Origin of the sequence: Rhodopseudomonas pentothenatexigens (assembly GCF_900218015.1) — a bacterium.
Taxonomy (GTDB): domain Bacteria; phylum Pseudomonadota; class Alphaproteobacteria; order Rhizobiales; family Xanthobacteraceae; genus Rhodopseudomonas; species Rhodopseudomonas pentothenatexigens.
In genome coordinates this window covers 1-50,834 of record NZ_UFQQ01000031.1, presented here as the reverse complement: position 1 = coordinate 50,834, position 50,834 = coordinate 1, and the positions used below count along the sequence as shown (strand labels likewise).

At 59.1% G+C, this 50,834-nt stretch carries 31 protein-coding genes and 1 pseudogene; 15 read left to right on the top strand and 17 right to left on the bottom strand.

The features are described from left to right. Positions 1–104 precede the first annotated feature (104 nt). On the top strand, positions 105–524 hold the full coding sequence (locus DWA33_RS21645) for a type IV secretory system conjugative DNA transfer family protein (protein WP_114360574.1): 420 nt from the start codon (positions 105–107) through the stop codon (positions 522–524). A gap of 892 nt (positions 525–1,416) precedes the next feature. On the opposite strand, the gene DWA33_RS21640 is transcribed toward DWA33_RS21645, so the two are convergent. Continuing rightward, entirely contained in the window at positions 1,417–1,758 is a 342-nt protein-coding gene (locus tag DWA33_RS21640; protein ID WP_114360573.1) for a DUF736 domain-containing protein, read from the bottom strand. Positions 1,759–2,530: 772 nt separating this feature from the next. Here DWA33_RS21640 and DWA33_RS21635 point away from each other — a divergent pair. The 4 genes from DWA33_RS21635 to DWA33_RS21620 all read left to right on the top strand — a co-directional run bounded on the left by DWA33_RS21635 (position 2,531) and on the right by DWA33_RS21620 (position 4,568). Next, positions 2,531–3,055, top strand: a complete 525-nt coding sequence (locus tag DWA33_RS21635; protein ID WP_147270293.1) for a hypothetical protein — start codon at positions 2,531–2,533, stop codon at positions 3,053–3,055. Between the two features lie 59 nt (positions 3,056–3,114). Then, positions 3,115–3,750, top strand: a complete 636-nt coding sequence (locus DWA33_RS21630; RefSeq protein ID WP_147270292.1) for a hypothetical protein — start codon at positions 3,115–3,117, stop codon at positions 3,748–3,750. Positions 3,751–3,915: 165 nt separating this feature from the next. After that, complete coding sequence (locus DWA33_RS21625; protein ID WP_114360570.1) at positions 3,916–4,170, top strand: type II toxin-antitoxin system VapB family antitoxin; 255 nt, start codon at positions 3,916–3,918, stop codon at positions 4,168–4,170. After that, positions 4,167–4,568 (top strand): type II toxin-antitoxin system VapC family toxin, encoded by a 402-nt coding sequence (locus DWA33_RS21620; protein ID WP_114360569.1) that lies wholly within the window; start codon positions 4,167–4,169, stop codon positions 4,566–4,568. The genes DWA33_RS21625 and DWA33_RS21620 overlap by 4 nt, the downstream gene beginning before the upstream one ends. A gap of 61 nt (positions 4,569–4,629) precedes the next feature. Here DWA33_RS21620 and DWA33_RS21615 read toward each other — a convergent pair whose 3' ends face one another. From DWA33_RS21615 to DWA33_RS21605, 3 genes are read right to left on the bottom strand one after another with little or no spacing between them, the layout of a single operon-like run. Then, on the bottom strand, positions 4,630–5,241 hold the full coding sequence (locus DWA33_RS21615) for a hypothetical protein (protein ID WP_114360568.1): 612 nt from the start codon (positions 5,239–5,241) through the stop codon (positions 4,630–4,632). After that, positions 5,238–6,137: an ArdC family protein gene (locus DWA33_RS21610; RefSeq protein ID WP_114360567.1), complete on the bottom strand. Its 900-nt coding sequence runs from the start codon at positions 6,135–6,137 to the stop codon at positions 5,238–5,240. The genes DWA33_RS21615 and DWA33_RS21610 overlap by 4 nt, the downstream gene beginning before the upstream one ends. A 12-nt stretch (positions 6,138–6,149) precedes the next feature. Continuing rightward, complete coding sequence (locus DWA33_RS21605; RefSeq protein ID WP_114360566.1) at positions 6,150–6,500, bottom strand: DUF2958 domain-containing protein; 351 nt, start codon at positions 6,498–6,500, stop codon at positions 6,150–6,152. A gap of 420 nt (positions 6,501–6,920) precedes the next feature. On the opposite strand from DWA33_RS21605, the gene DWA33_RS21600 reads away from it, so the two are divergent. After that, positions 6,921–7,193 carry a DNA -binding domain-containing protein gene (locus DWA33_RS21600; RefSeq protein ID WP_114360565.1) on the top strand — a complete coding sequence of 91 codons (273 nt, stop codon included), beginning with the start codon at positions 6,921–6,923 and terminating at the stop codon, positions 7,191–7,193. Positions 7,194–7,214: 21 nt separating this feature from the next. Here DWA33_RS21600 and DWA33_RS25020 read toward each other — a convergent pair whose 3' ends face one another. Beyond that, a complete protein-coding gene (locus DWA33_RS25020; RefSeq protein ID WP_147270291.1) occupies positions 7,215–7,460 on the bottom strand; it encodes a hypothetical protein in 246 nt (81 codons plus the stop codon). A 325-nt stretch (positions 7,461–7,785) separates the two neighbouring features. Next, a complete protein-coding gene (locus DWA33_RS25015; RefSeq protein WP_147270290.1) occupies positions 7,786–9,420 on the bottom strand; it encodes a hypothetical protein in 1,635 nt (544 codons plus the stop codon). Positions 9,421–9,491: 71 nt separating this feature from the next. On the opposite strand from DWA33_RS25015, the gene DWA33_RS25305 reads away from it, so the two are divergent. From DWA33_RS25305 to DWA33_RS21570, 6 genes are all read left to right on the top strand, one after another. Further along, positions 9,492–9,662 carry a hypothetical protein gene (locus DWA33_RS25305; RefSeq protein WP_167443257.1) on the top strand — a complete coding sequence of 57 codons (171 nt, stop codon included), beginning with the start codon at positions 9,492–9,494 and terminating at the stop codon, positions 9,660–9,662. Positions 9,663–9,981: 319 nt separating this feature from the next. Then, positions 9,982–10,401, top strand: coding sequence for a hypothetical protein (locus DWA33_RS21585; RefSeq protein WP_147270289.1), 420 nt, complete (start codon positions 9,982–9,984; stop codon positions 10,399–10,401). Between the two features lie 185 nt (positions 10,402–10,586). After that, the gene (locus DWA33_RS25010; protein WP_147270288.1) at positions 10,587–11,105 is read left to right on the top strand and encodes a hypothetical protein; all 519 of its coding nucleotides are present in this window, start codon (positions 10,587–10,589) and stop codon (positions 11,103–11,105) included. Between the two features lie 253 nt (positions 11,106–11,358). Further along, positions 11,359–11,811 (top strand): hypothetical protein, encoded by a 453-nt coding sequence (locus tag DWA33_RS21580; RefSeq protein ID WP_147270286.1) that lies wholly within the window; start codon positions 11,359–11,361, stop codon positions 11,809–11,811. 208 nt (positions 11,812–12,019) lie between these two features. Further along, entirely contained in the window at positions 12,020–14,083 is a 2,064-nt protein-coding gene (locus DWA33_RS21575) for an ATP-dependent nuclease (protein WP_114360560.1), read from the top strand. Further along, entirely contained in the window at positions 14,076–15,809 is a 1,734-nt protein-coding gene (locus DWA33_RS21570; protein ID WP_114360559.1) for a UvrD-helicase domain-containing protein, read from the top strand. The genes DWA33_RS21575 and DWA33_RS21570 overlap by 8 nt, the downstream gene beginning before the upstream one ends. 67 nt (positions 15,810–15,876) lie before the next feature. Here the strand turns inward: DWA33_RS21570 and DWA33_RS21565 are convergent, their stop codons facing one another. The 11 genes from DWA33_RS21565 to DWA33_RS21515 all read right to left on the bottom strand — a co-directional run bounded on the left by DWA33_RS21565 (position 15,877) and on the right by DWA33_RS21515 (position 42,295). Next, positions 15,877–16,305 (bottom strand): DUF6791 domain-containing protein, encoded by a 429-nt coding sequence (locus tag DWA33_RS21565; protein ID WP_347337908.1) that lies wholly within the window; start codon positions 16,303–16,305, stop codon positions 15,877–15,879. After that, positions 16,253–18,544, bottom strand: coding sequence for an nSTAND3 domain-containing NTPase (locus DWA33_RS21560; protein ID WP_114360557.1), 2,292 nt, complete (start codon positions 18,542–18,544; stop codon positions 16,253–16,255). Before DWA33_RS21560 ends, DWA33_RS21565 begins: the two co-directional genes overlap by 53 nt. A gap of 58 nt (positions 18,545–18,602) precedes the next feature. Beyond that, the gene (locus DWA33_RS25005) at positions 18,603–20,105 is read right to left on the bottom strand and encodes an argonaute/piwi family protein (protein ID WP_147270285.1); all 1,503 of its coding nucleotides are present in this window, start codon (positions 20,103–20,105) and stop codon (positions 18,603–18,605) included. After that, positions 20,071–22,629 (bottom strand): SIR2 family protein, encoded by a 2,559-nt coding sequence (locus DWA33_RS21545; RefSeq protein ID WP_147270284.1) that lies wholly within the window; start codon positions 22,627–22,629, stop codon positions 20,071–20,073. Before DWA33_RS21545 ends, DWA33_RS25005 begins: the two co-directional genes overlap by 35 nt. A gap of 289 nt (positions 22,630–22,918) precedes the next feature. Continuing rightward, entirely contained in the window at positions 22,919–23,656 is a 738-nt protein-coding gene (locus tag DWA33_RS25000) for an HNH endonuclease family protein (RefSeq protein WP_147270283.1), read from the bottom strand. A 95-nt stretch (positions 23,657–23,751) separates the two neighbouring features. Continuing rightward, entirely contained in the window at positions 23,752–25,293 is a 1,542-nt protein-coding gene (locus tag DWA33_RS21535) for an AAA family ATPase (protein ID WP_167443255.1), read from the bottom strand. Positions 25,294–26,491: 1,198 nt separating this feature from the next. Next, the gene (locus DWA33_RS21530; protein ID WP_147270282.1) at positions 26,492–27,013 is read right to left on the bottom strand and encodes a hypothetical protein; all 522 of its coding nucleotides are present in this window, start codon (positions 27,011–27,013) and stop codon (positions 26,492–26,494) included. Positions 27,014–27,335: 322 nt separating this feature from the next. Further along, positions 27,336–27,605 carry a hypothetical protein gene (locus tag DWA33_RS21525; RefSeq protein WP_114360550.1) on the bottom strand — a complete coding sequence of 90 codons (270 nt, stop codon included), beginning with the start codon at positions 27,603–27,605 and terminating at the stop codon, positions 27,336–27,338. Between the two features lie 65 nt (positions 27,606–27,670). Then, positions 27,671–28,240, bottom strand: a complete 570-nt coding sequence (locus DWA33_RS25300) for a papain-like cysteine protease family protein (protein ID WP_167443254.1) — start codon at positions 28,238–28,240, stop codon at positions 27,671–27,673. Between the two features lie 40 nt (positions 28,241–28,280). Continuing rightward, entirely contained in the window at positions 28,281–34,103 is a 5,823-nt protein-coding gene (locus DWA33_RS21520; RefSeq protein ID WP_147270280.1) for a hypothetical protein, read from the bottom strand. Further along, positions 34,100–42,295, bottom strand: a complete 8,196-nt coding sequence (locus DWA33_RS21515) for a hypothetical protein (protein ID WP_147270279.1) — start codon at positions 42,293–42,295, stop codon at positions 34,100–34,102. Before DWA33_RS21515 ends, DWA33_RS21520 begins: the two co-directional genes overlap by 4 nt. A 455-nt stretch (positions 42,296–42,750) precedes the next feature. Between DWA33_RS21515 and DWA33_RS21510 the strand changes: the two genes are divergently transcribed. From DWA33_RS21510 to DWA33_RS21500, 3 genes and pseudogenes are all read left to right on the top strand, one after another. Then, complete coding sequence (locus DWA33_RS21510) at positions 42,751–44,580, top strand: hypothetical protein (RefSeq protein ID WP_114360547.1); 1,830 nt, start codon at positions 42,751–42,753, stop codon at positions 44,578–44,580. A gap of 40 nt (positions 44,581–44,620) precedes the next feature. After that, positions 44,621–49,504 (top strand): cytochrome P450, encoded by a 4,884-nt coding sequence (locus DWA33_RS21505; RefSeq protein ID WP_114360546.1) that lies wholly within the window; start codon positions 44,621–44,623, stop codon positions 49,502–49,504. A gap of 325 nt (positions 49,505–49,829) precedes the next feature. Then, positions 49,830–50,743 (top strand): annotated as a pseudogene (locus DWA33_RS21500) (IS3 family transposase); the annotation flags it as partial. Positions 50,744–50,834 lie beyond the last annotated feature (91 nt).

Genomic DNA, 50,834 nt, shown 5'->3' with positions numbered 1-50,834 from the left:
CTCGCGCACCTCGGGGGAAAACTTGTTCGTCGTCTTGCTCGTCATGGCTCCATCCTCTCAGGAGTTGGAGCCTCCGGCAAACCCGGGGCGGTTCACTGCCGCAATTGCAGGGGCTCTATGGCAAGCGCTGGATGAGCATTCTGGCCAATAGCGGCCTCGTCCAATTCTTCACGCCGTCCGACGTCGATACGGCGGACTATCTGCAACGGCGCGGCGGCATGACCACGGGTGAAAGCCGCAGCCGAACCTATGCGGGCTCGGTGATCCGTGCCGAGCAGAGCGATACCCGCTCGGAAAGCCGTGTGCCGCTGCTGCCGTTTGAGAGGATCATGAGTTTGCCGCCCGATGAAGCGATCACGTTCTTTTCGGGGAAGCATGATCCGTTCTTCTCCGGTCGTGTGCCGTATTGGAAGATTCCCCGTCTTGCCGGGCTGTTCGACAAGGACCCGTTCCATTTGGCCGCCTCGGACCGTTCGCGCCGCGAAGCACCGGCCGCTAGCGCGGCCGGTGCCGGTGGGCGCTAGTTACACGACATGATCTGAAGCGATACAGAGACAACCAACGAATCGACCCCTTGATAGTTGGCATCATTCACTGTGCTGATAATACTTACATGCAATGACTATACTAGAGGAGTGCCCTGCATGTGTTCCGATTCACATATTCTAACACAGTCGTCCAACTCGAATGGACAGGACACCACTCGCGTCGACAAGTTCTCTCTCGCACGTGAAGCAAAGATCAAGATTAGACGCACAAAGATTTTCGATTACGATACTTTCAATACGCCAATGACGGCGGTCAATGGCGACGTTTCAGGAGGTGGATCAGAGATGACAGCCTCTGTGACCAGAGGGTTCATTGTACGAATTGAGAATGTGTGCACGGAGCCACGGGAATACTACTACGAAATTGAGCTATTCAAAAATAAGCAGCGCGCTGATTTGCTTAATCGAATTAAGAAGCGGACAATTGTCTTAAGGCCGGGACAAGTTGTTGAGCACACCATTGTGCCACCGAAGAAGCATCTAACTGCGATACTGAGCTGTTTTCAATCTATCGATAAAGACAACAAATGCACTGAAAGCTATGCGCCAAATTGGGATCTAAAGCAAATAGCGGACCCCCGCAGAATAACCCTTTGGTCATTCTTGCGTGATGATCTTCGGCTATTCGCTTTCAGACTGATGCAATTTGTTATGTATGGAGTGATAGTTGCGTTCTTTCTTGGTTTGATCTTGATGTTTTCGAAAGCCAAATTCTAGTCGACTGACATAGCGACACTTGACTAACATTGTATTCGGCACAGGGGCTTACACAATCCAACTGTAGCTATCTATCATTCGCTCCATCTAACCGGGGCTGGCCGTTCGCGCCGCGAAGCACCGGCCGCTGGGGCGACCGGTGCAGGTGGCGCTAGTCGCTGACTGTCTTCTTCTTGTAACGGCTCCAGATCAGGGTGGCCCCTTTGCCGTTTTCGGTGACGAAAAGTGCGGCATTCAGCGGCTCGCCAAGGGCCGGATCGTCGATCTGGACGGACAGGAATGACTTCCCGGCTTCGCTCTTGCGGTCCCAGGCTGCGCCGAACTCGACGGTGCCATTGGGCGTCTGGGTGACGATCCGGTAGTCGGGCTCCTTGGCTGCACCGGTTTTCTCGGCGGGGCGGATTTGCACCTCGCCGCGCTGAAAGGTCAGCGTGGTGATGTCGCCCGCATAGGTGTCTGCCTTCTTGTCGTAGGTGAAATTGCCAATAATCATGGTTCTCTCCTTTTCACTTAAGTGAGCCGCCACAACGGCGATCTCGTTGCACTCGTTTTGCGGTCGACCGCAGACGGCGAACGGCAAGAAAAAAGTTCGGCGAAGTCCGCACTTTTTTCTTGCGTTCCCGGAGGGCGCGCCTTGGCGCGCGACGTCGGTCGACTGCTACGATGGGCAACGATGAAAGATCGCCTTGTGGTGGTCTCACCGAAAAGGAGAGAACCATCGGCAATTTCACCACGCATGAAGGCAGACGCGGGCGATATGACATCACAACGCTGACCTTTGCCGCGAGGATATCCGCTTGCCAAAACCGGTGCAGCAGGCCGCAGTTGATCGTTGGCCGCCCAATGGCATCCGTGTTCGGCGCTGCCTCGGACGTGACGTCAAGCCGGGAAGTCATTCCTGTCCGCCGATCGACCGGCACTTACCACCGCGAGCCTCCGCGCTCTTCGTCAGCGAAAGCGGCAAGGCAGCCTCGGAGCCGATATGGGAAGACAGTCAGCGACTAGGGCCCTCGGTGTGTCGCCGTGGACAGTGCTTCGTCGGTTGCGAACGGTCTTGCCAATCGCCGGACAATATTTTCGACGTTCACGTTTTCGACTCTTTCGCGACGAGTCTTCCGTTGTGTAGGCTACCGGTCATTGATGGCGGCGAACTGGCCGCCCCTTGGCAAGCACAGCGACAATCTGAACGGACGGACGAGTGTCATGCTCGACCTCACACGATGTCACGTGCTTAGGGGGCATTGGCCTTAACCGGAGACCGCGTGATGCTGGAGCAGTCGCGACGCACGGTGTTGAAGCAAATCGGCGCAGGCGTTCTACTGGCAGTCGCCCCTTCCATGTCCAGTGCTTGCATACCCACCTCACTCCGCACGGTCGAGGAATGCTTCGGTCCACGCCGCATGGCGCGTCTTGCCGGGCTTTGCCGGGGCGCTCCCGTGCGCGGGGTGATGGCCGAGATCATCCGCAAGGACAGACGACAAATCGCACCGCTGCAATTGGTGGATGACGACGGGCGGTTGCGGCTGCTGCCGGAATACCGGAAGGCGCTGACCTTGTTGCTGAACGGCTGTGATGCGGTGAGGTTCACGGTTGGCGATGAAAGCTGGGAGATCGAGCAGTCGGGAAAGAGCGTCGATGACGAAATTTACAACGTGGCGCGGTATATGAATCTCCCGTTCTCGAACTATGCCGATCTGGATTATCTCGATGATGATCGCCGCGTGATCACCTATTACCGGAAGCCTGCTGACGAGATGAGAATTTCGAACTCGACCATCTGGATGCTTTGACAATTTGAGGACCTTCGGTCCAGAAGGCTTGCATGATGCCCAGGCTGTCACGGCGAAGGATGGTCAAAGCGCTGGGGGCGTCGGCCTTCGTCCTGTCTTCCCCCACGACCGCACTGCCTGCAATCTGCCAACCGTCACGCTCGCTCGAAGCCATCCTTGGCCCCGCAAGGCTGGAGCGCGCCAAATTCCTCTGGAGCCTTCCACAATGGCCGCACCGTCTCGATGAGGGACTAGTCGACGAGGCGAACCAGTTCAGGCTTGCTCCTGCCTTCAGACACGCGCTGACGGCGATCATCAACGGAAGCACGTCTGCGGTATATGACGTCGACGACGAGAACCCCGACCGGGGGCTGGAACTGCGCCGCGAATACGCTGTTCTCGCCCTCTTCTCGTATTTCGATCTGTTTCCGCGTGATCTGGCGATGGGCGACGACTTTGACGATGCGACCGGTCGCATCAAATCGCGTTGTTTCGTCGTTGGCGACGCATGGCAAGAATTCGGCGATGAAGAACCGTGGAAGTATGTTTCAGACGACTGGCAGCCCGATCCTGTCTGGATGATGACGGGCAAAACCCACCTCGATAGTCCGCTCGTGTTCAAGTCTCTCGCCAACAAGCTTGGTTGGGAGGAAATCGACATGGTCGCAGCTTACGAGCATGCGCTGAAGGACAAGCGTCGCTACCCGGGCGATTGAGACTGCCGTGCCTCAGAGTGTTTGAGGCGGAGAAGGCAGCTCTCTGATCGTCCGCCTCGTTGCTTCTGCCTGCAACCGCTTGCAAAGACAGGAAACAGCATAACTCGTTCATGGAACTTGCAATTTTGCCATCGGGCGATCTATCCTTGGCAAAGGAGAGATACAATGACCGATCTTCCGCTAGAGATCACACGCCTTGCCGAGCGGCTGGCCGCGGCACAGGGCATTTCTGTTGAGGAAGCGATCAAGCGCGCGATTGAGGCGAGCGCGACCGCGGCAGGCCTTGCCGGGGACACGCAACATCCGCGCCGACGGATGACGGTGGATGAGATGCTTGCGGTCGGGGCGGAGATTGCAGCACTGCCGGTGCTTGACCCGCGCCCGGCGACGCAGATCATGGACGACATCAACGCTCCATGATCGCCGTCGATAGTTCAGCCCTCATCGCCATTCTTGAGCGTGAACCTGACGCAAGCCATTTTGCCGACGAAATCCGGAAAGCGAACCGGCTGCTTATTTCAGCCGTGAACGCGCATGAGGCGGCCATTGTGCTCCGCATCCGCCGTGGTGCGAATGCGCTGGCGCGCTTCTGGCGCTTCCTGCAAATCGAGAACGACTTTGAAATTGTCCCGTTTGATGAGGCGCAGGCGCGTGAAGCCGTTGCCGCCTTCGAGCGGTACGGCAAGGGCATCAATTCCGAGACACGGCTGAATCTTGCTGATTGCGCAGCCTACGCGCTGGCCAAGACAATGAACGTGCCCTTGCAGTTCAAGGGCGACGATTTTGTCCGGACGGACCTCCACTTTGTTGGACGCTAGCAGGTAAACATCGCCCGGCGTTGTCCCGCTTCAGCAGGCGCCGGGTTCAGCTACCGGCTCCCTAGCGGCGATACTCCGGCTTGATCGTCAGAAGGCATCCCTTCAGCTCCCGCCTCACATGGGCTTCGACAACCGCCGCTGCAAAGCTGTCCGGCGTGTGACCCGGCTCCAGTGCGCCACTGATCCCGAGAAAAGACCGGTAGCCGGTTTCCGATATGAAGGGCTGATCGAGGTCGACCACGCGCGCATCGAACCCCGGCCACACGAAGTACCCCGAGGCGATACCGAACAATCCGTCGATCCTGATCCGCGCGCGCATGGTGCCGACCGTGATCTCGAAGCTGCCGCTCTGGCCCCAGAGCGGCACCGCGCCATCGGGCGCGCGTGTCTCGCGGTCGAGGACGCACCCCGGCGCGTCCTCGTCCGCGATGATCCCCGGCTCGTAGCCATTCAGTTTCTCGGCGAGCCGGTGCGCCTCGCGGTGGCATTCCAGCACGGCGGCGGCGTCACCCGCCAGCATGGCGGCGTGATGCCGCTCGATCAGAGCCCGGTAGAACGGCAAGGCCTCTTCCATGGCCCCCGGAAGGTGAGCGCTTTCGCGCTCCACCTGCCGGTTGGCGTTGATCTGATCGGCGCTGGAAAGCAGCGCGTCAAAGCCAAGTTGCGCGCTCATGCGGCAACCTCCTCCCGCGCGGGCTGTTGCAGCCCGTGCAGGAAGTCGGCGGCGCGCTGGGCATAAGACGCGGCGGTGAATATCGCCCGCTTGTCGCGCTTCAGCACTTCAAGCCAGCTCGCGATATAGGCGGCGTGGTCGTCGCGAACTTCCGGGGTCAATTCGAGGTCGGCAGAAAGGAAGGCGGAGCCGAGCTCGGCGACAAGTTCCTCCATCGCATAGCCTTCATCGCCCCAGCGCTTGCGCCCGAATTCCCGGTTGAGGCGGTTCTCGTGGCGAGTCCAGTGAATGGTCTCATGGGCGCGGGTGGCGTAGTAGCTTTCGGGATCGCGGAAGGCTTCGAAGGGCGGCAGGTCGATGCGGTCCTGAGAGACGACATAACAGGCGCGGTTGCCGCCGTGATGCACTTCGGCACGTATTGCAGCAAAGAACGCTTCGGCCCGTTCGATCCGTTGCAAGGGCTCCGCGCGGGGTGGCGGTGCCGCATAGAAATGCGCGGGCAGATCGTCGATCTGCTCGACGTTGAACACGGTGTATCCTTTCATGAAGGGGATTTCGGCCTCGGTCTCCTCACCCGTTTCCGCGTTTCTCTCGGTGCGGCGGATGCGGTCGGCATAGACCACGAGGCAGCCCTGCTCGCCCTTGCGGACGTGAGCGCCGAGGTCGATGGCCTGCTTGAAGGTCATCCAGAACGGCGCGGCGTAGCCCTTGGTAACGGCTTCAGTCCAGAGCATCAGGACATTGACGCCCTGATAGGGGATGCCGTTGGCACGCAGCGGGCGCGTGATGCGCCCGGCTGCATGTTCAACACTCCACGGCTTCAGCCATGGGCGAATGCCCTGTTCGAGGTCGGCAACGATCTTGTTGGTGATAGTCTGATAGACGTCGGTGCGCATGATCGCCTCCCCTCAAGCGATGATGCGTTGGGCGGCGCGGGCCTCGTCGGCATAGGCCGAAAGGGTCTTGTCCGCCGAGAAATGCAAATCGCGCTCGATGCGGAGCCCACCGGGGCCGCTAACGCTCTGGACTTCCGAAAGGGAGACAGAGCCGAGTTCGGGGCAGCCAAAGCCGAGATCACAGAGACCAAACGCGATGTCCGGGCATTCGGGATCGAGTTCGGTGAGCAGCCACGTTGCGCCGCCCCAAGGGCAGAACAGTTTGACGACGGGGCGATAGTCGTTCGGACGTTCGGGGTGATCGGCGTTGTACCGGCCATTGGCCAGCATCCGGGCGGCTTGCTGTTCGGTAAGTAATTTCATGTCCCTGTCTCCTTGGGCTTGGGTTGCAGCTGCTGCTGCAACCCTGCCCGTCGGCGAGACCGGGGGTAGCAAGTGCAAGGAGGGTCCGGACGCGGCCCGCCGAGGGTCCGCACGAGGGGCCCCGTCTTCGGGGAGACGTGCGGATGCGGCGGGACGTGTCTGGATGCCTTGCGCGCGCGAGGGGCTGGCCCCTTAGGACTGCTTCACCTGGTCCATTCCTGCATCGCACGGCTCACCATGCGCGAGGGATGGACGCCCAAAGGGCCGGGACGCTTTGCGGCCCGGTTCACGACAGCCCGGTCCGCGTCAGCGGGCGCGCCACTTTCATCCTGATTGCAAAAGACCATTGTTGTGCCTCTGTTTGCCTTCAAGATGCGCCTGTGGCTGTTACGTTGCCTTCCTATTTCTGGAGGATGACCGGTGCCGAAACCTGAATTCGATCCAGCCGTCGATCCGCTGGCACCCTCGGTGCCGCGCCTGACGCCCTATGATGATCTTCACCGCATCACCTATCTGAGGCTGCTCGATGCCGACGCCGAAGGAGCCGACTGGCAGGAGGTCGCGCAAATCGTGCTTCACCTCGATCCGCAATCACAGCCCGATGTCGCGCGGTGTACCTATGACAGCCACCTCACCCGTGCGAAGTGGATGACGGAAGTCGGCTATCGCCACCTGTTGCGTGGAGGCATCTGAACGATGAACCAAAGGCGGAATTCACAACCCGCCGACGTGCTCAGCAAGACCCCACCATTGCTTGTTCGCGTTCGGAATATCGTCGTCCGCGACGGCACGCTGTTCGTGTCTTTCGAGGGGATGAACAGCTGGTACGCTGTCCCACCGCATCTCGAAACCATCATCCGGCAGGCAGCCGCTGACCGGACCGCGCTCGCCATCACGACAACTCCAAACGAGGTCGCGACGGCTGAGCAAACGAGTCAGGAGCATGGCCGATGCTGACACTGCTTCGTCTCCCGAAGACCGCCGAACGGAAGCGCAACTCCAAAACCTACACCGATTGGCGCGGCAGAACGCCTGATCGCATCCCGGGAGGGCTACATCTCATGGCCCGCGTGGTGGGACGGACGCCGCATGACGGTGCTTATCGACGTTCGCAAGTTGACACGGCTGGCCGGGCACCCCCGCCCCATGACGGAACGCCAGATCACGGCAGCACTAAAGATGCATAAAGAGATAATGGAAGAGCGTGTGCCATGGCGATGTAAGGATCAATTGTCTCCCCGACGATGTCCCTGTACTGCCCCATCCTTAAATCGCCCCTAGATCATTAGCTTTTCACGCAGGTGATAAACGGGTGCGAGATATTAGTTCCATTGATAATGACAGCATATGTTACTGTAACTGGCACAAATCCACTTGGACAATTGTTGCCAGATAGCACGTAGCCATCCATGTGACCGTTGTACACGCAGCTTCCCGTAAGCGTCGTTCCGTTGCATGCTACAGACGTTCCGGCATACGTCGCTGTTGTCCCCGAACAGATTCCCGCGCGAATTCCACACCACATGCCAGACTGAAATCCCGAACTCGGCGTCGCCCACGTATTGTCACCCCTCAGATAGGTGGATGAACTTGCCGTGCCGCTGCCGAGGCGCGCCGTGGGCACGGTGCCGCTGGCGATGTTGGTGGCGCTCAGGTTGGTGAGGGCCGATCCGTCGCCCGAATGCGCGCCGCTGAAGGTGGTGGCCGTGGCGGTGCCGATCACCTGCAACGTGGATGAGGGCGAAGCCGTGCCGATGCCGAGCTTCTTGCCGCTGTTGTCCCAATAGAGGGCAGCATCGCTGCTGAGCGTCGTGCCGTTCGAGAACTGCACGTGGCCCGATGATCCGCTGGCACCCGACGTGGCGGTGCCGGGAATCCATTTGCTGGAGGCCGTGTTGTAAACCAGCGCCTGACCGTTGGCGACGCCGCTCACGTTCACATCGGTGAGGCCGCCAAGGGTTGTCGAACCGCCTCCGCCGCCGCTGCCGTCAGTGAGCGAACTGGCCGTGACGTAACCATTTAAGATATTTCCGAAAGAGGTCGTGGCACAAGCATTCCCGTCACGAGCATCCGCGGCAACGGTATATGTTCCCGCGGGCAGGTTCACAAAGTCTGAACCATCGAGAGTTACGTAATTGGCTGAAGACGGGTGAAGACCCGAAGAGGTTGAGAAAACAGTCGTGTTTGACGCGTCCTTCAATGTCAACTGTAACCATGTCGCATTGCCGCTGTATTTATATCCTGACAAATGGCCGCGAACAAAATAGAGGCCGGTCGCGGGAATTGTCAGCGTGGCCGTTCCAGAAAAATTGCAGCCGCCGGACACACTCATGTTAGCAGGCAGATTGGCCGTATAGCTCGTGCCGATTGAAACAGAACCTCCGCTTCCAGTTGAGCCAACGGCAATCCACCCGCCGGAGGCCTTTACGTGAAGCTGGTTCAGATCGGTATCGAACACCATTAAGCCGGTGGCGGGGGAGGTGATGGCCGTCCTCTGCGTCGTCGTCATGCGCGGGGGCAGAAGCCCCTTCGTGGTGGAGGTCACATCAAGCAGCGCCGTGGCGGCGGGTGTTGCCGTGCCGATGCCGACCGAGCCCGTGCTGAAATAGATGTCGCTGCCCGTTATCCCCCACGATCCGCCAGAGGCCGGTGCATCCGCCGTACAGTTGATGATCGTGCCGTCGGTGGAGCACCACTTTCCATTCGTCAGCGTCCCCACATGCGGGTCTACCTCGGTGCCCATGCCAGAAGCCGCCATGCTCACCCAGTTCGTGCCGTTGCAGAACTGCATGACCTTGTGGTCGCCATTGTAAATGGCTTCGCCTTCTGGTCCTGCCGGATTGGTGCAAGCGGCGCTCAGTGGGCCGGTGGTCAGCAACGAAAGGGAAATGCAGGCGAGGAAGGCAAGGCGGCGGATCACGGTTTTCCGGGGGAAAGGGCTGCGGGAAGTCTGGGATACGGCAAGGGCGCAGCGGCACCGGAGACAATGCGATGCTTGCAATGCTTCATGTCGACCGGCTGTTTGCCGATTATTGCGGGGCAATCGCGGACCGAGCGTTCAGCCTGAACGATTCCGAAAGCGGGGGAGTTGCCAGGAAGCAAATGCGAGAGCGCGGCCGCGCAGAGGAGCGCAAGAACGGCAAAGCCTGCTATTACGTTTGATCGACGCACGCGCACATCCGAATCCCTTGGTGGCTGGGAGTTCGAAAATCGCACGAAGACGATTGCAGGGGCCTTTAGCCGTGAGGCTTGGACATACGCCACTGCCTCCCAGCCCTATGGGGTGGAGGCAGCGTTCGTGTCGGCAACGCTAAGTTCCGCTTCGTGAGAGGTTTCGACACCCCAAAAACGGCTGAGGCCGCTTTCATCGCGAGCATGCCGGATTGTTTTCCTATGGTCAACGGCGATTATTCAGCATCGCCTTGAGCCCCGGTTGCGGCTTGCTAAGCTGCTTGTCGATTCCTTTTTGAGAGGCTTCGGCATGGCACGCCCCATCATCCCGGAATTTGAACCAGAAGTCGTTCGCGCGGTGGCAGACAGGCGACATTTCGGCGCCCCCGAAACGGTCGCCACCACCACGATCAAGTCTCTGGAGGTTCATGGTGTCATGCTCAGCAGCCGCTGTGACAAGGCGGACGAATATCGAACGATGTCCCGAATGGTGGAAAGCGTGGACGCCCCGCTGCGCAGGATCATCAGCGACATCTGGTGCGATAGCAAGGCAAATGCCTGCTATTCGGTTACGCTGAACCCCTGCACCGCCAAAGACGCTCGCGTCATTGCCGATCAACTCGACGCCGCATGCATGAAACAGGGCGGCGGACACAACGGGATTAGTATTTCCGGCTCACAGGGCCATATTGAGGTCGATCCCCACTGGGCCGGTGACGAGCTTCTTTAGCCGCCGATGGTGAGATCAGCACTCCCACGAGGCGTCCGCCTCATACAAGCATGTGCTCTCACGACCTCATTCCGCATTCGGATGGTTTGATAACCATCGGAAAGAAGAGGACGTTTTCTAATCGCGGAAGAATTCTTTCTTTTGAAAGTAGTTTCGCTTGCGTGAGAGCCCGCAGATAGGCTGAATTGACCAACGTCAAATCGACTGCGGGCTTCGTTCCGCTTGTCGGCAATCACCCCCCGATCAATCCGCCACCCGGCGAGAAAGGCAGGAAGGTGATGGTCGAAGAAATCACAATATCGGATACCACGAGGCAAGATTGTCCGGTTGAGCAAGCAATCTCTACGCTTGTTCGCCCGCCGCCTTTGGCCGGAGACCTGTCCGGCGCGGATTGCTGTCGCGATGGAACCTGCCTTCAGGGACGCGGAATTCTGGCCTCGGCTAACAGACGGGGCGTAGCAACCTGCACCGTGCTGCCGGTTACGCCGCGCCCGCCCCGCGCCGACAAGCCCGCCACCGCCGACTTCCTTTGCAGACAGGGTGCAATGGCCCTTGCAGTTCGGCTGGAGCGATACTGGCACGAGCGCGGCTATCCGGCAGCCCGCTTCTGGGCCGAACCGATCGAAGAACGCTTCGGGAAGATCGGCACGAGCGAAATCTATCGCATCAAGAGCAATCTGCTGAACGGCCTGCCGCCGCGTTAGCGATGCAATTCCCTAACCTGCGTATTGAATTCATTCTTTACGGTCGGGATTGGCAAGCCGCGGGCTGGCCGCCCCTTGGACGATCGTTACTGGCTGCGGTCACCAACACTCTACACCTGGAAGCAGGCCTTTTGGGTTCAGTACCTGAACGAATGACCATCTCCCGACGCAACGCCTGACGGGCATCGGCTGAATTGTGATTGGCCCCGCATTGCCGATGCCATCCCCCGTCGCGCCAACGCTCGAACAGGTCATGGGTCCGGACCGCATGGTGTGGCTGGAAACCCTGTTCCGCGCCAAATGCCCGCCTCTGCTGGACGACGCTCTGGAGGAGGCGCTGTTTGATAGCCCTGGACGTTTTCGGGCGTCACCTGCCTTCCGGGCGGGCATGGAGAAGTTGCTCAACGACGGTACGCCGTTAGAAATGCTCGTCGATTCCTCTGATACCGGCGTCGTCACATTGCCTGGCGGCCGGCTCGTTGATGAAAATTACCCGGACCGCTCCATCGCGTTCGTGATGCGCAAGGCGGGCGTGCTGCCGCCTTCACTCACCTGCGCGTTTGCCGATACAGCTCCAGCCCCCCAGTCGCCTCTGCTCTGGCGCTGGTGGACCGGCGATGGCTTGTGGATAGCAGGATGGGCCACTCCCTCCCCTCCTCGGCTCCAGCGACGTCCGGAAAGGGAATGGCCTGCGCTGAATATCTAAATCGAGTCGAAGCAACCAGCCAAGTGTGACGGTAAATTGTTGCTTCACTGTACTCGCATGCACAACATTAGCTGCCATTTAATCGACTAATACACAGGGGTGCACGCCGAGACTGGTTGAAACATTTCGCGTTCCGGTTGTACCCTAGCTTCCAGCCAATGGAGCGAGGCAACTCTCTTAAAACTAGCCGCTCCGTTTGGGGGGCAGAGTGTATATCTACCGCGCGACGATAAAGAACTTCCGGCTCTTGGCGGATGTTGAACTAGTTTTCGAAGAGAGAACCACCGTCATCGTAGGACGCAACAACAGTGGTAAAACGTCGCTCTCCGAAGTGATGCGCCGCTTCCTCGACGAAGGCCCTACCACTTTCCAACTCGAAGACTTCTCCAGTTCCTGCTACGATAATTTTTGCGAAGCACGCAATGCCTTCATGGAGGGCAAGGATGAGGCAACCATCAGACCTCTCTTGCCAGCTATAGAACTCAATCTGGTATGTCGATATGATCCGGCCCAGCTAGAACTGGGGCCGCTCGCTCCATTCGTTGTAGATCTTGATCCGACTTGCGCCGATGCAAGCATCTTACTGCGATACGAACTGAAGGACGGTGCCATCAAGACCTTCTTCGATGCACTGGCCAGCGGCGACCTAGATGCCGAAGCACGGCTAACGTTTTTCCGCACGCTTCGCGAGCGCATTCCGAGTTGCTACGCCCTCAAGACTTTAGCGCAAGATCCAAACGATCCCGATAACCAACGTCTTCTTACTGCCGCCGCCCTCCGCAATCTTGTAAAGACTGGTTTCATCAACGCTCAACGCGGCCTCGATGACGTCACGACACGCGAGTCCGACGTGCTGGCGAAAGTACTGGAGGGACTCTTTACAACGGCCGCATCTCCGACCGCCGATACGGCCGATCGCCTGATTGCTGAGGCCCTTACTACGGCTGTCAACGATATCCAGAACCAAATCGACACTAATTTCAGCGATCAGCTAAAGGGTCTCATGCCAACACTGCAAAGCTTCGGATATCCGGGGCTTGGAGGGCAAGAAATCAGAACCGAGACTACGCTCAACATCAAATCGCTTCTGTCGAATTTCACCAAGGTTCGGTACGCGGGATACGGCGGCGTTCCCCTGCCTGAGTCCTACAACGGCCTGGGTGTCCGCAATCTGATTTTTATTCTTCTGCAACTCGTCGGCTTCTACCGAGCATTCCGGGCCGAAACGGTATCGCCGGGGATGCATATGATTTTCATCGAGGAACCCGAGGCACATCTTCACCCTCAAATGCAAGAGGTCTTCATCCGTCAACTTGACAAAATTGCACAGCAATTAGCCCACAGCGCGGATGATGGCGGCGTTTGGCCGGTTCAGTTTGTGGTATCGACCCATTCATCACACATAGCGAATGCATCAGGATTCGAGAGCATTCGCTATTTTCTTGGCACTGATGTCCCAGGTGCGAATTCAGGGATACGTCAGGCACGCATCAAGGATTTACGTCAAGGCCTCACCGGCACTTCCGCATCGGACCGAAAATTTCTTCATCAATATCTTACACTCACTCGATGCGACCTCTTCTTTGCCGATAAGGCCATCCTTGTGGAAGGCCTTAGCGAACGGCTTCTTCTTCCCGTCATGATCGAAAAGCTCGAAGCTGCCGATGCAACATCGCCCAAGCTTTCCACGCAGTACGTTACAGTGCTGGAGGTCGGCGGCGCCTATGCCCACTTATTTCTTCCATTGCTCGATTTTCTCGAACTGCGGTCCCTGATCATCACGGATTTAGACTCGGTTACTGTCGCGGGAGGCACCGCCTGTGCAGTTCACGAAGGCTCGACGACAAGCAACGCCTGCCTTAAAGCTTGGTTTTCAGACGATGCTCCGCTCGCACTGACGGCGCTTTCCGCCAAGCTCGATACAGACAAGGCGAAGGGCCGCCATCGGATCGCCTATCAGTGTCCAGAGGCCGTGAACGGTCCCTGTGGCCGGACCTTTGAAGATGCTTTCATTCTTGCCAACGCAACCCAATTCGGATTGGCAGGACCGACACCGCAAGAACAAGAGCTTTCGGCCCGACAATTGGCAGGTTCGTTCAAAAAGTCCGAATTCGCTCTTAAGTACGCAATAGAAGAGCGAAACTGGAATGCTCCCAAATACATACTCGACGGGGTACGCTGGCTAGCCGGCGGCAACCCGGCCGGACCTGACCCAGCGCTTGCCCTTGCGATTGCAGCCATAGCATCCAGCGACGAGCAGCAAAATGCCTGAAACGGAATCGCCTGCATCGTTTGCAAGCCGACAGGCGCTTGAAAGCATGTATGCATGCCTTGAAGGAGGCCAGAGCTTCCGGCTTGAGGCCGGGGCTGGCGCGGGTAAGACATATTCGCTTGTCAAGGCACTTACCTTTCTGATCGAGAGACACAGGCGGTCACTTCCGCGGCGTAATCAGCAGATCGCGTGCATCACATTTACGAATGTCGCAAAAGACGAGATCGAGTCACGCACTGATCGCAGTCCGATTATCTATTGCGAGACAAACCACGCATTTTGCTGGTCGCTGATTCAAGGCTTTCAAAAGCAACTTAGACTGCTCGTTCAACAAATGCCCGCGTGGCAAGATCGGATTGCGGAGTTTGGCGATCTGGGAGATCGCAGTATCGAGTACAGTTTAGGTCATCGATCCATCAAAGAGAAGCAGGTCTCCCTACATCACGACGATATTCTACCACTCACAATTGAATTGATGGCCAACAGCAAATTCAGGAAGCTAATGGCCGATCGGTTTCCGATCATACTCATCGACGAGTATCAGGACACAGACGCCAACTGGATCGCCGCTATCAAGGAACATTTCCTGGGGAAGGCTGGCGCGCCGCTTTTTGGATTCTTCGGTGATCATTGGCAGAAGATTTATGGGAATGGATGCGGAAGCATCGAGCACCCTGCTGTCAAAGAGATCGGAAAGAAGGCAAACTTTCGATCGGTAAGCACGATCGTCGATTGTCTAAACAGAATTCGCCCTGAGCTGCCGCAGTTCGTGGAAAACCCCGAAGACGTGGGAGACGTCAGGGTCATTCACAGCAATGCATGGAGCGGACCTCGCCAAACGGGCGCGCATTGGGGTGGCGATCTGCCCTCCGAAATCGCTCATAGCTTTCTCGAACGAGCAAAAGGCGCGCTTTCCGAAAGCGGATGGGATTTTTCACCAGAGAAGACGAAAATTCTGATGCTTACGCACCGTTCTCTGGCCACCGAGCAAGGGTATCCAACTCTGCCAAGCACGTTCCGATACAACGAAGCGTTCACGAAGAAGGAGCATCCCCTTGTTGCCTTCCTTGTTGACGTACTTGAGCCTGCGGCAGAAGCGTTCTCGGAGAAGCGGTACGGCGCGATGTTTGCAGCTCTCGGGGGCGCGGTCCCGCTCGTTCGCAAAAGGTCCGACAAGGTCGCGTGGTTTGGCGCAATGAATTCCTTGAACGAGATTCGTCAGCACGGGACCGTTGGACAGGTCGTCGATCATCTGCGAACGACAAGGCATCCAAGGCTGCCGGACGGGATAGTCGAACGGGACGACGAGGCAAAATCATTCGATCCGACGTCGGCTACTGAAGCGGCTCCCGCTTTGATCGAGTGGATGAAGTTTCGTGATGTTCCGTATGTCGAGGTCAAGGCCTTGCGCAAGTATCTCGACGGCCACTCCCCATTTGAGACGAAACACGGTGTAAAGGGAGCCGAATTCGAGAACGTGCTGGTGGTAATTGGTCGGGGATGGAACCAATACAATTTTGGGGAGATGCTGGAGCTAGCCGGGACGGGACAAGTACCAGCGGCGAAAGCGGCAATGTTTGAGCGAAATCGCAATCTATTCTATGTCGCCTGTTCCAGGCCTCGGAGACGCCTAGCGCTTCTTTTTACTCAAAAGCTGTCGGACACCGCCTTGGGTACGTTGGCAAACTGGTTCGGGGCCAATTCACTTCGGGCGGCATCGTTCTAAGAACCCCAACAAGCATGACACTTGCGATGGAAGCGTGCCGCACGGCATACGCCCCAGAGCCCTTTGATCACATCGGCAGTTTCACATCCTGCGGTGTGACGGCATAGTCCACCATTTGCCCGCCCACGATCAGCTTGTTCGAGAACTGGCGCTGAACCACTACGTCTGCGGAAGCCGGGTTAAGTGAAATGACCGCCTCTCCTCCGCCACCGATATTGGTGATCTTGCTTCCATCAATATCGTAGGGGTGCGATCCGGCAAAGTAGACCTGATGATTCTGCTGCTTCACCGTTTCCGGTGTAACGTAAACAAGCGCCGTGACAAACGCACCCCACTGAAGCGCAAGGTTCGAATTTAAATAGGTGATATCGCGGACGATAAGATAGCTAGTGCTATCCACGGCGACCGCGTAGCCGGATCGAATTATTACGAGCCCATTGCGATCAACGGAGGCCGTAAACAAGGGGTGCGAACAGATCTTCAAGAGCCTGATCATCAAACTTGTCACTCTCACGTCGGATGCTTGCAGGAAACGTTGGCGATTCCGCAGCACTTGATACCTCTTCAATCTCGGACTTCTTAAGCTCAATAGTCGCCACAGCACGTACCAACACGTCGTCTTTGACTCCGACGAGCGGTGCGAACCGTCGTATTGCCTTAATGTGGTCGTCTAGCGTGCTTTCGTTATCTACGTCTTCGATTAACGAATCCAAGCGCTCGAACTGCGCGCGCATGGCATCGCTTAAAGCCGTTCTGACTCGATCGCCAAGAACCTGTTCATAACCCTCCATCGAGTCCAGAATGCTATCCAAGTCGTCCGGGACGATGTAGCCGTTTAACATTGTGACAAGCTGATCTTCGATCGCTGTTCGAAGCTTTTCGGCACCCTTCAGAGAGCCATACTCCGCGCCATCCTGAAGGCGAATGATAAGAGAAACGAGCCTCTGCCCATCACGCCACGCATCGAAGCGTCGGGAGGGATTGGCGGCTATTTCAGTTGCAATCTGCACAAACACGGCATTGTCGCTCTCTTTAGACCACTCCAGCAACAATTCGATGCGGCCGCCAAAGCTAAGATCATAGTAGGACCATACCCCTTCACGATCCTCGTTTTTCTTCATCTCAGGCAATATCGTGAAGCGACGAGCGACTGAAATGAACGCCGTATAACCGCGCTTACAGGATGTCTCTCGCCAAAGACGTTTCGCTTTGATGTGGTCTGAAACTCGTTTTGACCAGTCGGCCTTTTGGGCTGCCTCTGCAAGGTCTTCAACAAGCTCGGGACTATCGATGTAATCCGTGAGGAAGTCCCTCAATGAGGGATTTATGAATGTCACGGTCTTGCCATTGATGTTTATGTATCCACCTTCGAGTATTCTGACCGCCTCCTCGAAATCCTTCGGCCCGTGGGGCGTGGAATACTTTGATGCCAGCAGCTGGTGCAGGGCATCGAACGCTACCCGCAGTTCATCGAGCGAGACACCGTAATCTGAACAGAAAAAGAGAGCGTATAGTAGGTGGCGGCACATTTCTGGAATGTGCTTGCGAAATGAGACATCCCAAATGCGGCTAGGATTGTCGAGCGCCTTGAGGAATTCCGCACCGTAACTAGCTGGTGTCACGTCGCGCATTTGAGGCCCGTCAGTCATGGCCTCGATAATGCGAGGATTATAATTCTTGTGGTCTACAATCAGTGGAACTGCATGAGACTGCCACAGCGCAACAATGTGCTCCTGCGAAACGCCTGAGATCGCCAAGTGATTATACAGTATGCGAGCTCTAATCCGTCGCGTGTACACCCCCACATCCAGCACATATTTCGCGATATCTAGCCTTTGGTCTGCGAGGTGTTCTGAAATTCTTCGTGCCTCTTCAAAAATTGGAGCGCGCGTCGTCAACACAAACCTTGCATTGCTTGACGCGCGAACGCGTTTCAAGAAGCGCGTTAAATCGGAATCATTCGAGGCCAACGCTCGCGTATCAAGAGCCGCAGTTCCTAGAAAATCATCAAAAAAGAAAATCTGCTTTGTTCTGTCATCCAGTTTCGCAAATCCGTCGTTCAGACTACGAATTGCGACGTAAGTCCATCCATCGGATATGTATGCGTAAGAAAGCATTTCGGCCAATGTTGTCTTCCCAACGCCTGGTGGCCCTGAAATAATAACTACGTGGCCTTGCTCGAGCTTGTCCCGGGCGGCAGTAAAGCTTGGATTTGGCGCGTAGACCTTGAGTTTCGATTCAATCTCCTCTCTCGTGACCACAGTGAATGCGTGAGCCGCAGCATGAACAATTCGTTCGAGCACAGCGGTGCCAGATAGCCATAGTTTGAGATTCGCCTTTGCGATCTCCGGAAACTTACGAAGGAGATCGTTTATCTCAGTTGGACCGAAAATGTCGGCCTGTGACTGCAACCATGGACCAATCTCCCTTGCGAGCGACGCCTTGTTTGCTGGTGTAAGCGCTCTGCTTGTTGCGAGTAGATAGCGGCTCGGCTTCAACACATCGATACACGGACGGGATTTAGCCATTGCACTCTTCAGCGCAGAAAATGGCGATCCCGCATAATGCTTTGCTTGTAATATAGTCAGCTTGTCTGCGGTTGCATGCCGCCCATCGATGCCCCCATCGGGCCCCGCGCTAAAACCTTCGAATCGGACTCCCGTTTCTTGACCTAGAAGATCCCTCGCCAAGTCTTCAAAATCAGCATGTGACAGATTTTCGAATGAGTAAGCCATTTAGCACCAATCACATCTGCATCCCAGCAGACGACGCGACTCTGCGGTCCAAAATCGTTCATATATAAAATCGATAAGATGGCTTAGGCGTCGCATTGTCCGACAACTCGCACATCAGTTCGCCGACCCGCCGCGCGAACAAGAGGGTAATGGGAAGACGTGCGATGCCGTCGCTCGAATTCCAATTCATCTTGGTCAGGGTGAGGATTTCTTTCGAGCGCTCCTTCATGTTCGTGGGAAGGGCACTTCCGATCTCAACGGGAGCGGGAATATGCATCCCGGGATACTCGTTCCACCACGGCACATAACCGCCCGTGAAAAGATATGATTGATCCATAAGCGTGCAGAGTGTTCCACGCCACGGCTCTTCAAAGCCTTTTCGAACCATTCGGAACGGGGTGGAGCGTATCCACACGTAATCAACCGTCGACACCCGGCTCTTCGCCGCCTTCTTGAACCCGTCGAGCTCTTCTGGCTGGAAACCTGTTGTCTTATGAATTACGACGCGGTCTGGCATGACGCCTGCGCGGTCGTGGTACTGATTTAGGACATCCTCAAGCAAACCCATCGCCTGCCCTTCGTTCAGGTAAGGCTGGCGGTCGCGGCGTTGGTCATGATCGATGTTGGACCCTTTCAAAGCAAAGGGCTGAACATCTGTCGAGTAAGCCTGAGCCACGCTTGCGTAGACTAGATGTCCGCTCCGCTTCTTCATATGGTGGAACGACACTCCAACGAAACAAACGTTTTTTGGAAGGTCGGTCGGTCGCCAAGGAATGCCGCGAGCTTTGTAGTAAAGGCATGTCGCAAAATTCCATGCACGTGTGGCGTGACTCTGTCCCTTGTCGTCGGGGCGATCCAGGGTGTCACGACGGAGAATCTGGATGGGTATGGCTTCATCGTGAACCATGGTCCGCGCTTTGATAGCACGGTAAAATGTACGGAAAAGCAAGTCATCCGCCATCGTATAGAGTGCTTCAGCCGCCTTCAGTTCGTCGGGGGACGGCTGGAACAATGCGAGCTGGTCGCTCTCCTCCTCCGCACGCAACACCTCCAGCGCCTTGCGCTCCTCCGGAGTAAGACCGGGATTCGCCACGCGAAGATCGCCGAGCTCAGGCTTAATACAAACCACGATACAATCAGGCGCATCGTCGCCGAAAAGGCTACTGACCCGACCATCGAAGAGCTCAACAAGTTCATTGAAAGATTTTCCGGTCAAGGCATCCTTGAAAAGCGTGTTGTATATACCTGGTTCGACTGGTCGCTCGAATTGTTGGTCGATAAAAAAATTGCAATTCAGTGCCGCTTCCAGCCCTGGCCAATCCCGGAAGCGGTTGGAATTTCCTTCGAAAGCGGGCAGAAAATGTGTGAGGCGGTTTAGCCAAGCACGCGCGGCCTCGATATCATCGGGCAGACCCACGAGGCCAAGTCGGATCGTTCGCAAACCGCGATTGTCGACGGGGCCATTCGTGCTAAGACCACGACGCGGGTCAACGTCGCGTGTAGCATTGGCAAATTCGAGTTCGGGTTCAGGCAGTACGTCGATCTTGAGTGGCAAAGCCATCGGCCAATCCTCCTTCCTGAACATCGAGGGTAAAAAATCTCCCTTCAATCAGAAGATCGTCGACGAAGCGGTTGCCGATGTTGATGACCTGAGATCCTTGCGAAAGAAAGCGTGCCCAAAACGAGAGATCGCTCTCCACATTGGCATTGCGATCAAACTTAATACGGCGGGTCGCTTTGCTCGTGCGCATATAGCCCGGCAACGGGGTGACGCCGTCGCGCTTTGCAAACATGTAAAATGGCTTGATACGGATTCCCCAGACGTTGGCTTGTCTGACGACTTCGTAGCCAAACCCTTCGCATTCGAACCACGCCCTGTGATCTTCACCGCGGCGCTTCACCACGTCGCGGCGCACCCCCCTCCGATTTGGCGTGTCGTAGATGATCGTGCGGTTACCTCCCTTAAGCGCAGTGAAGTAAGCACGCCTTGCAGGATGGCCGTTCTTGTCTTTCTCTATGATAAGCCCCCGCGCTTCGAACAGTCTGAGGTGATCCTCGAAGTGTCGGCGGGTCAACCACGAAAACTTTGCTTGCAGAACGCGGTCATTTTCGACTTCGCACAACGGGATCTTCCGTGCTGGACCTTTGGCGACCGGAGCGAACAGGGTGTTCACTAATACCTCAGGCATAAAGCTCCAAAGGTCGCCAGTCCGCCACTCAAAAACGAATGTACCGGCCTCGGCAAGCGGCACTTTCTTCTCGAGCTCATCCCAGCGAGTGACATTGAGTACGATATGTGTGATTGCTTGAGGGGTCGCAACAAACGGCAGAAGGTTCAGAACGTAAGTACCGACGGGGCGTGTATCCTTCGCGACCGTCGTAGATCCGGCAGAGGCTTCGATGCGAAACAATTGCGCTACAAAGCTATCTTGTCCCGGCGGATAAGCGAAGGTAGCGGCACCTCCCAATTCGGCAGCCAATTCGCATGTGTCGGTAAGGCCCGTCCCCGCCCGTTCCATGGCGCTGATGCCAAAGAATACGTCGCACAATGCACGGTTGCGCAGGTCACTGAACTGCGGCACCGGCGCGAACACCCCGTCCGGCCCCAGCCTAAGGCGACCTGCCGCCGCAGGAAGAGTAGCGCCCGGGTTTACGAAACGAACCGAGTGGTTAGGAACGACATTAATCTGCGATGGTTTTGCGATTGAATAGTCGCGGTGGACAATCATATTGACAAGGAGCTCAACCAACGAGCGCTCGGAGTAAGCGGTACGGGTCTCGTGCTGACGACGCCCTTTGACCTTGATAGATGGATTGACCTGCTCCTGCTCAAACCATTCCAGCACGGCCTTGTACTGACCGATTAGGTTGCCCGCAAAGATGCGTCGCTTCTTATCGGCGACGGTCGCTGCAATCACGCTATGGGGGAAAAAGCGCCCAGGAGCTCGTCCGAACAATAGCACGCACGCAGCGCTGGGGCTTTCCTGGCCCTTCGCGCCGATCAAAAGGCCCAGCTCGCGCATCAGAGGCTTCAATTGCATTGAATCGATAGCACCACGCTCCAATTTGGCGCAGTATTGCCGCAAAGTCGTTAGGGCAAGATCAGCATCAATATCGGCCCACGTGGCATCGGTAATGGGCTGATCGTCGAACTGCTTGGCTGGCGCATCGGCAGAAGGCAGACTGAAGCGCTGCAAGCCAGCCATTTCGCGGTTCAGGTCACAGAACAACTCATCAAAGCCATCGATCTCTAGGTATTGGAAGTTTTGGCCAAGACGCTGCGCCAAAGCATCAACGTTCGGATGTGCTTTGTCGCCTGCGCGGTGGCACCAAAAGACTCCATGCCGGAATTTGAGTCCGGTGTCTGGCCCGAGCAGCGAACTGGTGATTGATGGTTCGGCTCCCCGATAGCCGACAACCACAAGCGGCGTTGACTCAAGAAGCGGGATGAGTTTCTGAACCAGCGCAGGATCAAGGACCTGCGTTTCGCTGATCAAGTTACGGTCGGTGTATTGCTCGGTCTTGCCGTGGAGCCATACGATCTGCGCCCGAGCAAATGGAGAAAATTCATTGAAGTCACCCGATGCGCGATTGACCTCCGCAACATGCCGGATGTGCGGCTGTTTATCGTTCAAAGCTTTGGGAAGACAAATATCGAAGTTGGTGGTCAAGATGGTGCCAGCAAGGCCACGCAGCACTAGTTCCGCCATCGCCCGATAGCCGGGGCCAAGCTCTTGTTTCAACGAAACAAGGTCCATCAAAGCTGTACGGCGATATGCCTCTGGCCATAGCTCATGTTCGATGACGAGAGGGAAGTTTTCGGCCAGCCGTTCGTCACCGCGAACAAACCATTTCTGCCCTTGCAGCCACGCCGTCCACTCCGACATTTTGATCTGCTCGGGAAGGGTCTTGCCTCCCAAGACGCGGTCTCCGTAAGCCTGCTTTGCAAGTCTCTTTACGCCTTCGGCGGCAAGCGGAATTCCGGATGAAAAGGATGCTCCCGCGCCGAATAGAAAGGTCGGCCGAGCATCATTGTCCGGGTTTAAAAGCGAGCAAAGAAGCGCAACACTGCTGGCATGAGGCATTCTTTAAGGCTGGCCGATTCCACAGAACAGAACAAGTACAAAATTTCTACCGTGGATGGAAATCCACCGGGCTGTGAAAAGCCGCCCAAGAAGCCCTAAGTCATTGTATTCGATGTAATTTCGGCATGGTACAATTTGGGCCTCCGCCCCCGGGGTTATGAGCCTGAAGCGGTTACCGGCTGTTTCACTCCGCGCCAGATCTTTTTTCCGTCAGCCCCCTGCTAGACGGGCGTTCTAGGCACTTGATCAGCGTACTTAGTCAGCCAGAATGATTTGCAACCAAGCTGAGCTAGTTTCGATAATTGCCCGAGCAGTAATCCGCGTTTTCGGCTGCAGCAAAATAGGCGGCAGTCTCTAGTCGGTTTCCATGGAGCCGAAGAGAGCGCAGCCCGAGATCGTTGTAGTGCGCCGCCATTTGTGCTGCGTCGAATTGGCCAAGATGCTCATCGAGGATAGCCTCTAGCTCAACCAAAATAGTCGCGGAGGCCTCCTTGAACCGGCGGCCAAGTTGAAGTTCATAAAAATGATACGAGAGTCTATGGGCAATCGCTCCATGCTGAGACTCATCTAGCTCGACACGATAAGTTAGGACAGGACCGTTACCCAACGACTTCAACTCTGCAAATAGCCAGCGGATATCTTGTGGCAATCGATCAAAATAGGGATGAAGAAAGGTCCGATTTGCTCCATTAGGCTTTCGCTGAAGTTTGATATGATTACAAGGATGGCAAATTGGCACCAAATTGATTGGCAGAACATTCAAGTCAGGAAAGGCTCTTTGTGGGAGAAAATGGTCGAGCTCATAGACCTCACCGTCACCGCAATAAGGGCACCGGGCAATCGACGCTTTGATTTCGTCATACACGGCTCGGCCACTACCTTCCCGAGCGGCCATACGGCGGTCATACACTTTTGACAAACACCTTGCCTCATGAGTGGTGGCTGGCATTTTCTCAACTGTGTGCAATCGACCCGCTCTGGCTGCCGCACGATAGGTTTCACCAGCCGATACCACACGGTCGGTCATGCCCAGTAGCATATCCCGTATGTCCCTATTTCTAGTCTGCCTTACGCAGGCCTCATAGTGGTCGCGATGATCAATAGTGGGAGGAGCGACATATTTCATTCGTCGTCCTCTTTGATAGTAAAGGCTCTCGCAAGTGCACGCCCCTCGGCCCCCACCTGGTCTTTAAACTCTGAAATTACGACCTCAAATTCCCTTCCCTGCGAAGCATCGTTCAGTAGACGATAGAAGCCGCTTTCATGAACCTCCAATCCAAATATCTTCCGAGTCAACACACTAACGTTTTCAGCGAATGTCTCTTGGCTAGGCCTTCGAACGCGAATGCGCGAGCCAGAGCGAGATATAACTGAAACGCAACTCTTTGGTACTTCTTGAAGAACGACAGGCGAATGCGTGGCGACCACAGCGACGGCATTCTGAGATATTAAAAGTTCAGAAATCGCCCGGATGAACGACCCGAGAAGAGGTGGATGCAAATGCGTCTCCGGCTCGTCAATGAGCACGAATGATCTGTCGCTAACGACGTCCACTAGCTTGGCGATTGTAAGAAGAACAATCTTATGGCCGGAACTGAGTGAGGTGAAGTCTTCAAGTTGACCGGCGCCATCAAACGATGCTCCGAAGGCACCTTCGATAAACTCGTTGAGGCCAGGATCGGATTGTAGCACAGACAATGCCCGTCGCCACTGAGCCATTTTCTGTTGGGCACGAGTTGAGCCGCCTCCGGTTATATTTCTAAGGCATGCCCCGAACTCATCATCAAAGTCACTGGCCGTCTTAAGCTCGATCCGATCTTCAGCACTGTCTCCGAGCTCTGGCGTCTCCTTCCGCTTCTTAATGCCAACATAGTAATACGGAATAGACTCTTTCGACTCTCGCTTAGACCTAAACAGCGGATTGAATCGATCGAACGCGCTATATGATACGACCACGAGATTGAGAAATTCGTTCTCCTCGTCGTCTGAATCAAGAAAAGTGAATTCACCGCGCAATCCAATGCTTGCCGCACGATTATTTGAAAGCGCGTCGGCCATGCCAGCAAGTAAGCGAGTCTTCCCAACACCGTTCCGCCCAATAATTACGTGCACATTCGTCGGCGGCTTAGACCCGGGCTCAACGGAAAACCTACACGTCTCTTTTGCATCGTTAGCACCAGCCTCGAATTCGAACTCAAAATTATAGGGAGTTAGGGCCGTGTCGCCGTTCAATATCCGCGGAAAGTTCGTTTCGACGTCTCGTATTGAAACACTTCGAAGCAAAGATGTTTTCATGCCTTCTTCGTCTCGAAATGAGTGCCAGATATCTTTATTGGCAACACAATCACGGATTGCAATTAGGTATTCCGTTCTGAGAGCTTCATCCAGTTTGGATAGTGCTATATAGTACTCGCGACTCGTCCCCAGCGAGCACCAATCGTCGTCGAGTTGAGAAAAGCGATCGTCGAGAGGCACGCGCCCCCCCGTCATGCCGCGTTTCAAAATCTTGACACCTCCAAGATCTCGCCTGTCACCTGCAGCGTCTAAGAGAATTGAATCGAACGACGTTTTGAATGAAAAATCGTCCCAGTTGTCGTTTACGAGGTAGCAAGTCCCTTTGTGCGCACTGGTGCCAGGAAAATTTTCAACTCTTCGAAACCTCATCGTGATGCATTCCCTCAGACAGGTTGTACACCGAGGTTCGTTCATCTCGTGCGATAAATCAACGTCTACCGCTGAAGAGCTTACTGTTCGAAATTCTGATCCGGGTCATGTGAGTACTGGATCGGGTCGGACGTTTGATGTTGCAGAACTCGCGTTCGTCGTCTGGGTGAGCTGTCTGACCTCATCACGTGGCCGTAGCGGTCCATCGTGAGATTATCAGCGGCGGATCGAGGAAATTCTGCACCAGACTGACAGGGGGGCATCAACTTCAAGCGGAGCGCTGAATGAACGATTTGGCACGCGGCTGCTGAGTACTGCGCCGACTAGGTATCGGCGCGGGCAATCATTGAAGACGCCGGATACGAAAAGCTGACAAGTTCTGACTGAACCAATCTACGCCAGAGGCAGAGACTCCAGACCGTCTCGTTCAAACGCCCATCGAATGAGACCGCATGTATCGCTACTGCGGAGAGCGGACAGCCAAGACGATCTCTCGCAAGAAGGAAGGAGCAGCCGTCAGACCGTCCAACATCGCATCCAACAAACGCGCATCTTGCTTCAATGTCCGAGGGGAAGACACCTTCCAATAAGTTGTTGAACTTTCATCCGGAATACCCGATATTACCATTCTATCTTGTAACCTGAGGCTCTTCGGGAGCTACGCTTCGAGCGTGTCGGGTGCGCCACCCTAGGCTCACCCCTTCCGCCATAAACCGTTGATTGTATTTTACAAAATCTGTTTACGAGCGAACGCTCATTCTACAACCATAAAGCAAAAGTGCGTTTCATCCTGCAACAACGCTGCAACAATTTTTCTGTTGCAGGCACCTCTCTCCCCCTCTCCAAACAAGCCCATCGTCGCGCTCCGACAAGGAGGGGTGTCGGCCTTCTAGTCTAGGCAGCGCACTCACGATGACGACGCATCGGGTTTCTTGGCACCAGGGACCTGTCCCTATCCGTCGGCGGCAGTTACGTACACCGCATCACAGTTGAAGGTGGAATGCCCCGTCGGTGCCGCCGACCCGGCGCTCCGGAACAAGTAGCCGGTCCACTCCATTGCGGCGCTGTCCACATCTGGCGCGGTCAGTCCCGGCCCCCCATTGAAGACAGCGGCACCAGGATCTCGCAGCGGACTGCCCCACATTCCGCCCGACAGCGTAGCCCGCACTTAGAGGATATTCAGCCGTTCCGGACCAAATCAACCGTCGGGCAACGATACCGTATTGAGCTTCTGCTTCCAGCGCTGCAGGGGGAAATCCCCATCGCCGATGGCAACTCCGTACGTGCCGATGCACCAGACGGTAAACTGAATATCGCGACGCTTGAAGTTGTACGGCTTATCGTCGACCGCCCACTCCTTGAAGAGTTTGTACTGAGACGCACACACAGCCTTCCCGAACAGATCGGGTTTGAACTGGGGATAATACGACGCGGAATGGTTGCAGTCTGGTCGCCCCTGGCGTCGCTTGTTCTGTTCGATCTCGCGTTTCAAGGACCCGAACAAATACTTGACCACCTTCGGAATGCTGTTGATCCCGCCGATGATGATGTTCTCCAAAGCGATCGGTTCGACCCCCCGCTCCTGACACATGAACGTGTCGCTATTGTAGAGGGGAGCAAAATTCGGGCAACGCACCGCACACGTATCGGTCTGTGCCCACGCCTTGCCAGCGACCAGCATCACCAGCAGCACGACTGAACAGAAGTATTTGCCGCACATCGTCATCTCCTGCCGTGGTTCGACAACATCGATCGATCGGTGTACCGCCGACGGACCATCCTGATATCCAAATCGGATCGGGCGAATTCATTGTGATTTTCGTCGAGCCACCTCAAGACGGCTGCAAATGGGTCGGCCGAGACTCTTCCGTCGACATCAACCAGCCAAATCGTGGCTTGCCGGGCACTCGCCTGCGGCGATGGATTTCGCCGCCAGCAGAATGGTTACTCTCAACCAATAGGATGATCGACGCATAGAACGGTCACCTCTGACACCTCGGACGACCACGTCCCATCGTCGGAATATCGAACACCGAATCGGGCTAGCCGATCGGAAAACACTGTTTCGGAAAGTCGTACGAGAAAGGCGGCTTCTTCACTTCCCCGGCAAAACAGACGTTGTTGGGAGCCTCCAGCGTCAAGACCCCGACCAGCTTGATGCCGCTGCCGAGATCGATCGTCTGCTCGACGTCCTTTTTCGTTCTGAATGGCGTTGACAAGTTTAATCCGATCTCGGTGATTTCCACCGTTACGACGCCGGAGATCCACTCGCCCTCGATTTTGACATTGGTGATCCTGAGATGAACCGACATGACTTCCTCCTCTGATGAACGTGACAGTCGTTGCGACATTGCCGCCCGTGGCGCGCGGTTTCGGTTTAGGGGTTGTGCATGATCTGCAACGGCCAATTGGCCGAGCCTTCGTAAAGCTTGAGAAACTCCCGGAAGACCACGTCGTGCTTTTTGCCGTCCGCCGGGTCGATGTAGTTGACGATCGTCGCGCCGGGCGTGCCGTCGCCGTCCAATCCCGCGACGACGAGGGCGTGTATGAATCCCTGGGAAGGCGTGGCGTCGACCGTGATCGACAGAGGCCCCTTCGTGCGCAACAGCTCGGCCCATTTGGCAATGGTCGGATTGAGTCCGCGAACGACGACGAGGCCGATGGCCCGGTAGAATTCGGCCTCGTCAGCGGGAGGAATTCCAGAGTTTGTCGGCGGAAAACTGCTTCCGTAGATTTGCTCGAATCTCGGCCCGGCCACCTTGACCAGCGCCGCGATCGTCGAAGGCACCGGCGAACGCCAGTTCTTCAACATCGTCGCCGCCGCCGCCCAGCACGACATCGGTGAGGGCTGGGCAATGGGATCGACCTTGTGGAGGATCTTGATCGATTCGGCGCTTGCCACCGATGTCACGAGGCACAGCACCAAAGCGTAGTACGAACAGCGCATTTTCGGACCTCTCCGTTCCCGAAGGCGGACTGATCGGTGTTTACGGCGACGACAGGTTTTCGTATTCGACGCGCGCGAGGAACCTCGGACCACTGCGGACGACGCCGGGCGGAGCCGGCTGGCCGGCGGCCACGATCGGCTCCAGCGCCAGTCTGTTCTGCTGGGCATTCGATGTCGGAGCCCGCCCGCCGTTCGTCACTCCGACCGGAGGCTCGAGCCCTCGCTGGGGCTCCGGCTTCGCCTTTTGCTCAGGCGCGGGCGGCGGCGGGGCGGCATCCTCGTCCTCTGTCGAGGCGTACTCATCGAGTTCTTCGACCACGACCGCGAGCCTGCTGGGGGCTTCGGGGCCGGTGGCGAGGGCGAAGGCGGCGCGCCAAGTGGCATCGCCGACGGCAGCGAAGTATGGCGCCGGCTTGGCGTCGCGCTCCACCAGACGAACCGCCGCCTTTCGGACGTTACCGTCGACCATAGGAGCGACAGTCTCGACAGCGTGCCCCGACGCCGACTTCGACAGTTCCAGCACTGAAATACGCATGAGCCCCTGCGTGCGGTTTCCGCGGAGACTGCCTGATGCCCTTTGCGCGGAATACCCCGAGACCTGCACTTCCAGGTTACGGCCTTCCTTCCACACCTGCAGGTCGCGTCTGGGATAGAGCTGCGCCCAGACTGTGACGGGCGCCGAGACCTGCACGCGAGGGTCGGCATTCGGTTGGAAGCGCACGAGTCCAAAACGCACGAAAGGTTCGACCATCCGATCCGGTTTCAGCTCGACGTCAACGAACCACTTCTCCGTCTCGACGTCGAAGCGCGGCACATAGGTCAGCAGTGCCGCCGTCATGGTTGGTTCGATGGCGGCAGCGTCGGCTCTCTCTCCGGATTTCTGCTCGCGCGGATCCCTCAGTGGGATGGCTACTTTCGGCACATAGACCGGAGAATCGCTGTCAAAATCACTCTCCGGCGTCCCGGATGCGGGGCCGCGACGCGCGGCCCCATCGGTCGCGGCCCCCGTACCCTTTGCGTCGCCGATCAGGCACTGCCATGTCAGGAACGGGCCGATGGGGCCGGCACTCTCCCGGATCGGATCGGCACCCCAGCGGGTCGTGAAGGCGCCGCCGGGCCCCAGATCCTCGTCGACAAAAGTCGCCAAATCCATCGCCGTCGATAGATCGGGTCGATTTTCGTAGAGCACATGCCGAGGGACCCTGCCGGCCTGCAGGTTTTCCGGATCTTGCGACACTTCGAGCAGGTGCGGAGGCCACAGCACCAGCCCGAGCCGCTCGCCCTCGCCGGAGGAGAACCATGGGCGATCCAGGAAAATTCTCACTTGTGATCGGCGCGCGAGACTCGAGATCCGTATCGGCTTCGGCGGTCCGGACTGTCCGATCACGTTCTTGCTGACGTCGGTCTCGCAATCGATCGTGTAGCTCGGCAGTGCCGCGTGCACCTTCGGCCTGGTCGGACGGACAGTTGCCGGAATCCAGATCGTTTGCAGTTGGTCGGAGCCCGGCTTCGGGGCAGTGTCTGCATGATCGCCGGACCGGATTGCGCCGCGAGGATCGATGCTCGTCACCTTGATCTTGTCGACCGCGTACGGGTCGGCCGGAAAGACCGATTCCGGCACCGGCGACTCCTTGGTTGGGACGACCTGCCGGAAGTAGGTGTCGAAACGACTGGCCGCGCGCAAATGCACTTCCATCTTGCGCGCCAACTGGCCAGCGATCGAATCGCCGGCCAGTGTCCGCAGCGCACCTCGCATCTTTTCGCGGTTGTTCGACTCCAGCGAAGCGATCTGCGCTTCGACAAGATCGACGGTTTCGAGGCCCGCCAGATACGACGACTCCTTACCCCGCTGCTGCAAATCCTCGATCTGGAGGATCGGCACGGTCTCTTTCGGCAGCCGAACCCTGCCCGCGCTGTCGACATCGAACCCGAAAAGATAGCGCGCCTTGCGGCTGATGAACTCCTTGGCGGCTCCGTCCTGTCGATGTTCTCCGTCCTTCGATGGTTCGACCGCGACGCGTTCCGGCCACTCGCCGGTCAGGCGTTGCTGGTTGGTCCGGCCGAGACGCGTATCGTCGATCGCCGATCGTTCCATCGAAATGCAGCGCGCGACCAGTTCGAGCTGTCGGCAGCCGTCCCGATCGAAGCGAACCTTGCCGGAGAAGACGATCCCATCGTCCCCTTCCTGCCCATGGGGAGGCGGAAGATTCTTTTCGGACGCGATCTGTTTCAGTTTTTCCAATCGGGCCGGCGTATCCGATTTGCATCGGTAGGCGCGAAGCCGCGAAACGGCGTCGTCGCCAGCGAATTTCGGCGCGCGCTGCGGTCGGTCGACTGCATGCAACAGCGACAACGTGCGAACACACGACAATTCCGGAAGCGGACGTCGCGAAATGAAACGGTACAAAATCTCGGCGGCCGCGGCGACGCCCACCGGATCAACAGTGATTCCAGAGTGGCCGACCCACGCGGCCTGCTGGCGGAGCTTGGCTTTTTCTCCAGCCGAGAAAGCGAATGGCTTTTCCTCCTTGCTCGTCAGATGCCGGTTGAGCGCCGCCAGAATGTCTTGGCCGGGCGCATTGCGGGACGCGGCGGCGATCACTGCAAGGGTCTCCGGCAGGTCGAAATATGCACGCAGCAGCGCCTCGGTCGGAATGTACCAGGCATCGAGTTCGACGGCTTCACCCGGCTTGAGAACGAGCGTCGCGACCCGCACCAAACACTTCGGACCGTCGCCTTTCATCTCGGCCGAGTCGCCGATGAATCTGTCTTCGTCCTTTCCTGCCCAAAAGTCTTCCTGCTTCGGTTCCCCCACGCGGAGGCCGGAGTCGGTGTGCCGCTCGACGACGAGCGCGACCGGTTTGACTTGCTCATACGGACTGCCCGACAGGTCGATGACGCGAGGGGCGCCTTCGAAATAACCGGTGCCGACCGGCTCGCCGGCGCGACGAACCGCCAGGACGAGCTGGCGCGCCATCGGGTCCGGATAAAATTGTTGTCGCTTTCGCTCCGCGACTCCGCTTCGCGCCTTGATGCGGAACACCGGCTCGCCTCCGAAGACGTCCGACGCGTCCGAAGAGTCTCGCCCGGTCCCTTCCGCCGGCGACACGATCGCGAAATGGCTTGGTGTCAACTGCTCCAATGGCTGGTCGCTGGCCGGAAACACCACCTTGCCGTCCTGGCGAACCGGAACACGGCCAAATTGCGGGAAACCAATTCTCGGCGGCTCCTTGCCTTCGGGCGCCCTCAAACCATTCTTCAACAACCGCTGCGTTGGAATCGGCTGGTCATAATCGATGTTCGCGAGCGCGCCGTCGGGATACTCCTTGTTGCGGATATCGTCGAAGACGCCGTGCCGCATCGCTTCGTCGAGCGAGACTTGCGGAGGCAAAAAAACGCGCCAAGTCTGTTCGGTCTTGCGGCGCTGTTCGATCACGCTGGTGCGCAGAATGCACGTGACGGCGGACTGCCGGCACATGAACGTGGTTTCCCCCGCGATCCCTTTGGGCAACAGCGCGATCGGAGGCAGAACGGCTTCCTGCCGGAGGAAGCGCCTCCAGCCGGCCCGCGGGGCACCGTCGCGACCGCTGGTCACCGGCATCGTCACGTCGCCGAGCGGCCCTCGAGCGTCGTAAACGGCAGCCGCCCGTTCCAGCGGCACCGCCACGCCGCCGACCCACACCGGTCTCATGCCGAACCGATACGCCCAGCCGTAGCGAAGCGGCCACGCCTTCCGCGTGGCTTCAGTCGCCGTGCTGGGAAGATCGAACAGCCGAGTGATCGCAATCTCCGTTCCGCGCTTGACCTCGATCTCCTCCCGCTTGCAAGTCAGCGACAGCGGGTCTCCCTCCCAGCCCGCGATACACTCTTCGACATGAACCATCTGCTGGCCTCCGGCCAGCAGTCGGCGGCGCGCGGTCGGCATCATCATCGCGGCGTCCAGATCACGACGCAGGTCGCTGCCGTATTTGAGACCGAGCGCGTCGAAACACTTCCCGAACAGATCCTTTTCGTCACGTTCCGGCCGCGGATCGCGATAATCGATCTCCCGGTCCATCAGGCTCCGCCATCTGTTCGCGCGATCGTCGGCCGAGCGAGCCATCACGTCGAGGCGATAGCCGATGGTGAGGTCGTCCGCATCCAGCAGGCGCAGCGGCGTTTTCACATCCGCGAACAGCCGCGCCGTCGTCATCTCCCCGATCACCGCCGCGCTGCGCCAGCGATCGACCAGGACCATGCCGCGACTGACGATCCCGGTCTCGATCTCGCGAGCAAAAGCTTTCCGCGCGCTCGCAACCTCGGTGGCCGTGCGAGCCGCGTTGTCGGCCACACTCTGCTGCTTTTGTGCCTCGCGCAGACCGGCTTCGGTGGCCAAAACCGGATCGATGTTGATGATCTCGTAGCGCGCGTGGTCGCCGCAAAACGGCCCTGCGGATTTGGTGGTGCGCTGCCCGAGATCCACAACGCCGCCGATCTGCGACACCGAGCCGCTGGCGCGAATTTTCTGGGTCGTGCAGCCTTCCAGCCGCAATTCGACTTCCTCCCGTGTGACCGGGTGAAACGCCAGGAATTGCTGATCGCTCTTGCGTCTGGTGAGTTTGGCGAGCGTGAACACGCACTTTGACACGCACTTTTCGACTCTTTTGGTATCGTCGCCGGCCGGAACCCGCGCTGCCAGCATCAGGAAGGCCGCCTCATTGCCATGGTCGTCGTCCCGCCACGCCTGCGCCAAGGTGGCCGGATCGATGTCGATGTCGACATCCACGCTGAAACGGAACACCCGTGCGAGCGCTGGATAAGACTTCACGAGCGTCATCAACACCCGCGCAAAATGGCCCGGATAGGTCGTCGTATCGATTTGGCAGCGATCTTGCAGCTTCTCGTTGTCCGCCTGCGCCAGCGCGCCGGGGGGGCGGTCCTTCGGAGCAGTCGTGGTATCGTCGGGCAGCATCGCGACCTGATGCAGTGCCCGTGCGCGCGCCAGCAGGCTTTCGTATTTGCCTTCGTCGAACAAATCCTCGCACGACGGTCCGCACGTTCCGACCGACCCGGGCGACAGCAAAGCGGCCGTCGCAGCGCTACGGCCGCTCGTTGTTAGATTTGCCTCTTTGCTGGCGGCGATCGATGCCGCTGCCTTGCGGCAGTCGCCCGCGTACTTTTCGGCGGCCTCCTCCAACCGCTTCCTTTCGTCCGACAGCCGACAGGCACGTTCCTTCTCGGCGGCGTCCTTGCCCGCGGAGCGATAGAATTTGTCCGGCCAAGGTGTCACCTTCGACGTCGACGCCGTATCGATGGTCGTCCGCACGCCGCCCTCAACAACCGTACGCGCCGCTCGGCGCGCGCGCGCCAACACATGAAGAATCGCGCTGTCCGCGCGCCCGGTCGGGAGGACGTTGGGGACCGATTTACCGTCGACCTGTCTGTGATACTTGTCGGCGCCGGCGCTGCTTTCATCGAACAGCTCGCCAAGTTCTTGCCAGAACCGGTCCTTGTCGGTCATGGCGTTCGCCATATGGTCGCAAACCGACCTCCACAGATCATCAATCGTCGCGCCAAGTTCATTGAGCGTTTGCGGCCGCGCCCTCGCCAACGCCACGGGGACGCATCGGCTCGGTGCCGCCGGCCTCCCTGGCAACGTGCGTGGGATCGGCTCCACGAAGTAGTGCAACGCGCTCGATTCGCTCGGGCCGCACAGCAACCCCTCGATGCCGCTCGGCCAGGATTCAAGATTGACGCCCGCTACGCCGTCCTCTCCCTTCGCGCGGGTCGGCATGAACGACACGGTGAGGCGAAGACGCTCGCTGCCTTCGACGAGTCCCGCCGCGACGACGCGCGTCGATGCATTGACCACTGTATCCGTCATTGAAACACCCATGCGGCTGGCTTGGAGCTTCGCGGCGTCACTTCGTCGAACCGCGCGAAATACGCTTGGTACTTTCCGAAATGCTCCGCCTTGCAGAACGTGAGACTGCTGAGCTTCGCCTGCGGCTCGGCCGATGCGAAGGCTTCTCGGTATTCGGAGCGATCAAGATCAATGACGTCCGCGAACCTGGTCGTATCCGGCGACAACGACGCCGTGTTCGCGTTCTTGCCGCCGCTCTCTCTCTTGAACACCGTCACGGAGAATTCGATATCCTTGATCCCGATAGAGAACGAGTACGTGAAGATGGCCTCCCCTTCGACGTTCGCCCCTGACTGCTGGAGGCGCACATTGAGTTGTGCGGAGACCGAGAAACAGGCAATCCGAGCCGACCCACCCGCATAGAACAAGCCGTAGAGATCGGTGTATCCCTCGATGGTGCGCACGAAGATTCCAACCGAAATCCGGCCCGATCCCGAGAGCGGGCCGAACGAAAATCCGCCGCCGCCGCCGAACTGGAACGATGCTTCGAAGCCGACGATGCCGTTCGGATTGGCAATCAGCCCGAAATGACCAGCACCTGCGTAAGGCGCCGCCGAAATCATGAATGGCGCTTCGGGACGGCTGATACTGACGACGAAGCGGGCGTCGCCCTTGTCGAACGGTAATTCCGCCGCGACGTTGAGCGACAGATTGTCGATGTACATGTTGCCGAGCGTAATGGGCGACAGCGCGAAGGCGTAGCCAGCAACGACGCCGATGTTGTTCCGGCCGGTGAGCAGACGCAGGAAGAAGCCGGTGCCGTCCTTCGGCGCACCGAGAATTTCCTGAAGCTCCTCTAGAAACTTGACCTGCGCACCAAGCTGCACGCGTTCCACGCGCATCGAAAAATCGAACGGCTTGCCGGATCCAGACGAAAAGCTGCACGGCGGAAAATGGATGGTGGCGACGTCGAAGGCGGGCAACAGCTTCAGCTTGAATCCGGGCACGAACCCTTCGGCATCGAAGGTCGAGTGCTTAGCGTTCAACAGATCGACCGTGCCGCTGGCACGCAGAACGAGCTTGCCAGGCAATCCCTTGGGGTGCGCGCGCGGCGGGTCGAAACTGACCAACTCTCCCACATCTCCCAAACCCAGATTGAAATCGTAGCTGCGCGAAATCCGGGCCGGGACCATCTTGCGTACCGCCTCGTCGATCTCGCGGCGAACCTGCTTGAGATCGACGAACTGGGAGATGTCGCCGCGCAAGACGGCGGTCAGAACCAACGACAGATTGCGCACCAAGAGGACGGGAGACGCCGTTTGCTTTTCAAACGCATCCGTGAACGCAAGGATTTTGGCCACGTACTCCTTGGTACTCAGGCCCGCCGGAGGTTTCGACAGCACCGCGAGATCGGCGACGTCGCGTGTGAGTTGATCTTGTGGAATGTCACCCGGCTTGGCGGTGTTGTCTCCCACCACGAACAGGCCCGCCAACGGCCTGCCGTCGGGACCCTTGAGCAACTTTGCAAGAATTGACAGGACGTCGTTGTCGACCGACAGCGACGTCTTCCAGTTGTTGGACCGGAAGGTGAGCAGGGGGTCGTAGATCTTTGCTTTGAGCTGCTCGAATATCGGCGCAGTCATTCCGGTGAACACGCGCGTCAATTGCGTGGACACCCCGTCTGCCGCACTGGTGATCTTCCCGACCAGCTCCAGGAGGGCGGCCTCGCGCCTCCGGAGGATCGCAGCGAGCCCCGAGCCAGGACTGCCGTCTCCCACGATGATCGCGCCGAGATCGGCGAGGCGTGGTCTCGCTGTCGCGAGGTCGCCTTGTCGCAGCGCTGCAATTCGCGTTCGAGCTTCGTCCAGTTCTTTAGCGAACTCCTCCAATTCCGATCGCGAGGTGCGCTTCAAGTCGGCGACGATCGCGCCGTGCGCGTCGGCCGGTGTTGCGGCGGGTTCCGGAATAGCGTCTCTCAGCTTCCGGATCGATTTGGCGACGGCTTCGTTGCTCTCGACGAACGACGTGTAGACGGTCTCGATCAATTCTTGGCACCATGTGTCCGCGATTGTCGTTGCAGTCTCTGAACCCACGTCGGCAGCGAGACGGCCCACGGCTTCCACCAGGTCGGCCTTGATCGCGAACAGTTCGCGCATCCGCGCGAACGCATAGATCTTCATTCCCGCGCTGGGAGTGGTACCGCCCGATGGCAATCTGCAGATGTTTCCGACGTCCTGATCGCCTCCCTCGCGGAAGCCGCGAAATCTGGTCATCAGGTCCTGGAATTCCGTCGTTCGCACCGAATCGATTTTGTCGGCAACTTGCTCAAACGCATTGACGAGGGCCGATAAACCAACGGCGGAATTTGCGGTGACGAACTCGCCGAATGCGCTCGTTGCCGTGTCGCATACTCCGGCAATGCGCTCCTCGAACGTCCGTTTTGCGAGCATCTTCGCTTGGGCCGCGAGAATTTCACCAAACATCCGGCTCAATCGTTCGACGATGTCTCCATCGAGCTTTCTGGATTCGCGCTCGAGCGCTGCCAGCTTCGGCAGGGTCTCGCTGATGTCCTTGTAGAGTGGTCCGCCGAAAGCGGCGATCATCTCGCGTGCTGGCTTGGCCCTCTTCGTTTCCATGGCGGACCGGTAAGCATTCAGGATGTTCTTCAGCGATCCATCGGCCGCTGCTGCAGCCGATCCGACTTCCTGGATCGCCTTGTCCGCCGCGTTCTGAAGCGCCATGTCCGGGTTGACAGGATTGTCGATCGCAATTCGTATGAATGTCTCGACGGCGCTGCGTGTGGCGCCGTCCAGGGCGCTCGCGACACTTTCCGGCATCGATCGTCGGGGCTCGGGTTCCGACGGAAGCAGGCTGTAGAAATCGTGGGGTGGCGGCAGCGTCACGAGCAACCGACCGAAGGGAGCCAGTTCGGCCTGATGAGTGGAGAAGAAGTTGCCTATCCCGCTGGCAACCTCGGTCTTGACCGCCATAACCGCCTGTCGAACCGTCTCGCCAATTCCATCGCTCAACTTGGAGAAGTCCCCCGACAGCTTGCGGAATCTGTCGCGGAAATCCTGCCGCAACGGAGCAATCGGATCTGCCAGCAAACGATTTACCGCATTGACGAACCTGCGGCCGCTGGCCTGCAGTTCGGTGACGGCCTGGATGGCACCGAGACCGGCCGCCGCCTTGGTCAGCCGCAACTTCAGCCGCAGGTCTTTCAGCGCCGAGGCGATGTCGGGATAGACCTTGTCCAGGTCGAGCTTGAGCAGTTCAGCGTTGGTCGGCGTCGCCTTTTGGACGCCCTCCTGCGCTCTTCGCCACATCAGGTCGAGGCGGTCGATCGCACGTTCGACGTCCGGAATGACGTTCTGCCGTAAGAACTCCAGCGTTTCCTCGGTGGCCGATTCGACTCGCTCCTTCAGTTCCGGTGCCGCTGCGCCCGATAGCTTCAAGAGATCTTTGAAGGAGATCAGCCCCAGTAGCTTCGCGTCGTCGCTGAAGAAGTCCTGAAGATCGAGCGACGGCGGCGGCCCCGCGTCGGCATCCGGTGAGACCGGAACGGCGGCCGCCGGAACGCCACTCGGCGGCTTTGGATCGCCGGCGAAAAGGCCCGTTCGACGGGAGAGATAGGTGACGTCCATAGCCGGCCGGGCAATGCCACCGGAGCGATCGCCGGAATCGCCCATGTCGATCGGCCATTTGCCGCTCTTCACCTTGAGATACTTGTCGGCGATGTTATTTCCGCCGAAGCCCAAGTTGACGTAGTCGGGGTCGAATTCCATGTCGACCGATCCGAGCGAACGGCCGACGAATCGTTCGGCCTGCCCGACACGAATGTTGGCCACGTCGACGAACGGATAGAACGGCGGTTGATCCGCCCCTTGCAGCAACGGATCGAAGGCGAAATACAGATTCGTCTGGTTCTCTTTGAAGAAGGCATTGCCGCCGGCGCGGCCTTCCGCCTTGAATTCCCACCGGTTGGTTTCGAATTCACATTCTCCGTCGGCGTTCTCTTCGGCGTAGCGGCGCTTGGCGCCGCCATGGTCGACGACCCGCAAGCCGGCCGGCCCGGCGTTGTAGTACGCCGTCAAAGCCTGGAGGAAGTCGGCCCTGTTCGCTGCGACGTTGTCGACGAAGACGAGCGGCATCCTCAGCGGGCTGGTCTTGCTGTCGATGACGTACTCGAACGCGATATTGCCCGACACTCCCGGTGTCGTGCGCGGCCAGAACGCCAGGCCCGGAAGTTTGTTGCCATCGGGAGCCTGAAAATCGATCCGGCCGCTCGGATGCTCCATCACCACTGGGTTTGTCGCCGACCAGGCTGATCCGGACCGGTTGTTCTCGGGATCGACGATGTCGGGCGTGACTGTGGTCAGCATCGACAACTGATTGACGGGAAATCGTCGTGACTTGTCCGGTTGGCCAAGCGCTGGGAAATTCTTTTCAGGATTGCCGATGCGGATGAATTTGCGTTGGATCAGAAATGCGGAGACGTGACCGGTCGCCGGATTGCGGACGAAACGACGCTCCGTTAGCTTGACCAGAGCCGCCCGCACACCGAGCGGAAACAGGAAGCCCTTGTAGACGACCTCGACCTCGATATCGCGGCCGAGCACTGTAATCTGTCGCCACCGTTCGACCGAGAACGCGTCGAACAGAGCGTCTCCATTCTTTTTCAATGCCGACGCCGGCGGCACGAAACCGGTATCGTGGCGCAGGCTACCGCCGAGCGCCGTCAGTCGGAGTTCCTCGATGTCGAGCGACTTTGGAATATAGATCCCGCTGAGATCTCGTTGGGTATTGCCGACCGTGTAGTACTTCAGGTCCCGGAGTTTGTAGGGATCCGGCGGCTCGAACTGGTGCGAATCCGCCAGCATGACACCGCCCTCGTCGCGGCGCCCCATCACCGGAAGGCCGTAGACCGAGGTCAGCGCCACGATTTCGTGACGGTCGTAAGCATCCAGCGACGTCCGGAAGTTCTCGTCGGCATCTGGGATCGTGAGCCATGGTGCCCGGGACCCTCGCTCGGGCGGTCGGGCGTATCCGAAGACTTCCGGCCTGAAGTCTGGCGACCAGATCGCCCGAACCACCGAGGGTGCCGCCGTGATGTTGAGCTCGGTTGACCACAGATGCGGGGTAACGGCCCAGTCCTTGTCGTCGCTGAGGACCCTGCAGTCGACCCACCGGCGGGTGCGAAACCGCGCAAACTGGTCGGGCGACAAGGTCAGACGGAACGGTAATTCAATTGCCGTCTCATCGTCCGACGGCGGCCGCAGCGACTCGCGGATATCCCTCAGCCGACCCTCGATCGATCGGCCGGGTTTGATACCCTTGTGCTTCAAGATGACGGCTGCGTCGCCTTCGGCGGCCCGGAAAGCCAGATGCGGAATTCGGCTTCCTACCGGCTTCTCGACGGTCTCGGCGCGCGAACAGACCGCCAGATCGAATTCGCCCCAATCGGTCAAGCCGTCGATGGAGTAGTCGATATGTCGCCGGGCACGTTTGCCGTCCACCGGGTCGGCGGTATCGAACCGGAAAACCAGCCGTGTCGCGCCGGACAGTCGGGCCTGCGTAATCGCCTCGAACTTTTCGCCTTTCGGCTCATCGATCGCGGATTGCACGAATGCGCGTAGTTTGGTCAGAAAATCCCTATCAGTGCCCTCGGCCCGAGCCGCGGCGCGAACGGGTTCGCGGCCACGATAGGTCGCCAGCGAAGCCTGAAGGCGAATAGGAATACCGGGCTTCTCAGCGAACTTGGCAGCGCAGGCGACCGTTTCCTTGTAGTCCCTGCTTCGCCTAATCTTCTCCTTGTGGATTTCGTTGTCGAGATTTGGTCCATTGCCGACAGGCTTGGGGTCCAGGCCGGAAGACGACGAGCCGCGCACAGTAGGCGTCGTCTTCGTGTCTCTGCTTGCATTCAGCCGGCGCTTGATGTCGTCGATGACCGCCTCCTCAAGCTCGACGTCAGGCAGTCGTGCGATCAAATTTTCGATTTCGATCGCCGGAGTAGTCGTGTTTTTTATGTAAGCGCGCCAGATCTCGAGCGTCACGGCTCTGACATCGGGGTCCATCGCCAGTGGATTCGGGCCGAGATATACGTCGCGTTGCTCCGCGGGCAGCCGATCCCACCGATCCCTCAACGTATTGAGAGTAGCGCCGTCGAGGCCGAGCCGTTCATCCCAAATTGAAGGGTTGGCCAGCAGAGCACGGATGGCGTCGTACTCCTCTTTCAACTTATCACTGCTCTTCACCCCCTCCTGATCATCACGCAGCTTCCGGCGAACCTCGAGAGAGACGTCCATGCCGGCATTTCGCCATTCCAACAGCCTCTTGGTGAAACACAGCGGATCGGTTTCGCTCATCGGCGCATCCGGCAACGCGATTCCGTCGTTGATCTGCCGGGAGTACGCTCTTTCGGCTACATGCTGTGGTGGAAAATTGACGATCAGCAACGGGCGGTCATCAAGGCGCCGCGCCGTTTCGCGAGCTGCCGCCGCTGCGTATCCCTGGCCGGCGCCGGACAGCCGCAGGTTGGGAACGATCCGCGCGCCATCCTTGCCGATCTCGAGCGCCATTCGTGCGAACTGAAATTCCAACGCCAGATTGTCGGACGATCGCCGCACCGCAAGCTTGGCTCCGTCGAGCGCCACCGCCGCACTCACAGGTAAGTTCTGGTCGAGCGCCGGCAGCGGAGCCGGTGCCTCGCAGATGGTGACGACACCACGCGCAGCCGGCGCTTCGGATTTCGACGCGGACTTCACCGGCAGCCTGAAGGCCACTTCGCTGCCGGCGAGGTCGAGCCGGCTCCAGACCATATTCTTGTCCGAGTGGGACGCCCCGAACGAACCGTCTGCCAGGGGAATCGCAATGTGCAGCAGTCGGGCGCGCGCGTCGAACTCTTCGATGATATCGTCACGTGCCTTGAGGACGAGTTGGGTCAATCCCTTTTCCGAGGCCAGCAGCGCCTCGCGACTCGCCACGGAAGCGCCCCTGCCCTCGGCATCTTTCCTCGTCTTGGGCGGCGACGGATCGCCTTCGATGGTCAGCGGTCCATACGCACTCGACAACTGGAATGGCTTGTCCTGGATTCGACCGCCGATCTTCTCGTAGATCTCTTCACGCGTTCCGTTCCATATCCGATGGCGGATCGCGATCGCCTCCGACAGGTAGAACGTGCTCCCAGGAACGGAACGATCGCTGCCTACCAGGGTAACCGCCAAGGGAGCTCTGAGGATGGCCGCACTTTCGCGCGCCGGCCCCCACTGCCGCACCGAAAAGCGCTCGAACGCTCCATCCAGCGCCACTTTCGCCGCTGCGCCCGCAGCCAACTTTCCGACCCAATAGGGATTGTTGTCGGTCTCAGGCGCCCATTTCAGATCGGCCGCCCTCGCACCTCCGAGATAGACCAGCGAACGAGGCCAAGGCCGCGAATGATTGAGTGCATCCCGGTGCCGCACGCCTTGGACCGATGCCCCGTCCCCCTCGTCAGGTTCGACGACGCCGATGTCGAGGCTATTGATCCGCAGCCGCCCGTCGAATGCCCATAGTCCGAACGCCGCAAGCGGTCGCAACGCATAGGCGAACCGAATCTCCGGCCGCAACGGCGGCCGCTGGCCGTCCGGCACGTGTATCTGCACCTTGATACTGAATTCCGCGCCGCTGCTCCGATCGAATTCGACTGCGGGGCCGAAGAACGCCCGTACGACTTGGCCAGCCTGCACATTCGACAGCCGAAACTTCAGCGATGCTTTGCCGGCTATGAAGTCGCCGAAGTCCGCTTCCGCCCTTGCACCTGCTTCGTTCGACCTACCGAACTGCCCCACGACGAGCCACGAATCGTTCTTTCGGGACCAGCCGATCCCGAAAGAAAACGTTCCGGTGTCGGAGAAGCTAACCTTGTTGAAGACAAAGGCCGAGACCGCTGCGTTCTGACCGAACGTGAACTCCGTGGACGCCGTGGGCCCGAGTACTTCGGGAAAGATGGCGACGGAACCATAGGGAAGGTAGTCGATCTCGACACCGAACACCCTCGGGTCCCGCGACCATCGCGCTGGCCGGACGATCGGGCCGTCGCTTTCCGCCGACGCGCTCTCCGTCGCCAGCATCGATGCCGCCGACAGCCCAACGACAATTTCGCGGCGCGTCAGAGCAACCCCTGTCGACGTGGCTTCGGCCTGCGCTTCTTGCCCCTCGTCCCGAAAATCGTCCACCGGAGCGTCCTTTCGCTGACAAACCACAACGCTCGGACGGCTTTCGGCACTTAGCCGGACGGAGAACCAACTCCGCTGACCATCGCTTCGCGTAGCAACAGTCAGCCAATCACCGGCTCGTCAGACGAGCGTGAAATCGTTGTGAATCTGCCGTGAAAACCGACGGCGCTTCACGGTCCTGACCAACGCTGATGGCTCGGCAGACCTTTGCAGTGCAAAGATCACGGCGAGCGCGGCGGCCGGCCGGAGCCGACGCTACGCCGCCCCATCTCGCCAGACCGCTTCGAGCACGGCACCTCGAAAGCTCGTTCCGCGCAGCGAAACAGGCCGCCGACCCGGCTGGACGAGCGAAAACAGCTTGCGACGAATTCAACTACCGCTCTATGCTACCTACATTTCGCCATTTGATTGACATCGCTCGGCCGAGCGACCGTTACCACCATTGGACTCGCGGAATGACCCACGCGAACATCGTCGATGCGATGCCGTATCAGCGGAACGATCGTGCGAATCCCGTGCGCCATTCTCTCAGCCTGCTCGGACCGGTGCGTTTGCAGTGCGCCGGAGTGGATTGCACGCCCAAGGGACGACGAGCGCGGGCGATCCTGGCGATGCTCGCCGTCGCGCCGCACGGCATGCGTGGACGACGCTGGCTGCAATCGCGATTGTGGAGCGAGCGCGGCGACAAGGAAGGCTCGGCGAGTTTGCGCCAGTGTCTCAGCGAACTTCGGCGGTCACTCGGAGCGCACAGGGCGCTGATCTCTTTCGACAAGCAGAGCCTGACACTTGATATCAACAACATCGATATCGACACCCGCCGACTCGAGCAGCACGGCACCGAGGATTTCGATCTTACAACCAACCTGCCCGACTTTCTCGAAGACCTCGACATCGCAGACCCCGAATTCGATGACTGGCTTCGAGATCAACGACGGTATTGGGAAGAACGATTGCGCGAGGCGGCGTTGCGCAGGCATTCCGGCCGCGTCGACTCTCCGTCCGCCCTGTCCAATGCCACATCGTCCAATTCCACGTTGCCAGGCTTCGCCGTCCGCGACGGAGCCGGCGCCGTCGGTCGGATAGGCGGCTTCATCGGAACGCCGGTTGTCGCGGTGCTTCCGCCGAACGATACCGCAAGTGATCCGAGCCTGTGCTACCTCATCGAAGGCGTGACACAGGAATTGATCGACCAGCTGTCGCGCATCCGCTGGCTGGCGACGATCTCCCGAAGCTCCTGCTACGCGGCCCTGACGCTCACGTCGGGCGCCGCGGAATTTGGCGCCAAGCTCGGCGCGCACTATGTGGTTCAACTCCGGATCCCGAAAGCCGACGCATCGATGCGCATCAACATCGAGTTGACGCAGACCGACGGAAATCTGCTGGTCTGGGGCCGCTCGTTCGAGATCGTCGGCTCTCTCACCGAGACCATGTTGACGGGCATCGCGGAGGAGATCGCGGGGAACCTCGGGGGCAACATCTCAAGGACCGAGCAACATCGCGCGCGCCGACTGCCGGACGAGGTATCCAGGATGAACGATCTCGTGTGGCGGGGCCGCTGGCACATGAACCGCCTCAGCCGCCACGATGCCGAAAGGGCAGAATTCTACTTCCATCAGGCGCTGCAGATCGAACCCGGCAATGTCGAAGCGCGCGTACATTTCGCCTGGTGCACGCTGTGGCGCGCCTGGGCGATGCGGAGCGAGGCGCCCGCGATCCGCGCGGCAAGCTCGCTGGGCCGCCAGATCATCGAGCTCGACCCGACCGATGCGCGGGGATACTGGGTCACCGGGACCGCCGAGGCATGGTTGCGTCAATCGGAAGAGTCGGATTGCCTCATCCGTCGCGCCATCCATCTATGTCCGAGTCTGTCGCTCGCCCATGCGCAGCTCGGCAGCAACGCGATCCTGCGTGGTGAGCCGGAGCGCTCGCTGCCGTCGCTCGCGCTGGCGATCAAGCTCAGCCCTCACGATCAGCAGATGTTCTTCTTCCTTGGTGAACAGGCAATGGCGCACTGGTTGCTCGGCAATTTCGAGGACGCATTGGACCTTGCCACCCAGTCCACCATGCGGCGGCCGTCTTACTGGTACGCCCTCATGATCAAGTACCTGTCGCTCAAATCGCTGAACCGTCGTGCACTCGCCGACGAAGCGCGGGAGGATCTGCGCAGAGCCCGTCCGCAGCTTCGCGCCGACGACATCAACTGGCTCCCCTACATCGACCCCGCGCTCAACGCTTACTTCGTCGCGCAATTGGGATTGGATCAAGACACGACAATGCACGCCTGAAATTTGGTGGCCCGCTCGGACCGATACACCAGGAGATCGTATGGATACGAAGTACGACAATTCCTTCGCGAGGATCCTCTCCTACCCCGAGCGCTCCAACATCACTCAACGCGATTTCGGCCTCGACCGGATTCCACCGACCGGCTGGTTCGGCAAGCTCGCGGCCCGGTGGACCAAAGCCGCCTTGCGATACCTGCTTCTACCGCTGTTCCGTCGCATCCCTCCGATCATCAAGTTTCGCGGAATTCACTGGGTGGTCCGCTACGACGACGTTGAGGCGGTGTTGCGAGACCCCGATGCTTTTAACGTGCCGTTCGGCCTCGAAATGACGCTGCTCGCCGGGGGCACCAACTTCGCGCTCGGCGACGACGGCGAACTCCATGCCCGCCAACGGGCCGTAATGAAACAGATTTGGGCGACGATCGATCTCGACAGCGACGTCCGCGAACCAGCCCGGCAGATCGCAGGGTGGCTGCTCGCCGATGCAGGCGGCGAGATCGACGCCATCAAGGACCTGTTCACCCGCGTCGCGACCGAAACCTGTCTTAAGCTGTACGGCCTGACCGCCGAGAACGCGGACGAATTCGCCGAATTTGCAATGTCGACGACCGCATTGCTGTTCGCGGACCCAAGCGGCGAAAGCGAGGTGCGGATTCAGGCGATGTATGGAGCCGAACGGCTGCGCGACATCATCGACCGCAATTACGACCGTCTGTTCGGCGCTCCCGACAACTCCATCCTGGGCCGGCTGATCGCCATCGCCAAATCCGAGCCCGAGCAGATCGGCGGAGTGAAAGCGGATTCGGCGGCGCGACGCGGAGAAATCCGGGCCCTGCTGTTCGGACTGATCACCGGATTCGTCCCCACCAACACCATGTCGGCCGGGCACATCCTGGAAGAACTGACGTTTCGCCCCTCCGTCTTTGGCGATGCGGTTCGCTTGTCGCGCGAGGCCGAGGCCGCGCGGAGAAGCGCGGGACCGCAATCGGCCGACTATCTGGCCAAGCGCGATGCGCTTCAGGCGCTATTGTTCGAAGCGGCCCGGTTCAATCCGGCATTGTTTCCCGGCCAGTTTCGCGTTCGCACCGGCCGCCCCCTGAATAGTGGCGGCGGAGGACGACTGTCCGGCATCCCGCCGGGCGAGACGGTGATCGCGGCGACCGCGTCGGCGCTGATGGATGCTGCGAAATTTCCGCGGCCTTACGATTTCGACCCCGGGCGCTTCGCCGGCAGGCCGGCACCACGCAACCTGATGTTCGGCATCGGCGAACACGACTGCATCGGCGAAGAGCTCGCCAAGGCGATTATCGTCGAGCTGTTCCAGGTCCTGTTGGCGCAGAACAACATTCGGTTCGCGTCGAAGTCGCCCAGGCTGATGCGCGCCGGCCCGTTCCCGCGCCACATGCTGCTGCGCTACGATCCCGACACCGGGCAACGCCGGCAATCGATGATCTGTTGTGCGGTGCCGTTGGCGGCCAACGCGCCGATCGACGAGGTGCGAGCCCTGCTACGATCGTTCGGCCACCCGAAACGGCCGCGTGCCACCCAGGCCGATGCGACCCGCGCGGCGAGTATCGATCGGGCGTTCCGGGAAACCGGGATCGTGCATTTCGCCAGCATCAACGTCATCGATCTCGGCACAGCGACCGAACCACGACATCATCTCCTGGTGGAGCTCAATGTCGATGGCGCCGAGGAGGCCGCCCTTTCGAAAATCGTTCAAAAAGTCGGCGACCAGGTGTTTCAGCCGCTGATGAAGTATGTCGATGCCGGCCAGCCGCCGATGCCGGCGGAGGCCCTGCTGAAGCGGCGTCGGATCAAGTTGCATACGTGGCCCTGGGGCGCGATCGGCGTGAATTTTCCCGGGACCGCAGACTTCTCGGTGGCGCAAATCGCGGACGAAGACGGATTGTATGACGAGGTCAAGTCGATCGTCGATAGCGCCCGGACCGGACGCAACATCCCAAACGCGCGTGCGGCCATCGACGGCGACGGCGGGCGCTACGTGTTGCGCGAGGCGCGCCGCCAGCTGGCCGGAACGAGGTTCGCACCGCTGCTGGTCAGGCCATCCGCCCGCCTGCCCGCCTTCTCGAAATGGACGGATTTCAGCTTCGAGGAATTCGTCGCACGCGCCGTGACCACGCCGAACCTAGTTGCCCTCTACGCCGCCTTCATCGTCGCCACGGTGCTCGTTCCGCTGTTTGGCTGGTGGCTTTTCGCCGCGACGATTCCCGTCACCTACGTCGTGTTCTGGATGACGCCCGCGCTGGGTCTCGTCACCCTGGCAATCGCCTTTCTGTACTGGCTTCGGCACCGCGAGGCCATCGAGCGCCCCGAGGATCTGCCGCCTGCCCATGACCACATGCGCCGACTGCTCGCAACGGAAGACATCCCCGGTTACGTGCAGAACCACCTGACTTCGGTGACCGAGTTGAAGTCGGGGCCGTTCCGCAAACTGACGATGGCGCTGTCGCTCCAAATCATCAAGCAGATGGTCCGGATCTGGTTCAGGCCCGGATTCGTCACCGATTTTGCCACCATCCACTATGCCAAATGGTTTCGCGTCCCAGGAACGCAGAAGCTGATCTTCCAAAGCAACTACGACGGAAGCTGGGAAAGCTATCTCGAAGACTTTATCACCAAGGTTCATGGGGGCCAAACCGCTGCTTGGAACAATGGCGTCGGCTTTCCGCGCACCAACTGGTTCTACTTCGACGGCGCCCGCGACGGCGACCGGTTCAAGAGATGGGTGCGCCGGCAGCAGGTCGAGACGCTGTTCTGGTACAGCCGCTTCCCGCATTTGACCACCGAGCAGATCCGCGCCAATGCTTTGGTGCGCGAGGGCTTGGCAAGGGCCAGAACGAGCGCCGAAGCGCAGGCGTGGGAAGATCTCATCCATTCCCCGCCACGCCCGCGGGACACGATCCAGTCGGAGCAAGTCCAGTCGATCCTGTTCGGCGGACTCGGCAGGCTGGGTCAGGCACGAGGCCATCTGGTCAAATTCGGCGACCCCGAGCTGGCCAGGGGTTGGATCCGTACGATCGCAGAGACCTCCTACAATGCCGAAACCATCAGTGTGCGGCCGGACGGCCCGGCACTCGCGCTGGGCGACTACAGTCCCGACGAAGACGCCGTCTTCATCGCCTTCACTGCTGCCGGTCTTAGGACGCTCGGCTTTCCCGAAGGAAATCAACTCGAGGGCTTCGGTACCCTGCCGCTGCCGTTTGTCGACGGCATGGCGAAGCGCAGCAACATCCTGGGTGATGTCGGCGCCAACGCGCCCGACCATTGGCAATGGAGCGACGCGCCTGACGACGCCAAGGTTTGCCACGCCATCGTCCTACACTACGGCTCCGTCCAGTCCGATGCACAGAGAGCCGCATTCGAGAAGCAGGACGAGGAATTATTGACGATGCTCGCCGCCGCGGGCATGACCGCGCAAACCATCAAGATGTCGATGTCGCGCAAGCGGGGCGATCATCGCGAACCGTTCGGCTTCGTCGACAGTGTCTCACAGCCCGTGATGCGCGGCACGCGCCAGTTCGGCAAGGGCGATTTCGCTCCGGACGACGTGGTGGCCCCCGGCGAATTCCTCCTCGGCTACAAGGATACGCGCGGCTACTATCCACCCAGTCCGACGGTCAGCCAGACCCGCGACGACTACAACGACCTGCCGCCGCTGCAAGACGCGATTCCGGATCGATTTCCCGAGTTCAACAATAGCGGCCTGTCGGAACTGCGCGATTTCGGCCGCAACGGAAGTTTCTTGGTAATCCGGCAACTCGAGCAGGATGTCGATGCCTTCAACGGCTATGTGCGGCTACAGGCGGAAAAGCTGGTCAGCAACCGCTATTTCTCCACGTCGCTGAGAGTCCGCAATCCGGGCATTCCCGACCATCTGTTCGCAGCCGATCATCTACACGCCGAGATCAGCGGCAAGATCGGTACCTCGGCGGACAGCCACGGCTCGACGGACATGAACGTCACGATGAACGACCTGACGGACGTCGGCGGCCTCACGGTCAATCCGGCTCAGCGATCTTCGTCGGCGTACGACGTCCGCTTGGCCGAAGAACTGATCGCTGCGAAGCTCATGGGGCGCTGGCGCGACGGCAGCTCGCTGGTGCGCAATCCCATGATGTCCCGGAGCCAGCAAAACAAATACGTGTTTTTCGCCGAGCTTCGGAAGCGGATCATGATGGAGCGTAGGATCCTGGATGACCCCGACGCGGAAGGCCGCGCTTTGACTTTCGATGAATTGGTGCCGAGCGGCGACGGCTTGATGAGCGTGATCTGGGACGCACAAAGCGACGAACTGATCAGGCAAGTGATCCGGAATGTGCGCAAGGCTCTTCCATCGATCGAAGTTCCGCTCGAGCTGCTGGCCCCGGTGAAGCCGGACAATGATTTCAGGCATGGCACGGACGACCCTCAGGGGCTCGCCTGCCCGATCGTGTCCCACGTGCGCAAATCCAATCCCCGCGACAGTTTCCGGCCTGGTAGCCCGCTTCAGCTGGAGATCAACAATCGCCATCGGATCCTGCGCCGGGGACGAACCTATCAATCCGCGAACGGCGAGGACGCCGGGACGTTCTTCATGTGCTTCAATGCGAACATCGAAAGGCAGTTCGAGTTCATCCAGCAGACCTGGTCCAATTCGCGAACGTTCTCCGGTTTGCGCAACTGTCCGGACCCGATCATTTCGGCCAAGACCGATCATGACCGTTTCATCCTGCCGACGTCCGACCTAGTGTTCTCGCTTCCACTTGATGCACGCCCGCAGCAGGACTCGGGACACGCAAAGGTCCACGCCGACTTCGTGAAGGTCGTCGGCGGCGGCTATTTCTTCCTTCCGAGCTTGCAAGCACTGCGCTTCATCGCCCGACCGGTGCGGACGAACCACGCGTGTGACAACTTCCAATGACACCCTACGGTGTGAGGAGGTCTGGCAGCGGCCGGGACGGCGTGGTTCGAAGGACTCGGATCTGCTGCGCCGGCTGTCTCACCTGCCCCTCCCCAGCCCTGGAGGCGTCCGGAAGCGAGCCGGAGCTGCCGTTAGGATTCCCGGACTGTACGCGCATCTCAGCTGCGTGCCAGTGCTCAACAGCAACGGCGCCTTCTACAAGGAGTCGAGTCGGGCGCCCTCACTTGGGTCCACCTCCCCGCTTTGGTCTACGATCACAAGCGATGAGCTGCTGCCGGTTTGATGGACACCGAGATTGGGTGTTTCATGAAGCTGGAGGTGTGTCATGCAGCGACGGAAGTTCAGTCGGGAGTTCAAGGTCGAGGCGGTCAGGCTGGTGAAGGAGCGCGGGGTCTCGGTGGCGCAGGCCGCGGTCGACCTCGATGTTCACGAGAATGTCCTGCGCAAATGGGTGAAGCAGTTCGGCGTCGACCCGGTGCAGGCGTTTCCCGGTCACGGCCATATGAAGCCTGAGCAGCAGGAGATCGTGCGGCTGAGGCGTGAGGTCGCGAAGCTGAAGGCGGAGCGCGACATCCTAAAAAAGGCCGCAGCCTTCTTCGCGAAGGAAGCGATATGAAGTTCGTCTTCATCGCGAAGCACCGGACGATCTGGCCGGTGGCATGGCTGTGCGATGCACTCGGGGTGTCGCGGTCGGGCTTTCATGCCTGGCTGACCCGCGCTCCGAGTGCCAGATCCCGCAGCGACGCAATCGTCGGCGGGCGGGTCAGAGCGAGCTTTCTCGCCAGCGACCGAACCTATGGCGTCCGTCGGGTCTGGCGCGACCTCCTGGCTGAGGGGATCGATTGTGGCCTGCACCGGATCGAGCGGTTGATGCGATCTCAGGCGCTGCGGGCCCGGCCGCGCCGGCGACGGCTGCCGAAGGACGATGGCGATCGTCCGGCGACGATCGCGCCTTCGAACCTCCTGGATCGGCAGTTCGAAGCGGTTAGGCCGAACCAGAAGTGGATCGCCGACTTCACCTACATCTGGACCGCCGAGGGCTGGCTGTACGTCGCGGCGGTGATCGACCTGTTCTCCCGGCGGGTGGTCGGCTGGTCGATGAGCGCATCGATGACGGCGCAACTGGTCGCCGATGCTCTGCTGATGGCGGTGTGGCGCCGCGGCAAGCCGAACGCCCTGTTGCACCATTCCGATCAGGGCAGCCAATACCGAAGCGAGCCGTTCCAGCGGCTGATTGTGAATCGGCGTGGAATAAGGACCCCGTTTTCGGGGTGATCGGCGTCCAATCGGGACCCCTGGGACAGAGGGGCCACATTGGCTTCCATGTTCA

What these genes read in the sequence shown, in the direction of transcription:
- DWA33_RS21565 (WP_347337908.1), bottom strand. Translation starts at nt 16,305, where the DNA reads ATGATCAGGCTCTTGAAGATCTGTTCGCACCCCTTGTTTACGGCCTCC.
- DWA33_RS21615 (WP_114360568.1), bottom strand. Translation starts at nt 5,241, where the DNA reads ATGAGCGCGCAACTTGGCTTTGACGCGCTGCTTTCCAGCGCCGATCAG.
- DWA33_RS21545 (WP_147270284.1), bottom strand. Translation starts at nt 22,629, where the DNA reads ATGCCTCATGCCAGCAGTGTTGCGCTTCTTTGCTCGCTTTTAAACCCG.
- DWA33_RS21625 (WP_114360570.1), top strand. Translation starts at nt 3,916, where the DNA reads ATGACCGATCTTCCGCTAGAGATCACACGCCTTGCCGAGCGGCTGGCC.
- DWA33_RS21535 (WP_167443255.1), bottom strand. Translation starts at nt 25,293, where the DNA reads ATGAGGTTTCGAAGAGTTGAAAATTTTCCTGGCACCAGTGCGCACAAA.
- DWA33_RS21635 (WP_147270293.1), top strand. Translation starts at nt 2,531, where the DNA reads ATGCTGGAGCAGTCGCGACGCACGGTGTTGAAGCAAATCGGCGCAGGC.
- DWA33_RS21620 (WP_114360569.1), top strand. Translation starts at nt 4,167, where the DNA reads ATGATCGCCGTCGATAGTTCAGCCCTCATCGCCATTCTTGAGCGTGAA.
- DWA33_RS21560 (WP_114360557.1), bottom strand. Translation starts at nt 18,544, where the DNA reads ATGGCTTACTCATTCGAAAATCTGTCACATGCTGATTTTGAAGACTTG.
- DWA33_RS21585 (WP_147270289.1), top strand. Translation starts at nt 9,982, where the DNA reads ATGGCACGCCCCATCATCCCGGAATTTGAACCAGAAGTCGTTCGCGCG.
- DWA33_RS21520 (WP_147270280.1), bottom strand. Translation starts at nt 34,103, where the DNA reads ATGACGGATACAGTGGTCAATGCATCGACGCGCGTCGTCGCGGCGGGA.
- DWA33_RS21640 (WP_114360573.1), bottom strand. Translation starts at nt 1,758, where the DNA reads ATGATTATTGGCAATTTCACCTACGACAAGAAGGCAGACACCTATGCG.
- DWA33_RS25305 (WP_167443257.1), top strand. Translation starts at nt 9,492, where the DNA reads ATGCTTGCAATGCTTCATGTCGACCGGCTGTTTGCCGATTATTGCGGG.
- DWA33_RS21530 (WP_147270282.1), bottom strand. Translation starts at nt 27,013, where the DNA reads ATGTGCGGCAAATACTTCTGTTCAGTCGTGCTGCTGGTGATGCTGGTC.
- DWA33_RS25000 (WP_147270283.1), bottom strand. Translation starts at nt 23,656, where the DNA reads ATGACCGACCGTGTGGTATCGGCTGGTGAAACCTATCGTGCGGCAGCC.
- DWA33_RS25005 (WP_147270285.1), bottom strand. Translation starts at nt 20,105, where the DNA reads ATGGCTTTGCCACTCAAGATCGACGTACTGCCTGAACCCGAACTCGAA.
- DWA33_RS21570 (WP_114360559.1), top strand. Translation starts at nt 14,076, where the DNA reads ATGCCTGAAACGGAATCGCCTGCATCGTTTGCAAGCCGACAGGCGCTT.
- DWA33_RS25300 (WP_167443254.1), bottom strand. Translation starts at nt 28,240, where the DNA reads ATGCGCTGTTCGTACTACGCTTTGGTGCTGTGCCTCGTGACATCGGTG.
- DWA33_RS21510 (WP_114360547.1), top strand. Translation starts at nt 42,751, where the DNA reads ATGACCCACGCGAACATCGTCGATGCGATGCCGTATCAGCGGAACGAT.
- DWA33_RS21610 (WP_114360567.1), bottom strand. Translation starts at nt 6,137, where the DNA reads ATGCGCACCGACGTCTATCAGACTATCACCAACAAGATCGTTGCCGAC.
- DWA33_RS21605 (WP_114360566.1), bottom strand. Translation starts at nt 6,500, where the DNA reads ATGAAATTACTTACCGAACAGCAAGCCGCCCGGATGCTGGCCAATGGC.
- DWA33_RS21630 (WP_147270292.1), top strand. Translation starts at nt 3,115, where the DNA reads ATGGTCAAAGCGCTGGGGGCGTCGGCCTTCGTCCTGTCTTCCCCCACG.
- DWA33_RS21505 (WP_114360546.1), top strand. Translation starts at nt 44,621, where the DNA reads ATGGATACGAAGTACGACAATTCCTTCGCGAGGATCCTCTCCTACCCC.
- DWA33_RS21525 (WP_114360550.1), bottom strand. Translation starts at nt 27,605, where the DNA reads ATGTCGGTTCATCTCAGGATCACCAATGTCAAAATCGAGGGCGAGTGG.
- DWA33_RS21580 (WP_147270286.1), top strand. Translation starts at nt 11,359, where the DNA reads ATGGGTCCGGACCGCATGGTGTGGCTGGAAACCCTGTTCCGCGCCAAA.